This window comes from Arthrobacter sp. NPDC055585, from assembly GCF_053619115.1.
This window is the reverse complement of record NZ_JBSHIT010000008.1, coordinates 157,330-198,676: the sequence shown is the minus strand read 5'-3', so window position 1 is coordinate 198,676 and position 41,347 is coordinate 157,330. Positions and strand designations below refer to the sequence as shown.

The window sequence follows — 41,347 nt, the reverse complement described above, 5'->3', positions numbered from 1 at the left end:
GCCGGTTCTCCGGCCGCCCAAACCTATTGTTTCCCGGTTACCGGAAGTTACCGGAAGTTAGCTCCTGCTGCCGCGGCGCCGCTTGGCGGCAGCTACGCCCGCCCCGCCCGCGGCGATCAGCCCGGCCCCGAGGGCCAGGAAGCCCCCGGCGAACTCGGCGCCGGTGGACGGCAGACGCTTCTTGCCCGGCCGATCCGGCGTCGGGCGCGGTGCCGGCTGCGTTGAGGTGTAGGTGTTGACGACCCGCAGCTCGGAGGCACCGGCCGCGGTAATCCCCACCGGTTCGGGGAGGACTGTGCTGACTTCCAGCCCGCTGGTTACCCCGGTAGCCGTCTCCGTCACGGCACATTCAGAACCCTGGGCAAGCCCGCCGTAGGTGTTCATGACGTCGCCGGTGGCACCGGCCTGTATCGTCACGGTCTCATCCAGCACCGTCTCCTCCCCCAGCGTGCAGACCACATTCAGCACCACTTCGCCCTGGTGCCCTGCGGCCGCTCCGGCGAGCTGCTTGGTGACAACCAGCGTGCCCGGATTGAACGTGTAGGTGTTCGTCACCGTCGCCTCGCTGACCGTCGCAGCCGCAATGGTCACCGGATCAGGCAGGACCGTGGTGACACCCACCGTCTCAGTTGCTCCTGTGCCGGGTTCCGTAACGGTGCATTCGGTTCCCACGGCCAGGCCTTCGAACACCTGGGTTTCAGTGCCGGTGGTTCCTGCGGGAATGGTGACGGTTTCGTCCAGCACCGTCTCTCCGTCCAGCGTGCAGGTGATGCCCAGGACAATGTCATCCTGCGCGCCCGCTGCCTCTCCCTCGATCACCTTGGCAACAGAGAGCGAACCCGGGTTGAAGGTGTAGGTGTTAGTGACCGTGGCTTCAACCCCGGCGCCGGCCGCGATAGTGACCGGATCCGGCAGCACGGTGGCTACCCCAATGGTTTCGGTTGAGCCGTCCTGAGTCTCGGTCACGGTGCATTCGGTGCCCAGCGTCAGGTCCTCGTACTGCGTCGATTCGGTGCCAGTCGAGTTTGCCGGGATGGTGAACGTCTCATCGAGCACCGTCTCCCCATCCAGGGTGCAGACGGTTCGCAGCACGACGTCGCCCTGGTTCCCGGCGGCTTCGCCGTCGATGACCTTGGCGACTGAGATGGATCCGGGAGCGAAGGTGTAGGTGTTGGTGACCGTGCCGCCGGCTTCCCCACCAGCCGGAACGGTGAACGGGTCCGGGAGGTCGGTCGTCACCAGAACGGCCGGCGTGCTGCCGTCTTCCAGTTCCGTCACCTCACACGATGCGCCGGCCGGAATGCCGATGTACACCGCCACCGTGTCCTCGGTCGCCTGCGGCGGCGCCTGGAACGTTTCCTGCAGAACGGTGGTTCCGTCCAGGGTGCAGGTGACCTCCACCTCCACTGCCTCCTGGCTGCCGGCAGCGGGACCCGCGAACGCCTTGATGACCCGGATGACACCGGGCTTCTCGGTGTAGGTATTGGTTACCGCGGCAGTCGCCTCTTCTCCGGCAGGGATGGTCACGGCGTCGGGCAGGTCGACCACTACTTCGACCTGCTCTGTCTCCCCGGTTGCGGATTCAGTCACCTGGCACTCGCTGCCCGCCGGAATATCCGTGAACGTCTGCGGTTCCGGTGCCGTGGTTCCCGCCGGGATCGTCACGGACGTGCTGAGGGTCGTCTCGTCGTCGAGCCGGCAGAGGATGTCCAGGACCACATCGCCCTGCTCTCCCGCCGCCGCGCCCGCGATCGTCTTGGTGACAGTCAGCGATCCGGGGTTGACCGTGTAGGTGTTTGTCACCGTGACCTCGACGCCGTCACCCGCAGGAATGGTGACAGTCCCGGTTGTTGGATCGGAGACCGTCACTACGCCGATCTGGGTACTGGATCCGTTCGCTGTCTCTGTGACGGTGCAGACGGTTCCTGCCGCCAGCCCGGCGTATTCCACCGGGTCGGTCTCGGTGGCACCGGCCGGAATGGTGATCGTCTCGTTCAGCGTGGAGCCCCCGGTGCAGACGACGTTGAGCGTTACTGCACCCTGCTGCCCGGCTGCCTCACCGTCAATGATCTTGCGGACGGCCAGGACACCGGGATTGAAGGTGTAGGTGTTCGTAACGGTAGCCTCAGCGGTTCCGGCGGCGGGTACGGTGACCGTTCCCAGCCCGGTCGTTTCGACAGCGATGGCGGTCGTCTCTCCGGTAGTCGGTTCCGTGACCTCACAGCTGGAACCGGCGGGCAGCCCGCTATACTCGGCCGGTTCAACCTCAGTGGCATTGGCAGGGATTGTGATGGTCTCGTTCAGGACGGTAGTGCCGCCGGACGTGCAGACCACGGAGATCACGATCGGGTCCTGGGCACCGGCTGCCTCACCCGCAATGGCCTTGCGGACCACCAGGGTGCCCGGAACGAACGAATAGGTGTCAGTCACGTTGGCCGTCGCCGTGGTGTTGGCTGTAATGGTGACGGGATCCGGAACCACCGTTTGCACCGTGACGGTATCCGTGGCGCCGTCGGCTGTTTCGGTAATGGTGCAGACCGCCCCGGCCGGAATCTCGTTGAAGGTTTCGCTGACGGGGTCCGTAGTGCCGGCAGGCACATCGAGAGTGAACTGGTATCCCGGCCCGCAGTCGACGGCGATCGAGACGGCTCCCTGGCTGCCGGCAGCCTCACCTGCGATCGTCTTGGTAACGGTCAGGGAACCGACCTCAAAGAATGTCGCCGTTGCGGTGGCGTTGGACGTGAGCGTGCGGGTAGCCGCAAGGATCAGCTTCTGGGCCGCCGTGGTTCCCGGCGTGGCGCCGTCGTACAGATAGACCCGGCCGGTGGGTACCGTCACGGCTGCCTGCGCCAGGACCGTGGCCGGCCCGGTGTCCCCGGCGTTACTTCGCACCCACACCTGTGTCCCGGAAGGTACGGGGTTGGTAAGCGGAACCGTTCCGGCGGCGTCGGCGTACAGCGTGAAGCCGTCGTCAACGCTCACGTTGATCTCAGCTCCCGCCTCTGCCTCCACTGTGTAGGGACCGGCCACTCCGTTAACGGATGCTTCCGCTGTGGGCGGAGTGATGGAAATGTCCGGTGCCGGGGGCTCGGTCAGCGGTCCCGCAGCGATGGTGGCGTTCACGATCGCTGCGACGGTCGAGTACAGGGGGTCATCCCGGCTGACCACATAGCCGTCGGTGAAGAACCAGATGGCAGCCTGCACCGCTGCCGCCCGCTGGTTGTCGTTGAGTCCAGCCGGAAGGTTCGTCGACGGATAGTAGGTGTTCAGGATGCGTGCCACGTACCCGATGTTGGGCACGTTCGCCTCGCTCCACTCCCCGTTCACATACCCCAGACCCTGGCTGGTGGGGGTACGGATATCGATGCAGTACATCTGGGCAGTGTTGCCCTCGGCGTCCTGGGTGTTCAGAAGCCCGGCAAACCACACGTTCTCCGTTACGTATCCCTGCGGTCTGCTGGTGGGATACGTGTTCACAGGCCAGGTAGCACCCGCCGGGGGAAGCGCCCCGTTGACTGCCTGCCCCGGGCCGGTGGATGTAAAGACGATTTCTGTCTGGTCGCTGACGACCACCGGCTCGTTGCGCACTTGTTCTTCCGGCAATGCGTGGACCGGTCCGGCGAACGGGAGCAGAAGCAGTAGCGCCAGGACAAAGACGGCAAGGCCTCTGATCCTCCGGCGCAGCCTTCGATTCGTGGTTTCACGGTGGGCAGAAGACTGCTGAGTGTTCATGGTTCCCCTCGGGTGCGAGTCGTCAGGCGGAGCCGGTCCCGGTCCGAAACGGGGTTGCTGGATCCGGCTCTGGCCGCCGAGACTAACCTCCGGTCCGGGCGGTCACCAGAGGGGCAGTCGATCTCCGCCCGTTAGGCCCGGATAATTCTCCGTTCACGCGCCACCGCGATGGCCGCGGTGCGGTTGTCCACGCCGAGCTTCTCGTAAATGTGGACCAGATGGGTCTTCACGGTGGCCTCGCTGATGAACAGCCGGCGGGACATGGCCCGGTTGGACATCCCGGTGGCCAGGAGCTCAACCAGCTCGATTTCACGCGCGCTCAGGGAAGGCTCCGTATTGCGCACGCGGCCCATCAGCCTGGCGGCGACTTCCGGAGCGAGCGCGGTCTGTCCCGCCGCAGCCGACCGGACGGCGTCCCGGATCGCCTCCGGCGGGGCATCCTTGAGCATGTAGCCGCTGGCGCCGGCCTCGACGGCCGCCAGGATGTCCGCGTCGGTGTCGTAGGTGGTCAGCACCAGCACAGGCAGGTCCGGGTACTGTTCCTTGATGCGCCGGGTGGCTGTCACGCCATCCATGCCCGGAGCCATCTGAAGGTCCATGAGCACCAGGTCAATCCTCTCGCCAACCACTGCCTCGCGTTCAAGGATCTTCAGCGCTTCATCCCCGTCCGCTGCCTCTTCCCCTACGGAAACCTCCTCGAAGCCGGAGAGCATCGCCCGCAGCCCGGCCCGCACCACCGGGTGGTCATCCACCAAAAGCACACGCAGTTCAGCCACGGCGTTGCCCTCCCGCGTCGGGAGCCTGTCCCGGAACGGATGCGGGCAGATCCGCCGCTGCCGGGGCCTGCCGCGCGTCAGGCAGGGGAAGGCGGATGCCCACGGCGGTTCCTTCTCCCGGCACTGACTCAAGGTCCATCCTGCCTCCCAGCGCTTCAACGCGGTCTGCAATGGAAATAAGTCCGTAGCCGCTGCCGTCGTGGCGCGGCCCCGAACGGGCACGCTCGACGGCCGGGTCAAATCCTCGCCCATCGTCGAAAATGTCCAGCGTCACGTCCCGGCCTACGAAGGCCAGCGTCACCACGGCCCGGGAAGCGGAGGCGTGCTGCAGGACATTGGCCAGAGTGGCCTGTACCGCCCGCAGTACGGCAACTTCATAGGGCGCCGGCAACGGGACCGGGACGCCCTCCAGCCGCAAACTGCAGGCCAGCTCCCGGCCCTGGGCGGCAGCCCGTTCCTGGACGGACCGGCAGGCACGCTCCAACCGGTCAACGAGTGACCCGCCGCCGTTCTCGGATCCACGCAGGTTCCGAACAAACTGCCGGGCCTCGCCCAGGTTCTCCGCCGCGGTTTCCTCAACCGTCCCCAGCCGCTCCCGCACGGTTTCGAGGTTCCCGGCATCGAGGGAAGCGCGGGCTGACCTGCTCATTAATACGATGCTTGCCAGTCCCTGGGCCAGGGTGTCGTGGATTTCGCGGGCCAGCCGCCCGCGCTCTTCCAGCACCCCCTGTTCCCGCTGGCTGCGTGCCAGTTCTGCGCGGGTGCGGTGCAGTTCGTCCAGGGCTTCTCGCTGGTTGGTCACCTCGGCGTACAGCGCCTGGTACGCGAGCGCCATGATGACGGCGAATCCGGCCCCAATCAGCGGGCCTAACAGCATCGCGGCGTGGAACTCCCCGGCGTGCGCCCACTGCGCCGCTACAACGGCGGCGGTAGTTGCCGTGACGCCGAGGAGCGCCGGCCGCAGGGGCAGCAGATGCAGCTGGAGGAAGAACAGCGGAAAGGCCAGCCAGGAAAAGTCCGGGCTCAGCACCAGCAGCACAGCCCAGAGACCTGTGACTGCACCCAGCCAGGCCAGGCCGTGCCGCTCCGGGTCAAAGCGCAGGGTCCAGCGTCCCCGGCCGCCGTCGGACGCCCGTTTTTCGGCCACCGTACCGATCACATAGACCGCCGCCAGCACAGCGGACAGCAGCAGCGCCAAGAAGGACACCCAGGACAGCGGGCCCATAAGCAGCATCCGGCCAACGGCGACGGCCAGCAGGAGCGCAAAACCGACGTGCAGGGCCAGGCGCAGCACACGCAGGACCCGCTCGCCGGCCCGTGGCCGGTCCAACTCAGCGGACATACCGCCAGCCTAGCCACGGCCGCACCGTGCCGCATCAACCGAATGGTTGACCGTCCGCTGCACCTTTTGATGCGCACGGACCGTACGGTCCACCGATGCCGGGCAGCCTCCCCGCCGGAAGAGTTGAAGCAGGGGAAATCCCGAGAAAACCGGTCTACACGATCAAAGGAAAATCCACATGTATCTGGCCCTGCGAGAAATGCGCTTCGCGAAAGGCCGTTTCGCCCTGATGGGAACGGTCGTTGTGCTCATCAGCTTCCTGCTCGTGATGCTCTCCGGCCTCACGGCCGGCCTGTCCGACCAGTCCACCTCCAGCATCAAGTCCCTCCCGGCCGACGAGGTGGTCTTCGGCGCGCCTGCGGGCACCGAGCCCAAGGCGTCTTTTACCGAGTCTTCGGTCACGCCCCAACAGCAGCAGGCGTGGCAGGACGCACCCGGAGTCAGCAGCGCCGAGCCGCTGGGCATCACCCAGGGACGCATCCAGGCCGGAGGCACGGCCTCCGCCGCGATCTTCGGCGTGAATCCCGGCAGCAGCATTGCCCCTGAGGGCGTGGCACCGGGGAGGGCGGTCCTCAGCCAGCAGTTCGCTGATGACCTTGGACTGCAGCCTGGTTCGGACGCGTCCGTCAACGGCCAGCCGTTCACCGTTTCAGCCGTGGTGGATGACCAGTGGTACAGCCACACCCCGGTTGCCTGGATCTCCCTTTCTGACTGGAAGTCCGTGGCGCACACCGAACCGGGCGTTGCCGGTACGGTCCTGGCCGTTGATTACGACGGCGGCAAGCGGGACGGTGCCGCGATGGACGCGGCGAACAGCGCGGCCGGAACCACCAGCTTGGAGCGTTCAGACAGCCTGACGGCCTTGCCTGCCTATTCCTCCGAGAACGGCTCCCTGCTGATGATGCAGGCTTTCCTGTACGGAATTTCAGCCCTGGTGATCGTGGCGTTCCTGACCGTCTGGACGCTGCAGCGCACCCGGGACATCGCCGTGCTGCGGGCACTGGGCGCAACACGTTCCTATGTGCTGCGGGACGCGCTGGTCCAGGCCGGCGTCATCCTCGCCGCCGGGGCCGCCGCTGGAGGCCTGCTCGGTGCCGCAGCCGGCGCCGTGGCCGCCACGGCTGCACCCTTCGCCGCCACCCCTGCCACCACGGTGCTGCCGGTAGCCGGCGTCTTCTTCCTTGGCCTCGCCGGGGCAGCGCTCGCCGTCCGCCGCGTCACCCGGGTTGATCCCCTCCTGGCCCTGGGCGGGAACTGATCCCGCCGAAACTTCACCAGCTACAGACAGGAACACCCCATGAACAACACCGGCACAGCCCTGATCCTCAAGAACGTCACGCTCGAATACCCTGACGGGCAGAACAACACCATCCGGGCGCTGGACAACGTCAGTCTGTCCGCCGTCCGCGGCACCGTCACCGGCCTGGCGGGACCCTCCGGTTCCGGCAAATCCAGTCTGCTGGCAGTCGCGGCAACCCTGATCCCGCCAACTTCCGGAACGGTGGAGGTCAACGGGTCCGACGTCGGCGGGCTGGATGACACCGGCCGGGCCCGGCTGCGGCGGGAGGAAATCGGGATCGTGTTCCAGCAGCCGAACCTGCTGCCCTCCCTCACCGCCGTGGAGCAGCTCGTTGCCGTGGCACACCTGCGCGGCGAATCCACCGGTCCGGCTGCGGAGCGCGCCGCGGAACTGCTGGGCGTCGTCGGGCTGGGCGGACAGGCGAACCTGCGCCCGCACCAGCTCTCCGGCGGCCAGCGGCAGCGCGTGAACATTGCCCGGGCGCTGATGGGGAACCCGTCGCTGCTCCTGGTGGATGAGCCGACTGCGGCGCTGGACCATGAGCGCTCCGCCTCCATCATGAAGCTGCTCCGGGGGGTCACGGAGGAATTCAACGTGGCCACCGTCCTGGTAACGCACGACGTCGAATTCCTTCCGCTGGCGGACGTGGTGGTGCGGATGCGGGACGGCGTGCTGACCCACCCGTCCGCGGTGGACACGCCCTGAGCCACCGGCTGCGGGGCTATCCAACAGACCGGGAGACGTGCCGCAGCCAGCGGCCAACCGTCTCAAGTTCCTCCTCGGTGAACCCGTCGGTGATGAGGCTGTTGAGGTCGCTGATCGCTTCCCGGACATCCGTCAGGGCGTCCTCCCCCGCTGCGGCCAGGTTCACCCGGATAGTCCGCCGGTCCTCCGGATCCGGTTCCCGGCGGATCAGCCCGGCCTGTTCCATTCGTGCGAGCAGGCCGGAGGTGCCCGCAGCTGAGCCGTGAATCGCTGCTGCCACTTCGCCGGTGGTGGTCCCGGGCGCGGCCGCAACGTGGAAGAGGACGCCTGCTGCCGGAGCGCTGATACCGCGGCTGCGTCCGCGGCGGCTGATCCACCGTGCCAGCCGGCGTTCGGCTTCCAGGGTGAGGAAGACCAGCCGGGGTGACTTACCGGACTTCATGGCCCGGTGATCCCTGCGCGGTCTGACAGCCAAGCGGCTGCGTCGGGCCACAGGACGGCTCCCGGGCCACGGCGAAAGTAGCCCATATGGCCTATCGCCGCCACGCCGATGCCGGCCGGGGAGTAGGTGCGGGTTTCCACCTTCGCATTCACCAGCTGCCGGGCGATCACGCCGATCTGGGACGGAGTTGCCCACGGGTCGTCGTCGAGTCCGATGCACAGCACCGCCGTGCGCACCCGGGCGGTCCGCTCCCTTGCATGCATGGTCGGGTCATCGAAGAAGTAACCCGGCGTCCGCGACCACCGGCTCCATTCGAGCATGGCCGCGGCGGGCATGTCTTCGCCAAGACCAAGCCGCTTTCCGGGAACGTAGCCCAGCACCCGGGCCAGGCCGGGACCGGCCACCCGGAGAATCAGTTCCACCCGCGCCCGCTCGGTACGGTCCGGGATGGACGCGGTGACGCCGGCATGGGACGCGACGGTCATAAAGCCGCGGAGGTCCTGGCCGCCGTTGTTCAGCGCGAGCGCGTGTCCGCCCAGACTGTGCCCGACGGCGAGGTGCGGCAGGTCCGGATACCTCGCGCGCAGCCAGGCCGCGGCCGCCGGAACGTCCATCTCCATCCAATCCCGCATCCGTAGCCGCCGGTTCTCCCGGGCACTGCCGGATGCACCGGTGCCGCGGTAGTCGTAGGAGAGCACGGCGAACCCCCGGGTTGCCAGATACTCCGCGAAGCCGCTGTACAGCCGTTGCGGAACCGCAGTGGCCGGATGGATTGCGACGGCGGCAAGCGGCTCATCCTCCAGGGGAAGACGCAGCGTACCGAAGATGGTTCCCGCGGTCCGCACACCGATGCTGACCTGCCGCGCCTCAGTTCGGGGCGCCTCAATATTTCGCATGCGAATTACCCTAGGTCCCGGCAGAGGCTGGCACCAGAGGCTATGGACTGTCTTCGGGGTAATCCGCACCTGCATCCCGCGGATAGTCGTCTTCGCCGTCGGGCGCGGAGCCATCCCGTTCCTGGTCCAGCCGGTCCGCTTCGGAGCCGCCGGGCAGCAGCGGATCCCCGTGCGCTCGAACGGGGTCGGCAGCGCCGTCGTCCTCCTCCGCATCCGTAACGGCGGGAAGCTGCTGCTCCAGCGTGTCCTCTTCGTTTCCGGAAGGGATTGCGGGTTCTTCAAAGGGTGTGGCCATTGCAGGTTCTCCTTTGCAGCACATGCGCCCTCTGCCCTGAAATCGGGAACAGGACGGCGCGGGAACAACGGGGGTTAATACCCTATGCCATAAGACTGCTGACTGCCCCTGCGCCCGCCAACGCGAGTAAATAGCCTGGCTAGTATTCCGTTGGGCTAGACTTGTCCGCATGCCTGAACACGCCAACCCCACCGGAGCCGGTTACTGGTACGGCCAGTCACCAGAAACCGCAGGCGGCGTGGACGTACTCAATGCCCTCCGCGCATACCGCGCCGCCGAGGCTGCGATGCGCCGCCGCACGCGGGACTCAATGCGGATGAACGAGACCGATCTGCTGGCAATCCGTTATGTCATGCAGGCCCGGCAGGCGGGTCACTCCATTGGCCCCAAGGACTTATCCCGCGTCCTGAACATCTCCACCGCCTCCACCACAGCCCTGATCGACCGGCTGCAGAAGGGCGGTTACCTAACGAGGCGCCCGCACCCCACGGACCGGCGGGCCCTGGAGATTATCCCTACGGAGAATGCGGACACCGAGGTTCGTGAAACCCTGGGCAAAATGCACCGCAGAATGCTGGAAACTGCCGAATCACTGTCCCCCGAGGAGGCCGCAACGATCACGCGGTTCCTGCAGGAAATGACCCGGGTTTTGGAAAGCGACGGGTAGGATTAGTCTCCAAACTTTACTTATCAGGAGCCTTACATTATAAATAGTCAAGCTAGCTAGTTGCTAGCCTACCTATCGAAGGGTGCAGTTCATGACGGTCATAGATTCACAGGTCCCCGCTAATTCCGCCCCGGACGACGGCTCCCTCTCCTCGCTCGCCATGGCCGCATCCAACCTTGAAGCGCAGCAGTGGGCGGTTGACCGCGCCGAGCAGGTGCTCACTGAACTGGTGCAGAGCGCCGTCAATGAAGGCCTGGAAACCGGAAGCATTGCCGCAGTAGCCGGGCTCACCCCGGAAGAAATCGAAAAAATCTCTGCCGAAGGCACCGACGCCTAAGCAGCTCAAGCCCCGCCACGCTTCTCCCCGCAGCCTGTACGTGTCATATAAGTACTCGTAGCCCATGTCCCCCCACAGCGCGCTAACGTGTTCCATGACACATTCCGCAGCTGCAAGGGAGAAGCGTGGCGGTTTTTAGCCGGACCCGCAGGACCCCGCCCGTCCGGGCCGGCCTGGCCCTCACAGGCATCCTCCTGATCGGAGTGAACCTTCGGGTCGCCTTCGTGTCAGTGGGTCCGCTGCTGGCAGACATTGGCCGCGAGTTCGACTTCACCAGCGCCCAGTCGGGCCTCCTCACCGGTCTGCCGCTCATTGCTTTTGCACTCTTCTCCCCGCTTGCACCCGCAGTCGCACTGCGGACGGGACTGGACCGTGCACTATGGCTGTCCCTCTCCCTGCTGGCAGCCGGGACAGTGCTCCGCTCGATGCCGGTTCCAACCGCCCTCTGGACCGGCACGGTCCTTATAGGCATTGCGATCGCCTTCCTCAATGTGCTGCTTCCATCACTGATCAAACGGGACTTTCCCGGCAAGGTCAGCCAGCTCACCGGCCTCTACATCGCCGCCCACAGCCTGGTTACCGCACTGGGCGCCGCCGTCGTCGTCCCGATCTCCCTAGTACAGGGAACCGGCTGGCGCCTGGCTCTGGGAATCTGGGCTGGACTGGCGCTGATTGCGATGGCGGTGCTGCTGCCCGGCCTCAGGCGTACCGCACCCGGCAGCGCCGCAGACGGAACTGCCTTACCAAAAACACCACCCGCCCGCATCCGTTCACCGTGGACCACCCTGCTCGGCTGGCAGGTAACGCTGTTTATGGGTCTGCAGTCCGTCGCCTTCTTCGTCGTCACGACCTGGCTGCCGAGCATTGAGCGGGACCAGGGAATCTCCGAAACGACCTCAGGCCTGCACGTCTCGATCTTTCTGCTGGTAGGCACAGCCTCATCCCTGCTCACCGGGGCCATCTTGGGAAAGTTCGCGGACCAGAGGCTGCTCGGCGTCACGGGCAGCCTTCTGGCCATGGCCGGCTTCCTGGGCCTGCTGGCTGCCCCGCAGCTTTCCGTGCTGTGGGTGGTGGTCAGCGCTTCGGGCTGCGGATCCATGATCGTCACGGCTCTGTCCCTCTTCAGTCTCAGGACCACCCACCATGTCCAGGCGGCCGCCCTCTCCGGCATGGCCCAGTCTGTGGGCTATGCGCTGGGCGCTGCGGGTCCGGTGCTCTTCGGACTCCTCTATGACCTCAGCGGCGGCTGGACGGCTCCCCTGGCGGTAAGCGCCGGCATTATGGGGCTGACATGCGCCACGGCTTTCCTCGCCGGGCGCGACAAGGTGCTGCCGGAGCGGCCCCGGCAACCCCAGGCCGGGGACGCCGAAACTCAGCTGCGTTCGTAGCGCCAGTCGCTGCCGCGCATCACCAGACGGTGCCGGCTGCCCGGCTGCCCGGCGCCTTCCGCGGGATACTGGTCATCGCCGTGCCAGGCGATGACGGCGTCCGGTTCGTAGCCGTCCAGCAGGCGGCTGCTGTAGGTTTCCGGCTGCGCGGAAGCAGCGTATGCCAGGGCGGCTGCGGTGTTCTGGAACTGCTGAAGCACGGTGAGGGTAACGAAGGTGGGCGCAACCAGGAGCATGTTCCCGTCCCGGTGCAGCCCAAGGGCTTCTGCCGGGGTGAGCCAGGCATGGTCGATCAGCTCACCCGGGTTCAGGCGGATTTCACCTGCCGGGGCCGGGGCCAGGAAGAACCAGGTGCGCAGCCGCTTGGGCGCCTGCAGCGGCGGAACCCAGCAGGAGAGGTCCACCAGAGCATCCGGCGCCAGCACCAGGCTGGTCTCCTCAGCAGTCTCCCGCACCCCGGCGATCCTCGCCGCGGCCAGCTCCCCTTCCGGGTTCCGAGGCTCAGCCTGCAGGTCCGGCGGTACGGACCCCGCGGCGTCGTAGTCCTCCGGATCAACCCGCCCGCCCGGGAAAACCCAGGCACCGGCAAATGTGCCCGTATGCCGCGGGCGCTCCAGCAGCAGGACCTCGACCCCGTGCGCGCCGTCGCGCAGCAGGACCACCGTGGCGGCTGTGCCAACCAGTGTCATCATTCCCCTGTCATTTCCCTGTCCAAGGAGTTGTTTCCTCCTTGGATCGTAGCGAACGCACACCCAAGGCTGCGCACCGTTGCCCGGAGTCCCTGAGTGCACTTACATGGATACCCAGGAGGCGGAGCCATGAACCGATCTGAAGGCACGACGAAGTACGACGTCAAAAAGGCAGAGCGGGAACTGTACGCCCCCGGGCGGAACTTCGCCCTGGTCCAGGTGCCCCCGCAGCATTTCCTTGCCGTGGACGGGCACGGGAACCCCAACACCTCATCGGATTACGCCGCCGCGGTCCAGGCGCTGTACGCCGTGGCCTATTCCCTAAAGTCCGCCGTGAAACGCAGCACGGGGCAGGACTCGGTGGTGGCACCGTTGGAAGGTCTGTGGCGGGCAGAGGATCCGGAAGTCTTTGTGCAGGGGAACAAGGACTCCTGGGACTGGACCATGCTGATCAGCCAGCCGGAATGGATCAGCCGGGAGCAGGCTCTGGCGGCGGCTGCGGAGGTCCGCACCAAAAAGGCTCTCGACGCCGCGGCGCGAATGCGCTGGCTGGAGCTGGAAGAAGGTCTCTCCGTGCAGCTGATGCACATTGGCTCCTACGACGAGGAGGCCCCGGTCCTGGCCCGGCTGCACCATGAATTCATGCCCGCGAACCATCTGGCCTTCAACGGCGACCACCACGAGATCTACCTCAGCGACCCGCGGCGCACTGCACCCGAAAAGCTCAAGACCATCCTGCGCCAGCCGGTTCGCAGAACTTAAAAACAATTTACCTATTGCAATGTTGTGCGTGACACACCATAGTGTGAGTCATGGACCAAGAACTGCTGGGTGGACATCTCCAGGAACTGCGCCGCGGAACCGTGGTGCTGGCCTGCCTCTCCATTCTCAAAAAACCCGGCTACGGCTACGGGCTGCTTGAAGCACTGGAACAAGCCGGGTTCGCCGTCGAAGCCAACACCCTCTACCCGCTGCTGCGCCGCCTTGAAAAGCAGGGCCTGCTGACCAGCTCCTGGGATACCGAAGAGGCGCGCCCGCGGAAGTTCTACACCACCAGCGAGCAGGGCACCGAGCTGCTGAACGCCCTGCTGAAGGATTGGGAAGCGCTCCATGCCTCCATCCGCCAGCTCAACGAAGGACAACCATCATGAGTACTCTCACTGACCGTTACATCTTCGCCGCCCTCAGGCCCATTCCCGTGGCCCAGCGGGGAGACATCGAGCGGGAACTGCGTGCCTCCATCGGCGATGACGTTGAGGCCCGCATGGAGACCGGCCAGTCTCCGGCGGACGCTGAAAACGCCGTGCTTACCGAGCTGGGCGATCCGGCCCGGCTGGCCGCGCGGTACACCGGCCGTGAGCTTTACCTGATTGGCCCGGACCTGTTCCTGGACTGGTGGCGCCTGCTGAAGACGCTCGCCGTGATCGTCACTCCCATCTCCTTCGTGGGACTGCTGGTGGTGCAGCTGGCCGTGAATCCAGGCAACCCGGGCGGAGCGTTCGGCAGTGCCATCGGCACCTCCGTCAGTGTGTTGGTGCACATCTGCTTCTGGGTCACCCTGGTCTTTGCGCTGATCCAGTACAACGGCACCCGCCGCAAGGATCTGGGACTGCAGCCGTGGTCCCCGGCCATGCTTCCGCAGGTTCCGCGGGCGTCCCAGGTTTCCCTGGGCGACACCATCGCGTCGGTGGTTCTGGCGGCGTTCTTTATTGCGGTGCTGCTGTGGCTGCGTGTGGGGTCCATCCTCTATCTCAACGGTGAACCCGTGGTGGTGCTCCAGGAGGGTCTGTGGAGTTTCTGGCTCCCCTACGTGATCGCGCTGCTGGTGATTGAGGCGGGTTTCGCCGTCGTGCTATATCTGGCCGGCCGGTGGACGTACGCCTTCGCTGTGGTGAACACCGTCCTGGCGCTGGCCTTTATGGTTCCGGTGCTGTGGCTGCTGTCCACGGACCAGGTCTTCGACTGGAGTTTCCTGGCCAACGTCGACTGGGGCGCGGACGCTTCAACCTGGATCGCGGGCATCACCGCCGCAGCGGTCCTGCTCCTCGGCCTGTGGGACATCGTAGACGGCTTCCTCAAGGCCCGGAAGTCCGGCAAGCCGGTGCCGGTTGCGGCCTCAGTGGCCTAGCCACAGGAGAAACAACGACGGCGCCGCCCGGGCTGAAAACCCGGGCGGCCCCGTCGTCCGCGTGAAGATTAGGAGCGGCTGCGCTGCAGCCACGGCTGGAGCAGGCCGGTGACCCACGGCAGCACCCAGTAGGCCATGATCGGGGTGAGGATCGCCGTCGTAATCAGTACACGCAGAGGCATAAGCAGGGCATCCCATTCCGGGACGGCCAGGCCCACCAGCCAGGTGAACGCCAGATTCACGGGGAAGAAACCCAGCCAGATGGCCACGGCCTGCTTCCAGCGCGGCGGCTTTGCGGGTGCCTGAAGGTCAGTGGTGGACGACGGCGCGTCGAACCAGCCCTCAATGCCGGTACGGCGGGTGACGGTGCGGTCTTCAACCATGTCCCGGCCGCGTTCCAGCCATTCCCGCCGCGGTTCTGAATGCTCCCAGGCATCCAGTGAGGACGAATCGGCGAAGCGGTACAGCATGTGCCATTCATCGGAGGTGGCGGAGGCGCGGACCCATCCGGAACCAAGGAACCCCGGCCAGGTGTTGGCGAGGTTGACGCCCTCCTGGACCCAGTGGGTGGCCTCGGACACGCGGCGGGGATCTACCCGCCGGGTGATGGAGACCGTCACCGCCTCCGGCCCGCGGGCCGGAAGGGTGTCAGTGTGCGTTGATGTCATGGCTCCAAGTATCCGGGCGGGAGTCCGTGTGCGGCGAATCCTGGGAGGGTGCTCCCTGCCACATCCGGCGTCCGCTCGAGCCGGTTCCCGCCCCCTCCCGCGATCGCCGCCGGCCGGGTCCTAACTGATCAGCGAGAGAGCCTGTTCGGCGAGCAGCACCAGGGACAGGCAGACCATGATGATGCCGCTGGCCAGGGTCACCACGCGCGCAGCGGCGGGCCGGGACCGCAGCAGCCGCCGGGCACCCAGAGCCACCAGGGTGTAGATCAGCACCGAAACCACAAAGTGCGAGAGTCCCAGAACCAGGGTCTGCAGCGGAACGGCCAGGGCGGCGTCCGTCTCGACGAACTGCGGGATGAGCGCCAAATAGAGCAGCAGAGCCTTGGGGTTGGTGCCGCTGGTGCCTAGGCCCTTGAAGAACTCCCGCCGGGCCTCGGACCGGGCAGGTGCATGAGGCACAAGAACCGCCAGCCCGGCTCCAGCGCCCAGGATCTCCGGTCCTGTCCCGCCGGAACGGGTGCTGTCAGTACCGGTGTCGGTGCGCGTACCGACGTCGTCACCCGCCGCCGTGAACCCTGCCGAACGCCAGGTGCGCAGCGTTGAGATCCCCAGCCAGAAGAGGTACGCAGCACCCAGAAGGGTCAGCCCGGCCAGGAGCTGCGGAGTTGCCGCAATCAGGGCAGCCAGACCCGCAACGATCAGTGCCGTGTGGAGAAGGTAGCCGGCGGACAGCCCCGCAACGGCGGGCGCGATCCTTCGGGCGCGCAGGCCGGATGAGATGCAGTACGCCCAGTCAGCACCCGGGGTCATGGCGAGGGTGATCGATACGGCCGCGAAACCCGCGAGCTGCGAAAAATCCATTACTCAAGCCTAGGGAGAACTGCGCGCGAAGTGCTGACCCGGTTATGCCCTGCGAAGGCTGGTCACGGTACGATTTTTGCGTGATTGACGCCATTGACCGTGAAATTTTGCGCCTGCTTCAAAAAGACGGACGGATGAGCGCGACGGCGCTGGCCGCCGAGGTTGGGCTGACCGTGGCACCGTGCCACCGCCGCATCAAGGAACTGGAGCGCGGGGGCGTTCTCACCGGATACCGCGCAGTGGTGGATCCCTCCGCCGTCGGGCTGGGATTCCAGACCCTGGTATTTGTGACCCTGCGTGACCGGGCGCAGATGCTGGCGTTCGAAAAGGAGCTGGGACGGCACGAGCAGATCGTCAAGGCGGACCGGCTCTTCGGGGACCCGGATTTGCTGCTCAAGGTGATCGCGGCGGACCTTCCCGCCTACCAGCAGTTCTACGACGACGTGCTGGTGGGCCTGCCCGGCGTCGAGAAGCTGACGAGCACCATCGTGATGAAAACCGTCAAGGAAGAAGCCGGGCTCCCGCTGTGAGGTGATCGGCCGGTATCCGTCACGTAAATTGGAACCCATGCCAGTGCAGCAGGAGCACCTCACCGTCTCGGTCGGCGAGGGGACAGTCAGCGCCGTTTTCGCGCAGCCCGATGATTCGTGGGCGTCCATGGTGGTGGCGCACGGCGCCGGATCGGGAATGGAGCATCCCTTCCTGACCGGTTTCACCGACGCGATGAACGACGGCGGTGTGGCCACCTGGCGGTTCAACTTCCCCTACCGTGAAGCCGGGAAGAAGTTCCCGGACCGGGCCCCGGCAGCCATCGCAGCCTGGCGGGCGGTGATGTTCGCTGCCGAGGACAACGCCGACGGCGTGCCCGTCTGGGCCTGCGGCAAGTCCTTTGGCGGGCGGATGGCGTCCATGGCCGTGGCCGAGGGGATGCAGGCCGCCGGGCTCGTATACCTGGGGTATCCGCTGCATCCGCCGGGCAAACCGGAGAAGCTGCGCGATGAACACCTCTACGGGCTCACCCTGCCGATGCTGTTTCTGCAGGGCACCCGGGATCCCTTCGCGCTGCCAGGCGAGCTGGAACCGGTGGCCGAGAAGATCGGCCCCAACGCCGTCGTCGAACGCGTTGAGGGCGGGAACCACATGTTCGAGGTGGCCGGAAACAAACGGCCGCAGGACACCATCGGGGCGGCCCTGGCCGCGCCCGTCCTGGACTTCATGAGGCAGCATCATCCCTAGTCAGAAGGTAGTCTGCTGGGGTGAAAAAGACGCCTCAGGCTAAGTCCCCATCCCCGGGTTCATTCCAGGTGCCCGAAGGCTGGACCCGGTCACCGAACCGGAACACCACCCGGTACGCTCTGGAGGTCGCCTACGGGCGGCACGCCTGGCGCGGAATGTACCTGAACGACGGCGCCGGCAACGGTTATTTCGCGCCGGGCTGGAGTGGGGTGCGACTGGCCCGGAATATGCGCGTGGTCCAGCGCGTGACCGGGGCCCTAACCATTTTGTCGCTCCTTTTCTTCGGCGGCTGGACCGTGAAAACGGTACTCGAGAACACGGAGTACTACCGGCTCTCCGCTGAGGGGGTCCAGGTTCAGGCCCTGGTGCAATCGGTTTCGACCGAGACGTCGACACGTCACCGCAAAAACAGCGACAGGACCTACACCACCGAGACAGCAGCGATTGTCAGCTATGCGGTGGGCGGAAGTTCATTCTCGGGAACGGTGGAACACCGGTCCCACTCAAAAGACGGATATCCCGAACCTGAATGGCAGCCGGGGGAACTTGTGGAGCTGTATGCCGATCCCGCTGCTCCCGAAAAAATCGTGGTTCTCAGCCCGTACCTTGAAGGACGGACCAGCCCCGTCAACGGCTCAACATGGTTCCTGATGATCATGGGCCTGGCGGTATCCGCTGTTCCTGCCGTCATTTACTTCGTTGCCCGCAGCAGCCGGCGCAAGGCTGAAGCACTCTAGTTCCCTCCGGGGTAACGGGATGCGGCTTTTGACGGAAGTGCAGCGTCCTGCCACGATCAGTCTGGGTGTTCGCCGTCGGCCGTGCCCGTCCGATTTATGCTCCGCAGGATCCTGCGGCCACCGTCCAGGAGGAATCTTTGTCGCCACATCCCGCCCTGCAAGCCGTGTTCTGGGATATGGACGGAACCTTGGTGGATACCGAGCCGTACTGGTTCGCTGCCGAGAAGGACCTGATGGCACGGTTCGGTGTGGACTGGAGCGATGAGCAGGCCATGGAACTGGTGGGAAATGCCCTGCCCGATTCGGCCCGCGCCCTGCAGCAGGCCGGTGCGGAGCTGGGCATCCGGGAAATTCTCGACACCATGCTGGACAGCGTTATCCGGTCCGTTCAGCAGGAAATCCCCTGGCGCCCCGGAGCCCGCGACCTGCTGGCCGAGTTGTATGCCGCCGAAATCCCGTGCGCCATGGTGACCATGAGCGAATCGCTGCTGGCCCGCGTCATTGCCGACCAGCTGCCCGAGGGAACCTTCCGCTTCCTGGTGACCGGTGAGATGGTTGCCAACGGCAAGCCTGATCCGGAGCCCTACCTGCTGGCGGCGAAGCTGATGGGCGAGGAACTGGGCATGTCCCTGGACCTGGACCGGATTGTGGCCGTGGAGGATTCCCTGCCCGGCGTGGCCTCCGCCAAGGCCTCGGGTGCCGTCACCGTTGCGGTGCCCAACGCCGTCGACGTGCCCGAGCAGGCCGGCATCACCCGCTGGGAGACCTTGGCCGGGCGCACTGTGGCGGATCTGCAGGCGCTGGTTGCGGAGCGGGTTTCAGCTTCGGCTTAGTTTCCCGCCGGGCTAAAGCTCCTGCTCTTGAAACGGCGTGTGCTGGTGAACCTTGAGCTTCCACGCGCCGTCTTCCTTGGCGTAGACGCTGGTGAGTAGGGCCGAGTACGGGGTTCCGTTGCGGTCGGCACGCACCTGGTAGGTGAGGACACCGGCGTCGTTCCCCAGGTAATCCTCCCGGGGATCGATGATCTCGAAGGCAGTCCAGGGCGGCCCGCCCATCGACTCGACGATCTGCTGCCGGTCGGTGATCCGAAGGCCGTTGGTCAGCAGGACCACGGGCTCGCTGGCCAGCACGCCGGAGTAGAAGGCCGTTGCCTCTTCCGGCCCGGTGGACAGAGCATGCCAGCCAGCCGTTTCAAGTTCCACGAGTTCGTTTTCCATGGTCTGGGAGTGTAGACGGACCGCCGCGGGTGGAACAGGGAACCAGGAAAGCCCGGGCCGGAATATCCGACGCACCCGCGGCGCTGATCCTCTTGTGAAGAAGATTGGATTCCTTTCCTTTGGCCACTACCAGGACGTCCCGGGTTCCCTGACGCCCACGGCCGGTGATGCGCTGCTGCAGGCCATCGACCTGGCTGTCGCGGCTGAAGAAGTCGGCGCCGACGGCGCGTTCGTGCGTGTGCACCATTTCGCGCCGCAGCAGGCCTCGCCGTTCCCGCTGCTCGCCGCGATGGCCGCCCGCACCAAGCGCATTGATTTGGGCACCGGCGTAATCGATATGAGGTATGAAAATCCTCTCTACATGGCAGAGGAAGCAGCGGCCACGGACCTGATCAGCGGCGGCAGGCTGCAGCTCGGCATCAGCCGGGGATCCCCCGAACCCGCGCTGCGCGGCGCCGAATCATTCGGTTACGTGCCCGGCGAGGGACAGACCGACGCCGACATGGCCCGCCACCACACCGAGATCTTCCGCGCAGCCATCACTGGGCAGGGCATGGCACCTGCCAACCCGCAGATGACCGGGCACACCGGCCTGCTGCCGATCGAACCGCAGTCCCCTGGCCTCCGCGACCGGATCTGGTGGGGTTCGGGAACCCGCGCGACGGCGAAATGGACCGGCGAACAGGGCATGAACCTGATGAGCTCCACCCTGCTGACCGAGGACACCGGTGTCCCCTTCGACGAACTGCAGGCTGAGCAGATTCACGCCTACAAGGAGGCCTGGGCCGCTGCCGGACACCACGGGCAGGGCAAGGTCTCCGTCAGCCGGAGCATCATTCCTTTGGTCAGCGAGCAGGACCGGCGCTACTTCGGCGTCCGTGCCCAGGTTGAAGGCCGGGACCAGGTGGGCCGGCTCGAAGGCGGGCTGGCCCGGTTTGGCCGCAGCTACGTGGGCGAACCGGATGTGATCGCGAAGGAACTCGCCGACGACGCCGCCGTCCAGCTCGCGGACACCGTGCTGGTCACCGTTCCCAACCAGCTCGGCGTCGACTACAACGCGGCGCTGCTGGAGAACATCGTCAAGCTGGTGGCGCCCGACGCCGGCTGGCGGTAGCGCGCCGTCGTCCTCCAACTCCAAACAACAGAAACTGCCCGTTTGAGCCTTCAAACGGGCAGTTTCTGTTATCTCGATGAGCTATTACTTCCTGCGGCCGAAGATCAGGGACGCGAGCGCGGTAGCCGCAGTGACCGTGTAGACCGACGGCCAGGCGCCGAGCTTCTTGGCCAGCGGATGGGACAGGCCGAAGGCCGCCACGTAGGTTCCGGTGAGGGCGACGGCGGTGCCCGTGCCGGCGTCGCGCTTCCACAGGGCGAACGCGGCTGCGCCGGCTGCGGCAAGCACTGCGCCGCCGAGCTGGCGGTTGCCGGTGTCGCGGGCGGTCTTGAAGCCGCCGATCAGGCCGGCGGACGTGATGAGCGGGGTCAGCAGGGATGCCACGGTTATCTCCTTGGGTTGGACTCCTTCCAGCCTAACCCCGCTCATCGAGAGGCCAGTTACGGCTCCTTTGGGCCCTCAAAAGAGCCGTAACTGGCCTCTCGATGGGTGAGCTGCAGTTTGGACCCCTACCTATCTGCGGCCTAGCGGCGTTTACTGGAACCTTCAAAACGCAACCACAAAGGAGTGGGACATGGGTGAGTCTGCCGCCGTCGAAACCTGGCTGGACGCCTTCAACACCGCGCTGACCACACGGAACACCCCAGCCGCCGCGGATCTGTTCGAAGAAGACGGCCTCTGGCGCGACTTCGTTTCCTTCACCTGGAACCTCAAGACACTGGAGGGCCGCAGGGAAATCACCGACATGCTCGACGCCGTCCTGGACCACGTGCAGCCAGCCGGCTGGGAGCTCACCGAACCGGCGTCGGAGGCAGACGGCGTGACCGAAGCGTGGATTCGCTTCGAGACCGCAGCTGCCCGGGGATGGGGGCACCTGCGGCTGCGGGACGGCAAGGCGTGGACCCTGCTGACCACCATGCAGGAGCTGAAGGGCTTCGAGGAGCAGAAGGGCACCAACCGTCCCAAGGGCGTGGAGCACACGGTGGAACGCGGCCGGAAATCCTGGCTCGAACAGAAGCAGGAGCGTCAGGCCCGGCTGGGCTACGAGGACCAGCCGCACTGCGTGATCGTGGGCGGCGGGCAGGGCGGCATCGGGCTGGCCGCTCGGCTGCGGCGGCTGAACGTTCCCACCATCGTGATCGAGCGGAATGAGAACGCCGGAGACTCCTGGCGCAAACGGTACAAGTCCCTCGCCCTGCATGACCCTGTCTGGTACGACCACCTCCCCTACCTGAAGTTCCCCGATGACTGGCCGGTCTTCGCGCCCAAGGACAAGATCGGCGACTGGCTGGAGCACTACACCGCCATCATGGAACTTGATTACTGGTCCGGCACCGAGTGCCTGGGCGCCGAATACGACGACGACGCCGGCACCTGGGAACTGCGGGTCCGCCGCCGCGGCGAGGACGTGACACTCCGGCCGCAGCAGCTCGTCTTCGCCCTGGGCGTCTCCGGCTACCCCAACGTCCCGGAGTTCGAAGGTGCCAACGCCTTCCTGGGAGAGCAGTACCACTCTTCCAAATACCCCGGCGGCGGCGACCAGACCGGCAAGAAGGCCCTGATCATCGGGTCCAATAACTCCGCCCATGACATCGCCGCGGACCTCTGGGAACACGGCGCGGACGTGACCATGCTGCAGCGCTCCTCCACCCACATTGTCCGCAGCGACTCGCTCATGGAGTTCGCGCTGGGCGACCTCTACTCCGAACGCGCGCTGGCCGCCGGAACCACCACCGAGAAAGCGGACATGCTCTTCGCCTCGCTCCCCTACCGGATACTGCCCGACGCCCAGATCCCCATTTACGAGACGATCGCCGCGCACGATGCCGGGTTCTACGACCAGCTCCTCGACGCCGGATTCAACCTGGACTTCGGTGAAGACGGATCGGGCCTGTTCCTGAAGTACCTGCGGCGCGGCTCCGGCTACTACATCGACGTCGGCGCATCCCAGCTGATTATCGACGGGCGGGTGAAGCTTAAGCAGGGCCAGGTCGCCAAGCTCACGGGCAACGCGGCGGTGCTCGACGACGGCACGGAGCTGGAGGCAGACATCATCGTCTATGCCACCGGCTACGGGTCGATGAACAACTGGCTAGCGGACCTGATCTCCCCTGAGGTTGCCGACCAGGTGGGCAAATGCTGGGGCTACGGCTCCGGCACCACCAAGGACCCGGGACCGTGGGAGGGCGAGCTGAGGAACATGTGGAAGCCCACCAACGTGGAGAACCTCTGGATCCACGGCGGGAACCTGCACCAGAGCCGGCACTACTCGATCTTCCTGGCCCTGCAGCTGAAGGCACGGATGGAAGGCCTGCCCACTCCGGTGTACGGACTGCAGGAGGTGCACCACAGCCGCTAGACATGGTTTAGGGAAGGCATTGAACCGGGCCCGGGCCGGGCCAAGAATGGGAACAGACCCTCCTTGGTGCTTTCCCGTCCCGGTCCGGACGGCCGGGCTTGTCCCCAGGCGGTGGACCATGACGAGCAACCCGGCATCAGCTTCAGCGGCCCCTGCAGTTCCCTGGCCGCAGCCTGCGGACAGCCTCTACCCCGCACTGGCAGACGCCATCACCGGGACCGTGACGCTGCCCGGGGACCCGGCGTATGACACCGGGCGCCGGGTTTGGAACGGGATGGTGGACGTGCAGCCGGCTGCGGTCGTCCGGGCACTCGCTCCCGCCGACGTCGCACCCGTCCTGGCGTTTGCGCGCCGGACCGGGCTGCCGCTGGCCGTGCGCGGCGGCGGGCACAACGTGGCAGGCAACGGAACCGTGGACGGCGGCCTGGTGCTCGACGTCGGCGGACTGCGCAGCGTGGAAGTCGATCCGGTTGCGCAAACCGTGACGGCCGGCGGCGGCGCAACATTGGGCGACATCGACCTGGCGACGGCGCCGTTCGGGCTGGCCGTTCCGCTGGGCGTCGTATCGCGCACCGGAGTCGCCGGCCTGGCGCTGGGCGGCGGTGTGGGGTGGCTGACCCGCTCGCACGGACTGAGCGTGGACAACATCCTGGGCGCCGACGTCGTGCTCGCGGACGGCACCGCCGTCCATGCCTCGGCCGAAACGGAACCGGAACTGTTCTGGGGGCTGCGCGGCGGCGGCGGGAACTTCGGCGTCGTCACCTCGCTGACCTTCCAGGCATGGCCGCTGCCGCAGGAGGTCTACAGCGGCAACCTCATCTACACGGCGGACCGCTTCGAGAACGCGCTGCACGCCTTCTCGGCGTGGAGCGCGGACGTACCGGACGAGCTCACCACCATCGTGTCCTTCCTGGTGCCGCCGCCGGAATGGGAGCAGGGAGATGACCCGATCATGGCCGTGGGCTTCGCCTGGGCCGGAGAGGACCAGGAGACGGCCGCCGCCGTGGTGGACCGGCTGCGGGACCTGGCCGCCCCGGATGCCGAACTGGTGCAGCCGGTGCCGTGGCTGGACTGGCAGTCCGCCGTGGATGGCCTGTTTCCGGACGGTTCGCGTGCCTACTGGAAAAACACGTCCTTCAACGCGCTGGACGCCGGGCTGATCGATGTCCTGGCCCGGCGGGCGCGGGAGCAGTCGTGGCGGGGCACCGGGTTCGACCTGCACCACATGGGCGGCGCGTTCGGCCGGATTCCGGAGCAAGCGACGTCGTTCCCGGACCGCGACGCGCGCTACTGGCTGAATGTCTACGGCTTCTGGACCGACCCGGCCGACGACGCGCACCACACCGCGTTTGTCCGCGCAGTGGCGGCGGACGCAGATCCCTTCAGCGGCGGAGGCCAGTACGTGAACTTTATGGTAGCCGAAGATCCTGCCTCAGCCGCACCGAGCGTGTACTCAGGCGAAAAGCTTGCCCGGCTCTCCGCGCTGAAACGGGCAGTCGATCCGGGCAACCTGTTCCGGCGCAACCACAACATCGCCCCCGGTACCGTGCCTAGCGAAGGAAGCGGAGGGACATCATCATCGCCTTGACGTCCTGGTATTCCTCCGTCTGCATGTAGGCCTGCAACCGGGGGGCTCCGGTGAGGGCGGGATCTACGGGAAGAATTGTCTGTGTGCTGAGGGGCCGGTTGAAGAATGCGCCGCTCGTGCCGGGAATGTACTCAAATCCGTGCGGGAGAACAGCTGATTGCGGGGCAGCCTGGCGGCCCCACCCGGTAACGGCCATGTCAGCTTCGAAGCCGGCAGCCTGATCGAGCCCATGGAACACGAATGCCGGTGCTTCTCCTCGCCCGGGTTCCTTGTCTTCCAGGCCGGCGATCGGCTCGTAGTCAAACTCGATGTAGGGGACTCCCGGCAGCGCGACGAATCCGGTAACGACCCCGGTGATCAGCTCGCCCATGGTCTGCCCGTCCGCGTTGATGACCTCCACAGCCTCAAGGGCCTGGGGATGAACGTCCTTCGCCGGAGAGAAGAGCGGACGGACGGTCCATCCGGCAGGATGATCGAACTGCAGCATGCCGTCTGAGGTCGTGTAGCTCACGTATTCCGGCACGGGAGGAGTTTCCGGTTCTGCCGACGCCGCCGGCGTTTCGGCAGGCTGTCCCGGTTCCGGCGTATCTTCAGCCTGCGCGGCGGACGGCGTGGGAATAGCCTCCGCTTTCTCCGCGGCGGAACCATCCGGCCGCAGCGCCACGAAGAGTGCCGCTGCCGCGAAAGCCAGGGCTACGACGGCCACCGCAATGGCAATGATGCGCGAACTGCGCTTTTTAGTGCTCCCGTTTTCCTCTGGCCGAACGCTGCTCAAGATCCCCCGTGGATGCGAGCCGAAACCTGCCTGGATCCAGCCGGTGCCCACAATCCTACTGGGTGGGGTCAGCGTGCCGTGCCGCCGCGCGGGGCACTGCCGTCAGGCTAGCGCCAGTAGTTGTTCGCCGCTGCAATCGTGGCGAACTCGATGGCCACCACGTGCGAGGAAGCGATCAGCTCTTCCGGGTCCGTTGTGTACACGTCCCGGCCCGCCCTGAGGACCTTCTCATCCGGCTGGATGGCATAAATGCTGTGCAGCGCCAGTTCCAGGGCCAGTTTGCGGCCCTCCTCCGGCGAAGCGGTCAGAAGGGTGTTTCCCGGAATCAGTTCCATGCTGCACCTGGTTTCGTGTAGGTCTGCCAACAAACCCCTCTTCCACGATTCCAGCCGGGCCGGCATTTGGGAACGCCGGCCCGGAGATTCGTACCGGCGGCTACGCCTCCGGGGTGCTCCCGCCTGCCGGCCGGTAGCTCCACAACTCAGCACTGACACCCACCGGCTTGCGGCGCTCGGCGTCGGCTCCCTCGCCGTGTCCATGTCCGTGACCGAAGTTCTTGGAGGCGACCCAGTCCTGGAAAGACTTCTCATCACGCCAGCGCGTAATGACCAGCCAGGTTGTCCTTTCGTCCGTGGGCTGCAGGAGCTCGAAGCCCTCAAACCCGTCCTGGTTGTCCACGGCTCCGGCACGGGCGGCGAAGCGGCGGGCCAGTTCGTCGCCGGAGTCTGCAGGAACGGTGATCGCATTGATTTTGATGATGCTCATGCACCCATTATCGCTACCGGGGCGGTGGGCAAACGAGACTAAGCTCAACAGCATGAGAACGGATTTCGACCCCGCCGAAATGGGCGGCCGCAGCTTCTACCGCCTGCTCACCTCCGTGGTGGTGCCCCGGCCCATCGCCTGGGTGTCCTCGGTAGCAGCAGACGGCGTGGAGAACCTGGCTCCCCATTCCTTCTTCACCATCGCCTCGGTCAATCCGCCGATAGTTTCCTTCACATCCGTGGGTGAGAAGGACTCGCTGCGCAACATCCGGGACACGGGCGAGTTCGTCATCAGCCTCGCTCCGGAGGATATGTTCGAGGCCGTGAATGCCACCGGGACCGGTTTCGCCGCTGAGGTCAGCGAGTTCGACGCCGCCGGGATCACCTCCGAGCCCAGCGCCACCGTGCGTCCGCCGCGGGTCGCGGGCTCACCGGTGACCCTCGAATGCCGGCTCTATGAGATCCATCCCGTGGGCGACTGCTTTGTGGTTTATGGCGAAATCACCCGCGCCGCCGTCCGCACGGACACGCTCGACGCCGATTCGCACCCGCGCATTGAGGCACTGCGCCCGCTCTCCCGGCTGGGCCTGAACGAATGGGGAACCGTCGGCGAGGTCCGGGAAATCAGCCGCATTCCGGCAGACGAATGGCCGGGCCACTACCGGGCCAGTTAGCCGCCGGCAAGGCCCCGGCCGCAGCCGCGGCCGCGATTCTCCTCACCTGCCGGATGCGTGCTCCCTAGTCAGAAAGCGGACCTGGTTTCTGTACCCTCTGGTAACTCAGTAGGCTTATAGACGGTGTAAGTCGCCGCAGCAAGAGCATCCGCCAGAGAAAGTCTGAAGCGCTTGGTAAAAGCGCAGGAGGAGAAACTGGGAATGACCGCCACACAAGGCGCTGGTACCGAGGAAGACACCAAAGCATTAAAGACGGGGAACGAATCCCCGAATGAGGTGGACCGGGAGCCTCCCGCGGCCCCCGTCCAAGCCGGCAACGGAATCGCCCGCTGGGTGTTCTGGCCCTCTGCAGCCATCATTGTGGTCTTCGCGGCCTTCGCCATCCTGTTTCCCGGCACCGCTACGGAAATGTTCAACTCCGTGCAGAGCAACGTCATCCGCTGGTTCGGCTGGTACTACGTGGCGGCCATCGCCGTGTTCGTTGCGTTTTCGCTCTGGATCGGTCTGAGCCGCTACGGAGACATCAAGCTGGGCAAGGACGATGACGAGCCGGAATTCTCGGTCCGTTCCTGGTTCTCGCTGCTCTTCGCGGCGGGCATGGGCATTGGCCTGGTGTTCTTCGGTGTTGCCGAACCGCTAAACCATTTTGCCTCACCCCGTCCAGGCGTCGAGGGCACCCCGATCCAGCTGGCCCAGCAGGCCCTGACCCAGACGTACCTGCACTGGGGCCTGCACGCGTGGGCGATCTACGTCGTCGTCGGCGTCTCCATTGCCTACGCCGTCCACCGCCGCGGCCGTCCGATCTCCATCCGCTGGACGCTGGAACCGCTGCTGGGCACGCGCCGGGTCTCCGGCGGCTGGGGCAACCTGATCGACGTCGTTGCCCTCGTGGGAACCCTGTTCGGTGTGGCTACCTCCCTGGGTCTTGGCGTGCTGCAGATTTCGGCCGGGCTGGAAGAAGCCAACATTGCGCAGGCCACGCAGATGACGCAGATCGGCCTGATCCTGGGTATCACCATGCTCACCATCGCCTCCCTGGTTTCAGGCGTTGGCAAGGGCATGAAGTGGCTCTCCAACATCAACCTGATGCTGGCCGGCGCCCTGCTGCTGTTTGTCCTCTTTGCCGGGCCCACCCTGTTCCTGCTGCGTGAATTCGTACAGTCCATCGGCAACTACCTGCAGAACGTCATTGGCCTGACCTTCAATACGCTGGCATTCTCCGGCGCTGAGGGTGAAGCATGGCAGGCAGCGTGGACCACCTTCTACTGGGGCTGGTGGATTTCCTGGGCACCGTTCGTAGGCATCTTCATTGCCCGCGTATCCAAGGGACGCACCGTCCGGCAGTTCGTTGCCGGCGTCCTCCTCGTTCCCAGCATCGTCGGGTTCCTCTGGTTCTCCGTTCTGGGCGGCACCGCCATTCACCGTGAGCTGTTCGGCGACGGCGGACTGGTGGGCGCCGACGGCGCCGTGGACACGGAAGGTTCGCTGTTCGGCATGCTGGGCGGCCTGCCCGGCGGCGCAGCGCTGACCATCGGCGCGATCGTACTGATCGCGATCTTCTTCATCACCTCGGCCGACTCCGGTGCACTGGTCACCGGCATGCTCTCCACCGGCGGCGATGTGGAACCGAAGAACTGGATCCGGATCTTCTGGGCCCTGTCCGCCGCGGCGGTGGCCATTGCCCTGCTGCTCGCCAACGGCCTGGAAGCAATCCAGACAGCGGCTATCCTGACCGCTGTGCCGTTCAGCGTGGTGATCCTGCTGATGTGCGTTGCCACGGCCAAGGCATTCCACCAGGAGCATGCCAACCTGATGCGGGCCCAGCGCAAGCTTGCCCGTGACCAGCTGACCGCGCACGTGACGGAGCACGTCCAGGACAGCATGCAGGAACAGTATGAGGACCAGATGGCCGGCCATGTGGACGCCGCCGTCAAGAAACAGTTCCGCCGGCGGGCCGCAGCGCAGAAAGACCAAAAGTCTTAGCTGCTCCCCAGGCATACAAGAGGCCCCGCACCTGCTGGTGCGGGGCCTCTTTGCTTTAGTACCGGGCCTTAGCTCAGTGCGTCCTGTTCCAGCAGGTCCCGCAGCACCGGGTAGGAAGACTGCGCACCCTCCCGGGTGGCTGCCAAAGCGCCGGCACGGGCAGCGAACCGGGCTGCGTCCGCCAATGAATCCCCCGACGCCAGACGCGCAGCAGTGGCCGCCGTGAAGGCGTCACCGCAGCCGGTGGTATCCACGGCATTCACCTTGGTAGGTGCCACAGCAATCACCCGTTCCTCGCCGTCGGCAGTTCCGTCCAGCACGACGGCGCCGTCCCCGCCCAGGGTGATGATGGTCCGGCGCACGCCCAGTGCGGCCAGGGCAGCAATGACCGCTTCCCAGTCCGCCGCCGGATCAGCCAGGCCGGTCACCAGCGCGGCCTCATGCGCGTTGAGCAGCAGTACGTCGGTGAGCTCGAGCAGCTCCGCGGGAACTTCCCGGTAGGGGGAGAGGTTCAGCAGGACCTGCGCACCGGCGTCGTGCCCTGCCTGCGCAGCAGCCGTAACCGCTTCCAGCGGAACCTCCAGGCTCAGCGTGAGGACGGCGGCGCCGTCGAACAGGTCTGCCGGCAGCTCACCGCCGGTCACCGTGCCGTTGGCGCCCGGGGAGACGATGATGGTGTTCTCCCCGGCGGCGTCCACCACGATCATGGCGGTTCCGGTGGCGGTGCCGGAGCGGCGCAGCACGCGGGACGCGTCCACACCGGCAGCGGCAGCTGCCTCCAGCAGCAGGTCTCCGTGCCCGTCTGCGCCTACGGCACCAAACAGCCGCACATCTGCCCCGAGGATCGCCGCGGCGGCCGCCTGGTTGGCGCTCTTGCCGCCCGGGACGATCACCAGTTCCGATCCGTTGAGGGTCTCCCCCGGCGAGGGGAAACGCTCAGTGCGCACAGTCAGGTCAGCGTTCAGCGACCCTACAACTACTACTTTTCCGGCAGGCATGCGGGATTCTCCTTGGGAACTGTCGGCTCAGCGTTCGGCCGGGGCGGCATCAGCCACTTCGGCGCTCACTGGCTTGGGGATGAGGAAGGATGCGGCCAGGGCCAGCACCAGGATGACCAGACCGGCAACAATACCGCCGTAGTAGCCTCCGGCGCCGCCGTCGGCCGGTGTGGTGGCCGTCTTCACTGCGTAGATGACGGCGAAGCTCAGTCCTGCGCCCAGGTTGAACGCACCGGCGTTCAGGCCGGGCAGGAAGCCCGGGTTCTCCTTGGGCGAGAGCACAATGCCCAGGCCGTTGAGCATGATGTTGCCGATGCCGGCGTAGGTGATGCCGATCAGCAGGGAGACGCCCAGCAGGCTCAGCTTGGAGTCGCTGCCGACCACCAGCAGCACCAGGGTCAGGCCGATCACGGAGCCGATCATGCCGATGCGCAGCACCTTGCCGTAGCCCCATGTGGCGGCCAGGCGGCCGGCGATCGGGCCGACGATCAGGCCGGCGAGGGCATACGGTGTGAGGGTCCACCAGGCGGATTCCTCGGCGCCCATGCCAAAGCCGATTACGCCGTCCTGCGCCAGGGCGGGGATGATGCCGTTCATCACGGCGAAGACGCCGGTCATGGTCAGCAGGGTGGTCAGCAGCAGGGCCCAGGTGGAGCGCTGCTTGAGGTGGTAGGTGGCAACCAGCGGCTGCTCGGTGCGGTTTTCCACCTTCCAGAACACGGCGAAGGCAGCCACCGCAACGACGATCAGGCCGATCACCAGCGGCCAGTTGGCGTCCGCCAGCTTGCCTGCCTCGTTGAAGGCGGTGAGCAGGGTGCCCACGGAAATGACCAGCGGGACAACGCCCACCCAGTCCATCTTTTCCTTCTTCTCGGCCCGGGATTCCGGGGCCAGGAAGAGCAGCAGGGCGGTGGCGACGGCGCCGACGGCGGCCATGGCCCAGAACACGGAGGCGAAGCCGTGGTTCTGAGCCAGGTAGCCTCCGGCAATGGCGTCGACGCCGGCAATGCCGCCGTTGACTGCGGTGATGACACCCATCAGGGTGCCGTAGAGCTTGGCGTCGCGGATCTCCACGCGCAGCATGATCAGGGTCAGCGGCACAACGGGACCGGAGACACCCTGGATCAGGCGGGCGATAAAGAGGACCTCGATACTCGGGGCGAGCGCGGCAACCACGGAACCAATGGTCAGGACCACCAGCATGCCGGTCAGGACCTTCTTGCGGCCGATGATGTCACCCAGACGGGGCAGGAACAGGGAGAACAGCGCGGCTGCGGTGAAGAACGCCGTCTGCGTCAGGCCAACGGCAGCAGAGGTGGTGTTCAGTTCTTCTTCGATGGTGACCAGGGCCGGGGAGAGCATGGAGGCGTTGAGCTGGAACGCCACGCAGGCGGCCAGCAGTGCCGCCATCAGCGCGCCTACATTGACGCGGCGCTGGGCGGTGGCGCTCACAGGTCCACCTCGCCGATCCGCTCGAGGGCGTCGACGACGAGACCCCAGAACTTCTCCTGGTCCAGTTCCATGGCCACGGAGGTGGTGCAGTCGGCCGGCGCGGGGGCACGGAAGTCGGCGACCGTCATGCCCAGGGTCAGAGTGCCGGTCAGCTCAACGTCCAGCGGCACGCGCTGGGTGGTCATGACCGATGGGTCGATCACGTAGGCGACGGCGCAGGGATCGTGCACGGGCGGGAAGTCGAAGCCCTGTGCGTCCTTGTAGGTGTGGCCGAAGAATTCAAGCAGCTCGCCCACGAACTTGGCCGGTTTGGTGCCCACCGCGGCGATGCGCTCGGCTACCTCGTCCGTTGCCAGCGCCTGGTGGGTCAGGTCCAGGCCAACCATGGTCAGCGGCCACTTCTCGTTAAACACGATGTGCGCGGCTTCGGGGTCGATCTTGATGTTGAACTCGGCCACGGCGGACCAGTTGCCCACGTGGTAGCCGCCGCCCATCAGGACAACTTCCTTGACCCGCTCAGCCAGGCGCGGTTCCTTGCGCACGGCCAGGGCGATGTTGGTCAGCCCTCCGGTGGGGACCAGCGTGACCGTGCCCGGCTCGTGGGCCATCACGGTGTCGATGATCAGGTCCACGGCGTGGCGCGGGTCCAGTTCCACGGTGGGTTCAGGCAGCACGGGGCCGTCCATGCCGGATTCGCCGTGGATGTCCGGTGCGTTTTCGATGGTGCGCACCAGGGGCCGGTCGCAGCCTGCAGCAAACGGAACGCCTGTGATATTTGCGACACGGGCAATCGCCAGCGCGTTGCGTGTCACCTTCTCCAGGGTCTGGTTTCCGACGACGGTGGTCACTGCGAGAAGGTCGATATCCGGGCTGCCGTGTGCCAGCAGCAGGGCGACCGCATCATCGTGGCCAGGATCGCAGTCCAGGATGATTTTGTGGGGCATTGCATCTCCGCTTCGTTGAGGTTCCAGGCTCCGGGCACGCGTCCCGGCGCCGCAGGTTCCCGCCGCTGCAACCGCGTTTTGACTGACCTGCAGTCGCCCGGCTGTCGGTTATGTCCCGGCGCTGCCGGACTCGTTCGATGAGGAAATCCGGCGGCGTCGATGGCCCGTTTTGGGCAGGAACCGGATTCAACGATATCCGCGCGCGGGAGCCGGATTTGCCGCCGTCGAAATCCGGTCCATCCCGGACCGAAGGCTGATTTGGCCCTCTGGCGGCAGGTGCTTATCCTTTGCCCGCAGCACCTGTGGCGGGCCCGCGGCACGGAACGTCCGGATTTGCTACCTTAGGTGGCAGGGCCGTGAACACTCCGGCCCCCGGACGACGGTTCAGTACCCGGCACGCGACAAGACTGGCCAAAGGAGCTAGCCATGTCATGGGTTGTCCTCATTACCTCCGGAATGCTTGAAGCCGTGTGGGCTACAGCGCTGGGGAAGTCGAACAACTTCAGGAAACCCCTTCCCACCATTGTGTTTGCCGTGGCCCTCGCCGCCAGCATGGCGGGTCTGGCCTGGGCCATGCTGTCCATCCCCGTGGGCACCGCTTATGCCGTCTGGGTGGGAATCGGTGCCGTGCTCACCGCCGGTTACGCCATGGTGTTCGGCGGCGAAAAGGCCACTGTGATCAAGGTGGTGCTGCTGATGGGAATCGTCGGCTGCGTTATTGGCCTGAAGCTGGTGGCCTAGCCATGGCGTGGATCATTCTTCTGCTCAGCGCCGTCCTTGAAGCCGTTTGGGCCACCGCGCTGGAGGCTTCCAACGGCTTTACCGTCCTGGCGCCGTCGATCATCTTTGTGGCGGCCGCAGCCGTGTCCATGGCAGGCCTGGGCTACGCCATGAAACGCATTCCCATCAGCACCGCCTACGCCGTTTGGACCGGGCTGGGTGCCGTGCTGACCGTAGCCTGGGCCATGTTCACCGGCACCGAGGAACCCGGAGTGCTGAAGGTGCTGTTCCTGGCCGGGATTATCGGCTGCGTGATCGGCCTGAAGTTCGTGGACAAGCCCGCTCCGGTTTCCGAACCCGTCTCGGGGCCCGCCGAAAAGTCAGCCGACGCCTGATTCAGATGCGCGTCTGGTGACGTCGAGGTGCCGCATCACCAGGGCTGCCGCGATGAAGGCTGCGGAAAAGGAGAGGCAGGCTTCGGGTGCCAGCAGATAGAGCTGCGTCAGAACAACGAAGAGCCCGTTCTCGCCGTTGTAGTTGAGCGCCCCAAAATTCTGCATGAACAGGTTCGTGGAAAGCGCGAAGACCAGGCCGGCTATCCCCAAGACGATGCCGGCCTGAAGTGTCTTCCGGGACGTGCCCGCTGCGGCTGGTGCTGGTGCTGGTGCTGGTGCCATGTTTCCCCCTAGGATCGCTGCGTGATGATGGGGTTCACCTAAACAGCCAGCGGCGGGCAGGGCAAGTATCGTGTCGTTCGGCCGCGCCGGGCCGGAGCCCACCGGCACACACGGATTCCCACACTTTGTTGCTGCTGTTAAGGGCGTGACCCCATAAGGCAACAACCTTCACAGAACGTGGGAAACGTGGTTCGACTGGCACAGCAGACCGCCGGCCCCGAGCGCAGCCGCGCAGTTAGCTGCGGACGGCGTCGGGCAGGCTGGTACCGGTCTCAACAAACCGCTGGTGGAAGGCCAGTGACTCATCGAGCAGGTGCGGGGTGTGCTTACCTACTGATTCGCGGCTGGCGCGGTCAAAGTAGTCCTGCAGCAGCGGCTGGAAATCCGGGTGCGCACACTTGTCGATGATCATCCGGGCCCGCTGCTTCGGCGACAGTCCGCGCAGGTCCGCCAGGCCGCGTTCGGTGATGATGAGCATGGTGTCGTGCTCGGTATGGTCCACGTGGGATGCCATCGGAACAATCCCGGAGATCTTTCCGCCCTTGGCCGTGCTCGGGGACATAAAGGCGGAGAGGAAACCGTTGCGGGCAAAGTCCCCGGAGCCGCCAATGCCGTTCATCATCGCCGTGCCGCCCACATGGGTGGAGTTCACGTTGCCGTAGATGTCCGCTTCGATCATGCCGTTCATGGCGATGCAGCCCAGCCGGCGGATCAGCTCGGGATGGTTTGAAATCTCCTGGGTCCGCAGGATGATCCGCTTGCGGTAGAACTCAATGTTGGAGTTGAACTCCTCGATCCCGGCCGGGCTCAGCGAGAAGGAGGTAGCCGACGCCACCCGGATCACGCCGTCGCGGATCAGTTCCAGCATGCCGTCCTGAATCACCTCGGTGTACGCGGTGAGCCCGGTGTAGCCCGCGGTGGAGAGACCGGCCAGCACGGCGTTGGCAATGTTGCCCACTCCCGACTGCAGCGGCAGCAGTTTGTCGGTGAGCCGTCCTGCCTTGATCTCGAATTCAAAGAAGTCCAGCAGGTGCCCGGCGATCAGCTGCGAGGTTTCGTCCGGCGCCGCGAACGGCGTCATCCGGTCCGGCGCGTCGGTTTCGACGACGGCGATGACCTTCTCCGGGTCCAGGCGCAGGTAGGGCTCACCGATCCGGTCGTCCGGGTTGACCAGCATGATCGGCTTGCGGTGCGGCGGCAGGGCGGTGCCGTAGTAGACGTCGTGCATGCCGTCCATGGCCTCCGGCTGCTGCCGGTTGACCTCGAGAATGATCTTGTCCGCCTGCTCGATCCAGGTTTTGTTGTTACCCACCGAGGATGAGGGGATCAGGCTGCCGTCCTCGTTGATCCCCACCACCTCGATCACGGCCAGGTCAATGTGGCCGTAGAACCCGAACCAGGTGTACTGGGCCACGTGCCCCAGGTGGATGTCGATGTACTCGAGTTCGCCGTCGTTAATCCGCTTCCGCAGGTTGGGATCCGACTGGTACGGCAGGCGCAGTTCCATGCCGCCGGCCTTGGCCAGCACGCCGTCGAGCTCCGGAGCGGTGGAGGCGCCGGTCAGCACCTTGATCTGGAATTCCTCGCCCCGCTGGTGGGCTTCTTCCATCTGGGCAGCGAGCGCCTGCGGCACGGCCTTCGGGTAGCCGGCACCTGTGAAGCCGCTCATCGCGACCGTCATTCCCGGTTTGATCATCGCCGCTGCCTGCTCCGCAGACATAACGAGTTCGGAGAGTCCGGGGTGGGAAATACGGTCACGCATAACTGGCCTTTCAGAGAACGAATCAAACCACCCTATCCGCGGTTGAGCGCCAGCTCACATTCGGCCGACGCCGGCTCCGACCCTCCCGCGGCATAATTCGCCGTCTGACGTGGGCTTATATACGCAACTCAGCGAAAAAACCAGACTAGGGGCCCATTGATTGACACATCCATTCTGTCCGGATTCACTGCTCTCACCGCACCCCGCTCTAGCTGAGGAGAGACCCCCGTGAGGATTCCGAAAACCGCTGCCGCACTCTCGATTGCAGCCCTGCTCGCCGCCGGTACCGCCGTTCCCGCCGCCGCCGTCGGCGAAGGGCCCAACTACAACGGCAACGAAACCATCAATACCTCGATTCTGCGCACCTATGACGAGATGGTGGCCGAGCTGAAGAAACAGGACGCCAAGCAGCCGGCAATGGAGCTGGAAGTGATCGGACAGTCCGTCAAGGGCCGGGACCTCTACCTCGCGAAGTACATCAGCGACCCGTCCAACCCCACCATCCTCTACCTGACCCAGCAGCACGGCAACGAACAGCTCACCACCGAAGGGGCCCTGGAATTCGTCAAGCACCTGGGCACCGGCAAGACCAAGGGTGTGCTCGACGGCGTCAACATCCTGATCGTGCCGATGCTCAACCCGGACGGCGCCATGGGAGACGTCGATTTCCCCCTCGACGGCTACATCGCCAGCGGCCGGACCCTAACCCGTGCCAATGCCACCGGCACAGACCTGAACCGGGACCACGTCGCGAAGATCCAGCCTGAAACCCAGGCCCTGCACAACAACGTGATGCGCGCCTACAACATCGACTACATGATCGACCTGCATCACCAGGGCACCCAAAGCGAGCGCGACGGCGAGCTGGTCTCGGGTTCAATCCTCTACCCGACGACGCCGAACGCCTCCCCTGAGGTGGTCGAGGGCTCCAAGCAGCTCGGCGCCGTGGTGTTCAACGCGATCGATCCCACCGGCTGGGGGCACCTGGGCCGCTACGTGGGCGGCTCGGCGGAAACCATCAGCCGCAACGGCATCGCGGTTGAATACGGGATCTCCACCCTGCTGTTCGAGATGCGCGGCATGTCGGACAACACCAACTCGTCCGCCGTCCTGGGACAGAAGAGCAACGGCTACCTGATCAAGCAGACCGTGACCACCCTGGATGCCACCGCCCGGGCCATCGCGGACGGCTCGATCGAAACCACCGACACCTCCCTCTGGGACACCCTCGCCGAGCAGACCACCCGCCCCAGCGAGTAGCCACCGCGGGGCCCAGGCTCCGGAACTGGAAAGGCGCGGCCCACCAGGGCTGCGCCTTTTCCAGCGCCGCGGCCGGAACGGGTTCCGGGACAGCCGGCGCGAAAAAAGCGCAGGGACTTCCGGCGGGGGCCTGCGGGGCAGATACTTCCTGCAGCACCACCGTCCATGAGCTCAAGGAGCCCTTATGTCCGCGGCAGAAAAGGGGACCTCGGCCTTCCGGCGCAAGCCGATCGAGGAGACCGAAGACGAAACCACCGGCACCAAACTGTTCAAGAGCCTGGGCCTGTGGCAGCTGACCGCCATCGGCGTCGGCGGCATCATCGGCATCGGCATCTTTACCCTCGCCGGGCTGGTGGCCAACGGAGGGCCCGACGCCGAAGGCGTGGGTCCGGCGGTACTGATTTCCTTCCTGATCGCGGGGCTGGCGAGCGCCGCGGCTGCACTCTCCTACGCCGAGTTCGCCGGGATGGTTCCGCGCGCCGGATCCGCGTACACCTACGGATACGTGGCCCTTGGGGAGATCATCGGCTGGTTCATCGGCTGGGACCTGCTGCTGGAATACACGGCGATTGTCGCCGTCGTCGCCATTGGCATTTCCGGGTACTTCACGGAATTCATGGCCGGAATCGGGCTGGACGTACCGGTGTGGATACAGGGCACCGGCGACGTAGTGGAAGGCGGCCTGGTCAACCTGCCGGCGCTGGTGGTCTGCCTGTTCATCACGTTTATCCTCAGCCGGGGCACCAAGACGTTCGGCCGCTTTGAACTGGTGGCCGTGGGCCTGAAGGTCCTGCTGATCCTGTTCATCATTGGCCTGGGCATCTTCTTCATCAACACGTCCAACTACACACCGTTCCTGCCCAATGGCTTCGGCGCCGTGTTCACCGGGGCTGCCACCGTGTTCTTCGCGGTGTTCGGCTACGACGCCATGAGCACCGCTGCGGAGGAAGCCAAGGACGGCAAGAAACACATGCCCAAGGCGATCCTGCTCTCCCTCGGCGTCGCGATGGTGCTCTACATCCTGGCCACGCTGGTCCTCACCGGCATGCAGAACTGGACCGAGATCAGCCCGACGGCGGGATTCGCCTCCGCGTTCCAGAACGTCGGCCTGCCGGTCATCGCCACCGTGATCTCCGCCTTCGCCGTCCTGTCCATCCTGACCGTGATGCTCACCTTCCTGCTGGGCGTGACCCGGGTCTGGTTCTCGATGAGCCGCGACGGACTGCTGCCAAAATGGTTCTCCGGCACGGACTCCAACGGCACCCCGCAGCGGGTTACCTGGATTGCCGGCGGCGTCTCCGCCCTGCTCGCTGGGTTCTTCCCGATCCGGGCCGTGGCGGACCTGACCAACATCGGCATCCTGGCCGCGTTTGTGGTGGTCTGCATCGCGGTGATCGTACTGCGGCGGACCCAGCCTGATGCACCGCGGGAGTTCCGCCTGCCGCTGATGCCGTGGGTTCCCGCATTCGGCGTCCTGGCCTCCGCGTTCCTTATCTCCCAACTGCACTGGGAAACCTGGCTCCGCTTCGGAATCTGGCTGGTCATCGGAATGGTGGTGTACTGGTTCTACAGCCGGAAGCACTCGCTGCTGAACCCCGACAGTCCGCGGCACGCCCAGCGCAACGCGGGCGGCACGGGGTCGCCTCCACCACCGTCGCCGTCGCCGGAGCCGGGGCCGGGCACCGCGGGCTAAGCGGACGCAGGACCGGCTGGCCCGCCCTGCGGTGTTTCATTCAAGCTCTCCCGGTCAATGGGGTAAGCCGCTTCGGCTGCTGCCAGCCGGTCCCGTGCAGTCTCCCCCAGGACGGAAGCCAGTGCAGCGATCAGCGCCTCCGTGACAGCCATGGCGGGCGTCAGGGAATCGAAGGGAACAGTGGATTCCACTGGGGCGGGCAGAGTGACTGCCGCATCTGCCGCCAGCGGTGAGAGCCAGTGGTCGGTAACCAGAATGAGTGTTGCGCCCTGCCTCGCTGCCCGCCGGGCGAATTCGACCGTGGCGTCTTCGTAGCGGCGAAAATCGTAGACCACAAGCACGTCGTCCTGGTCCAGGTCCAGGGACCGGCCTGCCCGCGCCAGGCTCTGGTCCGGCACGGCATCGACGTGCGGCCGCATGAGGCCCAGGTGGACGGCGAGATATCCGGCCAGGAACCCGCTGAACCTGCCTCCGATCACGGAGATCCGGCGGTCAGGCCGGGCCAGCAGGTTAACCGCCTCGTCAAAGGCTTTGGCGGGGAGGACGTCGAAGGCCTCCTGGACTGACCCGGCGAGGATCCTGCCAGCATCGTCCAGGGAACCGGCGCCCCGCCCCTCATGTGTTTTTCCGCCGAACTGTTCCAGGGCTGAAACATGCCGATGTGCCAGCTCGGAACGAAGCCGGTCCTGGAATTCCGGATAACCCGCATAACCCAGCGAGGAGACAAACCGGATGACGCTTGGGGTGCTTACGCCGGAACGGGCCGCCAGTCTGGCAGCACTTTCCAGTCCGGCCCTGGGGTAGTCGTTCAGCAGTTCGCGGGCGATCCGCCTGCCGGAAGGAGTGGAGCTGGACAGCGCCTCGGAGATCCTGCGCGCCACCGGAGACTCGTCCGCACCATGAACTTTCATGACATGAACATTACAGACCAACCCTTGACCCGACAATCATGAAATGCATATAACGGAACCCTTGCTGGTCGGCGACGAGCTACACGGCCCCGGCTGATTCCTCCCACTGATAAGGACCGATCATGCCCCAAGCGACGCAACAGAAAACCGCGAGGAAACTCCGCTCCTGGGAGGCCGCAGCCCTGTCCGTCGGATTTATGGCGCCGCTGCTGGCCATGTCCCTGAACGGCATCGGCGTCGCCGGCCTGGTTGGCACATCGGTGAGCTTTGTCTTCATCCTCGCCTTTGCCGGAACAGCGTTTGTGGCATATGGCTTTGTCCGGCTGACCAGGCGCTTTAACCATGCCGGGTCCGTGTACGCGCTGGCAGGACGGACCATTGGACCGCGGGCCGGCTTCTTCGGCGGCTTCGCGCTGCTGGGAACGTACGTCACCTTCGCAGCCTGCACCCTCGCCGCCTGTGCCGTCTTCCTTGAGGCCTGGATGACGGCATGGAACCCCAACGCCGCCGGCTTCCCCTGGGTCATCGCTGCCCTGGCCGCTGCAGCACTGGCAGTGGCGGCAAACTTCCGCGAATCACGCTTCACGGCCCGCCTCCTCACTGCCATTGGCGGGTTCGGCGTCCTCCTGATGCTGATCCTGGGCGGAGTAATCCTGGTCAAGGCAGCCACAGGCGCAGCCCCGGTGGAAACCTCCGTTGATCTCTCCCTGCTGCTCCCCGGCGATGTTCCCCTTTCCACTCTCCTCACGGCATCCGTCTTCGCTTTCCTCTCCTGGGCTGGATTCGAGTCCTGCGCCTCGCTCGGCGAGGAAACGTCGAACCCCCGCAAGGCCATTCCGCTGGCCCTGGGCGGATCGGTCATCGGCTGCGGTTTGATCTACGTCTTTATGATGTTCAGCCAGCAGGTCGGTTTCGGGGCCAGCACGGAAGGCGCCGGGGCCTTCGCCGCTTCCTCGTCCTCCCTGACCGAACTGGCCAGCATGTACATCAGCCGTGAGTACGCCCTGCTGCTGGCCTTCGCCGCCTTTATGGTCGCTTTCGCCTCAACACTCAGCTCCACGGCTGCGGCATCCCGAATGGTCTTCGCTCTCTCCCGGGACGGCTTCGGGCCCAGGTCTCTCGCCGCAGTCCACCCCGGAACCGGTATTCCGCGCCGCGCTGTGGCAGCCGTAACCGCCACCGCAGCCGTACTGACCGTCCTGCTCTGGATCGGCGGCGTCGGCGCCTTTGATGCGTACTACTGGTACGCAACCATCGCCGTTCTGTGCCTGCTCGTGGCGTACGCAACCACAACAGTCGGCGTGGCCGCGCACATCTTCTCCGGCAAGGGTGCAATCCCGCGCTGGGAGCTCATCCTTCCCGTCATCGGCATCGCCTACCTGGTGTTCGTCTTTGTAGTCCAGTCCGTGGACCAGGTGGCACCGTATTCCTACTTCCCGGCCATCGCCGGGGCCTGGTGCCTCATCGGCGCCGGAATCGTCATCGCCGCCCCTGCTTTGGCCCGGCGCATCGGCGAACGGCTCATCGAGGAGGACTCACATGCCTGAATCAACCCGGGACGATGAACTCGTCTTCATCGCAACCAACGACCTCAGCGCCATCACCAGGGGACGTGCCATGAGAATGGGCGATCTGGATCTGGAAACGGGGTGCGGCTGGGTTCCGGCCAACATCGGAATTGGACCGTTCGGCCACATCGTGGACGGCATCGCGTTCGGGTCCATCGGTGATCTGCGTCTGATCCCCGATGCAGCCACCATGACCCGCATAGCCGGGATTCCCAACCAGCCGCCGGTCAACGTGGTCCTGGCAGACATTACGCATACGGACGGTTCGCCCTGGGAATGCTGCCCGCGGACTTTTCTGCGGCAGGCCATTGAGGATCTCAAGTCCGAAACCGGCCTCAGCATCCACGCCGCGTTTGAGCATGAGTTTATGCTGCTCTCCGAGGACGCACCGGAGGCCCCCTTCTCGTATCAGGCCCTGCGCAGCGTGGAGCCCATGGGCACGGAACTGATGCAGATCCTCTTCGACGCCGGGCTGGATCCGGAAAACTGGCTGCCTGAATACGGCACCCACCAATGGGAGCTGACGGTGGGAGCCACCGGTGCCCTGGCCGCTGCTGACCGCGCCGTGCTGCTGCGGGACATTGTCCGCGACTACGCCCGCTCCACCGGGCGCCGGGCATCTTTTTCGCCGCTGGTCGACGCCGAAGGCTCAGGGAACGGGGCCCACGTGCACCTGAGCCTGCGCGACG

43 protein-coding genes and 1 riboswitch (1 of these 44 cut by a window edge) are annotated in these 41,347 nt (G+C 65.7%); of the genes, 23 read left to right on the top strand and 20 right to left on the bottom strand.

Features of this window, described 5'->3' with window-relative positions:
- Window positions 1-57: 57 nt before the first annotated feature.
- From ACWGQ2_RS14690 to ACWGQ2_RS14680, 3 genes are all read right to left on the bottom strand, one after another.
- On the bottom strand, window positions 58-3,732 hold the full coding sequence (locus ACWGQ2_RS14690; RefSeq protein ID WP_452018533.1) for a DUF5979 domain-containing protein: 3,675 nt from the start codon (window positions 3,730-3,732) through the stop codon (window positions 58-60).
- Between the two features lie 131 nt (window positions 3,733-3,863).
- Window positions 3,864-4,508 carry a response regulator gene (locus ACWGQ2_RS14685; RefSeq protein ID WP_452018531.1) on the bottom strand — a complete coding sequence of 215 codons (645 nt, stop codon included), beginning with the start codon at window positions 4,506-4,508 and terminating at the stop codon, window positions 3,864-3,866.
- On the bottom strand, window positions 4,501-5,850 hold the full coding sequence (locus tag ACWGQ2_RS14680) for a sensor histidine kinase (protein WP_452018529.1): 1,350 nt from the start codon (window positions 5,848-5,850) through the stop codon (window positions 4,501-4,503). The genes ACWGQ2_RS14685 and ACWGQ2_RS14680 overlap by 8 nt, the downstream gene beginning before the upstream one ends.
- A 178-nt stretch (window positions 5,851-6,028) precedes the next feature.
- Between ACWGQ2_RS14680 and ACWGQ2_RS14675 the strand changes: the two genes are divergently transcribed.
- Together ACWGQ2_RS14675 and ACWGQ2_RS14670 are read left to right on the top strand one after the other, a co-directional pair.
- A complete protein-coding gene (locus ACWGQ2_RS14675) occupies window positions 6,029-7,108 on the top strand; it encodes an ABC transporter permease (protein WP_452018527.1) in 1,080 nt (359 codons plus the stop codon).
- 39 nt (window positions 7,109-7,147) lie between these two features.
- Window positions 7,148-7,855 (top strand): ABC transporter ATP-binding protein, encoded by a 708-nt coding sequence (locus ACWGQ2_RS14670; protein ID WP_452018525.1) that lies wholly within the window; start codon window positions 7,148-7,150, stop codon window positions 7,853-7,855.
- Between the two features lie 16 nt (window positions 7,856-7,871).
- On the opposite strand, the gene ACWGQ2_RS14665 is transcribed toward ACWGQ2_RS14670, so the two are convergent.
- The 3 genes from ACWGQ2_RS14665 to ACWGQ2_RS14655 are packed head-to-tail and all read right to left on the bottom strand — an operon-like array spanning window position 7,872 to window position 9,488.
- Window positions 7,872-8,297: a MarR family winged helix-turn-helix transcriptional regulator gene (locus ACWGQ2_RS14665; RefSeq protein ID WP_452018523.1), complete on the bottom strand. Its 426-nt coding sequence runs from the start codon at window positions 8,295-8,297 to the stop codon at window positions 7,872-7,874.
- On the bottom strand, window positions 8,294-9,193 hold the full coding sequence (locus ACWGQ2_RS14660; protein WP_452018521.1) for an alpha/beta hydrolase family protein: 900 nt from the start codon (window positions 9,191-9,193) through the stop codon (window positions 8,294-8,296). The genes ACWGQ2_RS14665 and ACWGQ2_RS14660 overlap by 4 nt, the downstream gene beginning before the upstream one ends.
- A gap of 40 nt (window positions 9,194-9,233) precedes the next feature.
- Entirely contained in the window at window positions 9,234-9,488 is a 255-nt protein-coding gene (locus ACWGQ2_RS14655) for a hypothetical protein (protein WP_452018519.1), read from the bottom strand.
- Window positions 9,489-9,657: 169 nt separating this feature from the next.
- On the opposite strand from ACWGQ2_RS14655, the gene ACWGQ2_RS14650 reads away from it, so the two are divergent.
- The 3 genes from ACWGQ2_RS14650 to ACWGQ2_RS14640 all read left to right on the top strand — a co-directional run bounded on the left by ACWGQ2_RS14650 (window position 9,658) and on the right by ACWGQ2_RS14640 (window position 11,880).
- On the top strand, window positions 9,658-10,155 hold the full coding sequence (locus ACWGQ2_RS14650) for a MarR family winged helix-turn-helix transcriptional regulator (RefSeq protein WP_452018517.1): 498 nt from the start codon (window positions 9,658-9,660) through the stop codon (window positions 10,153-10,155).
- A 91-nt stretch (window positions 10,156-10,246) separates the two neighbouring features.
- Window positions 10,247-10,492: a hypothetical protein gene (locus ACWGQ2_RS14645; RefSeq protein WP_452018515.1), complete on the top strand. Its 246-nt coding sequence runs from the start codon at window positions 10,247-10,249 to the stop codon at window positions 10,490-10,492.
- Between the two features lie 125 nt (window positions 10,493-10,617).
- On the top strand, window positions 10,618-11,880 hold the full coding sequence (locus ACWGQ2_RS14640; protein WP_452018513.1) for an MFS transporter: 1,263 nt from the start codon (window positions 10,618-10,620) through the stop codon (window positions 11,878-11,880).
- Here ACWGQ2_RS14640 and ACWGQ2_RS14635 read toward each other — a convergent pair.
- Window positions 11,865-12,572: an NUDIX hydrolase gene (locus ACWGQ2_RS14635; protein WP_452018511.1), complete on the bottom strand. Its 708-nt coding sequence runs from the start codon at window positions 12,570-12,572 to the stop codon at window positions 11,865-11,867. The genes ACWGQ2_RS14640 and ACWGQ2_RS14635 overlap by 16 nt on opposite strands.
- A gap of 126 nt (window positions 12,573-12,698) precedes the next feature.
- Between ACWGQ2_RS14635 and ACWGQ2_RS14630 the strand changes: the two genes are divergently transcribed.
- The 3 genes from ACWGQ2_RS14630 to ACWGQ2_RS14620 are packed head-to-tail and all read left to right on the top strand — an operon-like array spanning window position 12,699 to window position 14,697.
- Complete coding sequence (locus tag ACWGQ2_RS14630) at window positions 12,699-13,331, top strand: GyrI-like domain-containing protein (RefSeq protein WP_452018509.1); 633 nt, start codon at window positions 12,699-12,701, stop codon at window positions 13,329-13,331.
- 50 nt (window positions 13,332-13,381) lie between these two features.
- Window positions 13,382-13,720 (top strand): PadR family transcriptional regulator, encoded by a 339-nt coding sequence (locus ACWGQ2_RS14625; RefSeq protein ID WP_452018507.1) that lies wholly within the window; start codon window positions 13,382-13,384, stop codon window positions 13,718-13,720.
- Window positions 13,717-14,697, top strand: coding sequence for a permease prefix domain 1-containing protein (locus tag ACWGQ2_RS14620; RefSeq protein WP_452018505.1), 981 nt, complete (start codon window positions 13,717-13,719; stop codon window positions 14,695-14,697). Before ACWGQ2_RS14625 ends, ACWGQ2_RS14620 begins: the two co-directional genes overlap by 4 nt.
- Window positions 14,698-14,765: 68 nt before the next feature.
- Here ACWGQ2_RS14620 and ACWGQ2_RS14615 read toward each other — a convergent pair whose 3' ends face one another.
- Both ACWGQ2_RS14615 and ACWGQ2_RS14610 read right to left on the bottom strand, forming a co-directional pair.
- Window positions 14,766-15,365 carry an antibiotic biosynthesis monooxygenase gene (locus ACWGQ2_RS14615; protein ID WP_452018503.1) on the bottom strand — a complete coding sequence of 200 codons (600 nt, stop codon included), beginning with the start codon at window positions 15,363-15,365 and terminating at the stop codon, window positions 14,766-14,768.
- Between the two features lie 120 nt (window positions 15,366-15,485).
- On the bottom strand, window positions 15,486-16,226 hold the full coding sequence (locus ACWGQ2_RS14610) for a LysE family translocator (protein WP_452018501.1): 741 nt from the start codon (window positions 16,224-16,226) through the stop codon (window positions 15,486-15,488).
- Window positions 16,227-16,306: 80 nt separating this feature from the next.
- On the opposite strand from ACWGQ2_RS14610, the gene ACWGQ2_RS14605 reads away from it, so the two are divergent.
- From ACWGQ2_RS14605 to ACWGQ2_RS14590, 4 genes are all read left to right on the top strand, one after another.
- A complete protein-coding gene (locus tag ACWGQ2_RS14605; RefSeq protein WP_452018499.1) occupies window positions 16,307-16,756 on the top strand; it encodes an Lrp/AsnC family transcriptional regulator in 450 nt (149 codons plus the stop codon).
- 37 nt (window positions 16,757-16,793) lie between these two features.
- Window positions 16,794-17,462 (top strand): alpha/beta hydrolase family protein, encoded by a 669-nt coding sequence (locus tag ACWGQ2_RS14600; RefSeq protein WP_452018497.1) that lies wholly within the window; start codon window positions 16,794-16,796, stop codon window positions 17,460-17,462.
- Window positions 17,463-17,482: 20 nt separating this feature from the next.
- Window positions 17,483-18,199: a DUF3592 domain-containing protein gene (locus tag ACWGQ2_RS14595; RefSeq protein WP_452018495.1), complete on the top strand. Its 717-nt coding sequence runs from the start codon at window positions 17,483-17,485 to the stop codon at window positions 18,197-18,199.
- Window positions 18,200-18,336: 137 nt separating this feature from the next.
- Window positions 18,337-19,032 (top strand): HAD family hydrolase, encoded by a 696-nt coding sequence (locus ACWGQ2_RS14590; RefSeq protein ID WP_452018493.1) that lies wholly within the window; start codon window positions 18,337-18,339, stop codon window positions 19,030-19,032.
- Window positions 19,033-19,044: 12 nt separating this feature from the next.
- Here the strand turns inward: ACWGQ2_RS14590 and ACWGQ2_RS14585 are convergent, their stop codons facing one another.
- Window positions 19,045-19,416, bottom strand: a complete 372-nt coding sequence (locus ACWGQ2_RS14585; RefSeq protein WP_452018491.1) for a nuclear transport factor 2 family protein — start codon at window positions 19,414-19,416, stop codon at window positions 19,045-19,047.
- A 94-nt stretch (window positions 19,417-19,510) separates the two neighbouring features.
- On the opposite strand from ACWGQ2_RS14585, the gene ACWGQ2_RS14580 reads away from it, so the two are divergent.
- Window positions 19,511-20,530 (top strand): LLM class flavin-dependent oxidoreductase, encoded by a 1,020-nt coding sequence (locus ACWGQ2_RS14580; protein ID WP_452018489.1) that lies wholly within the window; start codon window positions 19,511-19,513, stop codon window positions 20,528-20,530.
- A gap of 84 nt (window positions 20,531-20,614) precedes the next feature.
- Here ACWGQ2_RS14580 and ACWGQ2_RS14575 read toward each other — a convergent pair whose 3' ends face one another.
- Window positions 20,615-20,959 carry a hypothetical protein gene (locus tag ACWGQ2_RS14575; RefSeq protein WP_452018487.1) on the bottom strand — a complete coding sequence of 115 codons (345 nt, stop codon included), beginning with the start codon at window positions 20,957-20,959 and terminating at the stop codon, window positions 20,615-20,617.
- 145 nt (window positions 20,960-21,104) lie between these two features.
- Between ACWGQ2_RS14575 and ACWGQ2_RS14570 the strand changes: the two genes are divergently transcribed.
- Together ACWGQ2_RS14570 and ACWGQ2_RS14565 are read left to right on the top strand one after the other, a co-directional pair.
- A complete protein-coding gene (locus ACWGQ2_RS14570; RefSeq protein ID WP_452018485.1) occupies window positions 21,105-22,889 on the top strand; it encodes an NAD(P)/FAD-dependent oxidoreductase in 1,785 nt (594 codons plus the stop codon).
- Between the two features lie 118 nt (window positions 22,890-23,007).
- Entirely contained in the window at window positions 23,008-24,477 is a 1,470-nt protein-coding gene (locus ACWGQ2_RS14565; protein WP_452018483.1) for an FAD-binding oxidoreductase, read from the top strand.
- Here ACWGQ2_RS14565 and ACWGQ2_RS14560 read toward each other — a convergent pair.
- The 3 genes from ACWGQ2_RS14560 to ACWGQ2_RS14550 all read right to left on the bottom strand — a co-directional run bounded on the left by ACWGQ2_RS14560 (window position 24,440) and on the right by ACWGQ2_RS14550 (window position 26,017).
- Window positions 24,440-25,252 carry a hypothetical protein gene (locus tag ACWGQ2_RS14560; protein WP_452018481.1) on the bottom strand — a complete coding sequence of 271 codons (813 nt, stop codon included), beginning with the start codon at window positions 25,250-25,252 and terminating at the stop codon, window positions 24,440-24,442. The two genes, ACWGQ2_RS14565 and ACWGQ2_RS14560, sit on opposite strands and share 38 nt — an antisense overlap.
- Window positions 25,253-25,359: 107 nt before the next feature.
- Window positions 25,360-25,587, bottom strand: a complete 228-nt coding sequence (locus tag ACWGQ2_RS14555; protein WP_452018479.1) for a hexameric tyrosine-coordinated heme protein — start codon at window positions 25,585-25,587, stop codon at window positions 25,360-25,362.
- Window positions 25,588-25,687: 100 nt separating this feature from the next.
- Window positions 25,688-26,017, bottom strand: coding sequence for an antibiotic biosynthesis monooxygenase family protein (locus ACWGQ2_RS14550; protein WP_452018477.1), 330 nt, complete (start codon window positions 26,015-26,017; stop codon window positions 25,688-25,690).
- A gap of 52 nt (window positions 26,018-26,069) precedes the next feature.
- Here ACWGQ2_RS14550 and ACWGQ2_RS14545 point away from each other — a divergent pair, with 52 nt between their 5' ends.
- Together ACWGQ2_RS14545 and ACWGQ2_RS14540 are read left to right on the top strand one after the other, a co-directional pair.
- Window positions 26,070-26,690 carry a flavin reductase family protein gene (locus ACWGQ2_RS14545; protein ID WP_452018475.1) on the top strand — a complete coding sequence of 207 codons (621 nt, stop codon included), beginning with the start codon at window positions 26,070-26,072 and terminating at the stop codon, window positions 26,688-26,690.
- Between the two features lie 201 nt (window positions 26,691-26,891).
- Window positions 26,892-28,673, top strand: a complete 1,782-nt coding sequence (locus tag ACWGQ2_RS14540; protein WP_452018473.1) for a BCCT family transporter — start codon at window positions 26,892-26,894, stop codon at window positions 28,671-28,673.
- Window positions 28,674-28,741: 68 nt separating this feature from the next.
- Here ACWGQ2_RS14540 and ACWGQ2_RS14535 read toward each other — a convergent pair whose 3' ends face one another.
- The 3 genes from ACWGQ2_RS14535 to uriH are packed head-to-tail and all read right to left on the bottom strand — an operon-like array spanning window position 28,742 to window position 32,067.
- Window positions 28,742-29,671: a ribokinase gene (locus tag ACWGQ2_RS14535; RefSeq protein WP_452018471.1), complete on the bottom strand. Its 930-nt coding sequence runs from the start codon at window positions 29,669-29,671 to the stop codon at window positions 28,742-28,744.
- Window positions 29,672-29,698: 27 nt separating this feature from the next.
- Window positions 29,699-31,123, bottom strand: a complete 1,425-nt coding sequence (uriT, locus tag ACWGQ2_RS14530; RefSeq protein WP_452018469.1) for a uridine transporter UriT — start codon at window positions 31,121-31,123, stop codon at window positions 29,699-29,701.
- The gene (gene uriH, locus ACWGQ2_RS14525; protein ID WP_452018467.1) at window positions 31,120-32,067 is read right to left on the bottom strand and encodes a uridine-preferring nucleoside hydrolase UriH; all 948 of its coding nucleotides are present in this window, start codon (window positions 32,065-32,067) and stop codon (window positions 31,120-31,122) included. Before uriH ends, uriT begins: the two co-directional genes overlap by 4 nt.
- A 348-nt stretch (window positions 32,068-32,415) precedes the next feature.
- Window positions 32,416-32,483: riboswitch (guanidine-III (ykkC-III) riboswitch) on the top strand.
- A gap of 10 nt (window positions 32,484-32,493) precedes the next feature.
- Here uriH and ACWGQ2_RS14520 point away from each other — a divergent pair.
- Window positions 32,494-32,808 carry a DMT family transporter gene (locus ACWGQ2_RS14520; protein WP_452018465.1) on the top strand — a complete coding sequence of 105 codons (315 nt, stop codon included), beginning with the start codon at window positions 32,494-32,496 and terminating at the stop codon, window positions 32,806-32,808.
- A 2-nt stretch (window positions 32,809-32,810) separates the two neighbouring features.
- The gene (locus ACWGQ2_RS14515; protein WP_452018463.1) at window positions 32,811-33,182 is read left to right on the top strand and encodes a DMT family transporter; all 372 of its coding nucleotides are present in this window, start codon (window positions 32,811-32,813) and stop codon (window positions 33,180-33,182) included.
- Here the strand turns inward: ACWGQ2_RS14515 and ACWGQ2_RS14510 are convergent.
- Window positions 33,168-33,464 carry a hypothetical protein gene (locus tag ACWGQ2_RS14510; protein ID WP_452018461.1) on the bottom strand — a complete coding sequence of 99 codons (297 nt, stop codon included), beginning with the start codon at window positions 33,462-33,464 and terminating at the stop codon, window positions 33,168-33,170. The genes ACWGQ2_RS14515 and ACWGQ2_RS14510 overlap by 15 nt on opposite strands.
- Window positions 33,465-33,699: 235 nt before the next feature.
- The gene (locus tag ACWGQ2_RS14505) at window positions 33,700-35,226 is read right to left on the bottom strand and encodes an acetyl-CoA hydrolase/transferase family protein (RefSeq protein ID WP_452018459.1); all 1,527 of its coding nucleotides are present in this window, start codon (window positions 35,224-35,226) and stop codon (window positions 33,700-33,702) included.
- A gap of 234 nt (window positions 35,227-35,460) precedes the next feature.
- Between ACWGQ2_RS14505 and ACWGQ2_RS14500 the strand changes: the two genes are divergently transcribed.
- Together ACWGQ2_RS14500 and ACWGQ2_RS14495 are read left to right on the top strand one after the other, a co-directional pair.
- Window positions 35,461-36,486, top strand: a complete 1,026-nt coding sequence (locus ACWGQ2_RS14500; protein WP_452018539.1) for a M14 family zinc carboxypeptidase — start codon at window positions 35,461-35,463, stop codon at window positions 36,484-36,486.
- A 184-nt stretch (window positions 36,487-36,670) separates the two neighbouring features.
- The gene (locus tag ACWGQ2_RS14495; protein ID WP_452018457.1) at window positions 36,671-38,179 is read left to right on the top strand and encodes an amino acid permease; all 1,509 of its coding nucleotides are present in this window, start codon (window positions 36,671-36,673) and stop codon (window positions 38,177-38,179) included.
- Here ACWGQ2_RS14495 and ACWGQ2_RS14490 read toward each other — a convergent pair.
- On the bottom strand, window positions 38,176-39,090 hold the full coding sequence (locus ACWGQ2_RS14490; protein WP_452018455.1) for a MurR/RpiR family transcriptional regulator: 915 nt from the start codon (window positions 39,088-39,090) through the stop codon (window positions 38,176-38,178). The genes ACWGQ2_RS14495 and ACWGQ2_RS14490 overlap by 4 nt on opposite strands.
- Window positions 39,091-39,212: 122 nt before the next feature.
- Between ACWGQ2_RS14490 and ACWGQ2_RS14485 the strand changes: the two genes are divergently transcribed.
- Window positions 39,213-40,637, top strand: coding sequence for an APC family permease (locus tag ACWGQ2_RS14485; RefSeq protein ID WP_452018453.1), 1,425 nt, complete (start codon window positions 39,213-39,215; stop codon window positions 40,635-40,637).
- A protein-coding gene (locus ACWGQ2_RS14480; RefSeq protein ID WP_452018451.1) for a glutamine synthetase crosses the window boundary here: on the top strand, window positions 40,630-41,347 show its 5' portion. Its footprint extends 602 nt past the window's final position; the window shows 718 of its 1,320 coding nt (coding positions 1-718); its start codon is at window positions 40,630-40,632; its stop codon lies off the right edge, out of view. The genes ACWGQ2_RS14485 and ACWGQ2_RS14480 overlap by 8 nt, the downstream gene beginning before the upstream one ends.

Bases quoted from the DNA above. Each gene is read 5' to 3' on its own strand.
- ACWGQ2_RS14690 (WP_452018533.1), bottom strand. From the start codon at position 3,732: ATGAACACTCAGCAGTCTTCTGCCCACCGTGAAACCACGAATCGAAGG.
- ACWGQ2_RS14680 (WP_452018529.1), bottom strand. From the start codon at position 5,850: ATGTCCGCTGAGTTGGACCGGCCACGGGCCGGCGAGCGGGTCCTGCGT.
- ACWGQ2_RS14675 (WP_452018527.1), top strand. From the start codon at position 6,029: ATGTATCTGGCCCTGCGAGAAATGCGCTTCGCGAAAGGCCGTTTCGCC.
- ACWGQ2_RS14670 (WP_452018525.1), top strand. From the start codon at position 7,148: ATGAACAACACCGGCACAGCCCTGATCCTCAAGAACGTCACGCTCGAA.
- ACWGQ2_RS14665 (WP_452018523.1), bottom strand. From the start codon at position 8,297: ATGAAGTCCGGTAAGTCACCCCGGCTGGTCTTCCTCACCCTGGAAGCC.
- ACWGQ2_RS14660 (WP_452018521.1), bottom strand. From the start codon at position 9,193: ATGCGAAATATTGAGGCGCCCCGAACTGAGGCGCGGCAGGTCAGCATC.
- ACWGQ2_RS14655 (WP_452018519.1), bottom strand. From the start codon at position 9,488: ATGGCCACACCCTTTGAAGAACCCGCAATCCCTTCCGGAAACGAAGAG.
- ACWGQ2_RS14650 (WP_452018517.1), top strand. From the start codon at position 9,658: ATGCCTGAACACGCCAACCCCACCGGAGCCGGTTACTGGTACGGCCAG.
- ACWGQ2_RS14645 (WP_452018515.1), top strand. From the start codon at position 10,247: ATGACGGTCATAGATTCACAGGTCCCCGCTAATTCCGCCCCGGACGAC.
- ACWGQ2_RS14635 (WP_452018511.1), bottom strand. From the start codon at position 12,572: ATGATGACACTGGTTGGCACAGCCGCCACGGTGGTCCTGCTGCGCGAC.
- ACWGQ2_RS14630 (WP_452018509.1), top strand. From the start codon at position 12,699: ATGAACCGATCTGAAGGCACGACGAAGTACGACGTCAAAAAGGCAGAG.
- ACWGQ2_RS14625 (WP_452018507.1), top strand. From the start codon at position 13,382: ATGGACCAAGAACTGCTGGGTGGACATCTCCAGGAACTGCGCCGCGGA.
- ACWGQ2_RS14620 (WP_452018505.1), top strand. From the start codon at position 13,717: ATGAGTACTCTCACTGACCGTTACATCTTCGCCGCCCTCAGGCCCATT.
- ACWGQ2_RS14615 (WP_452018503.1), bottom strand. From the start codon at position 15,365: ATGACATCAACGCACACTGACACCCTTCCGGCCCGCGGGCCGGAGGCG.
- ACWGQ2_RS14610 (WP_452018501.1), bottom strand. From the start codon at position 16,226: ATGGATTTTTCGCAGCTCGCGGGTTTCGCGGCCGTATCGATCACCCTC.
- ACWGQ2_RS14600 (WP_452018497.1), top strand. From the start codon at position 16,794: ATGCCAGTGCAGCAGGAGCACCTCACCGTCTCGGTCGGCGAGGGGACA.
- ACWGQ2_RS14585 (WP_452018491.1), bottom strand. From the start codon at position 19,416: ATGGAAAACGAACTCGTGGAACTTGAAACGGCTGGCTGGCATGCTCTG.
- ACWGQ2_RS14575 (WP_452018487.1), bottom strand. From the start codon at position 20,959: ATGAGCGGGGTTAGGCTGGAAGGAGTCCAACCCAAGGAGATAACCGTG.
- ACWGQ2_RS14570 (WP_452018485.1), top strand. From the start codon at position 21,105: ATGGGTGAGTCTGCCGCCGTCGAAACCTGGCTGGACGCCTTCAACACC.
- ACWGQ2_RS14565 (WP_452018483.1), top strand. From the start codon at position 23,008: ATGACGAGCAACCCGGCATCAGCTTCAGCGGCCCCTGCAGTTCCCTGG.
- ACWGQ2_RS14555 (WP_452018479.1), bottom strand. From the start codon at position 25,587: ATGGAACTGATTCCGGGAAACACCCTTCTGACCGCTTCGCCGGAGGAG.
- ACWGQ2_RS14550 (WP_452018477.1), bottom strand. From the start codon at position 26,017: ATGAGCATCATCAAAATCAATGCGATCACCGTTCCTGCAGACTCCGGC.
- ACWGQ2_RS14545 (WP_452018475.1), top strand. From the start codon at position 26,070: ATGAGAACGGATTTCGACCCCGCCGAAATGGGCGGCCGCAGCTTCTAC.
- ACWGQ2_RS14540 (WP_452018473.1), top strand. From the start codon at position 26,892: ATGACCGCCACACAAGGCGCTGGTACCGAGGAAGACACCAAAGCATTA.
- ACWGQ2_RS14535 (WP_452018471.1), bottom strand. From the start codon at position 29,671: ATGCCTGCCGGAAAAGTAGTAGTTGTAGGGTCGCTGAACGCTGACCTG.
- uriH (WP_452018467.1), bottom strand. From the start codon at position 32,067: ATGCCCCACAAAATCATCCTGGACTGCGATCCTGGCCACGATGATGCG.
- ACWGQ2_RS14520 (WP_452018465.1), top strand. From the start codon at position 32,494: ATGTCATGGGTTGTCCTCATTACCTCCGGAATGCTTGAAGCCGTGTGG.
- ACWGQ2_RS14515 (WP_452018463.1), top strand. From the start codon at position 32,811: ATGGCGTGGATCATTCTTCTGCTCAGCGCCGTCCTTGAAGCCGTTTGG.
- ACWGQ2_RS14510 (WP_452018461.1), bottom strand. From the start codon at position 33,464: ATGGCACCAGCACCAGCACCAGCACCAGCCGCAGCGGGCACGTCCCGG.
- ACWGQ2_RS14505 (WP_452018459.1), bottom strand. From the start codon at position 35,226: ATGCGTGACCGTATTTCCCACCCCGGACTCTCCGAACTCGTTATGTCT.
- ACWGQ2_RS14495 (WP_452018457.1), top strand. From the start codon at position 36,671: ATGTCCGCGGCAGAAAAGGGGACCTCGGCCTTCCGGCGCAAGCCGATC.
- ACWGQ2_RS14490 (WP_452018455.1), bottom strand. From the start codon at position 39,090: ATGAAAGTTCATGGTGCGGACGAGTCTCCGGTGGCGCGCAGGATCTCC.
- ACWGQ2_RS14485 (WP_452018453.1), top strand. From the start codon at position 39,213: ATGCCCCAAGCGACGCAACAGAAAACCGCGAGGAAACTCCGCTCCTGG.